Source organism: Isoptericola sp. NPDC056573 (assembly GCF_042793335.1).
Classification (GTDB): Bacteria; Actinomycetota; Actinomycetes; order Actinomycetales; family Cellulomonadaceae; genus Isoptericola.
In genome coordinates this window covers 56295-105059 of sequence record NZ_JBHTUY010000014.1, presented here as the reverse complement: position 1 = coordinate 105059, position 48765 = coordinate 56295, and the positions used below count along the sequence as shown (strand labels likewise).

The window sequence follows — 48765 nt, the reverse complement described above, 5'->3', positions numbered from 1 at the left end:
CATCCAGGCCATCGCCTCGCACAGGTCGTCGATGGCCCCGGATCCCCGGGGCCGCCCTTCGCGCTTCGTCGGCGCGGTCGCCGTGCCGCGTCAGCCTGCCGCGGGACCGGGCGGGAACTCGGGCCGCTCGAACGCGTCGCGGATGCGCAGGCGGATGGTCGAGTCCATGGCCTGCAGCTTGGCCGACGCGCCACGCTGCGTGACGTCCGAGATGTCGGTCACCACGTAGCCGATCTCACCGCGGGTGGCGAGCATCTGCGCCTCGATGTTGGCGCCGTGGTCGGCGAAGACCTGGTTCACGCGGGCGAGGACACCGGGCACGTTGCGGTGCAGCAGCATGATGCGGCCGACTCCCGTGTGCGCGAGCTGGAGGTTCGGGAGGTTCACCGACAGGGTCGTGGACCCGGTCGACATGAAGTCCCGCAGCTTCTTGGACACGAACTCGCCGATCGCCTCCTGGGCCTCCTCCGTCGAGCCTCCGACGTGCGGGGTGAGGATGACGTTCGGCAGCCCGCGCAGCGGCGACGTGAAGCCGTCGCCGCGCTTCTTCGGCTCGGTCGGGAAGACGTCGACGGCCGCGCCGCCGAGGTGGCCGGAGAGGACGTGCTCCCGCAGCGCCTCGACGTCCACGACGAAGCCGCGCGACAGGTTGAGGAAGACCGCGCCGGGCTTCATGCCGGCGAACAGGTCCGCCCCGAAGAGGCCGGCGTTCCCCGGCCGACCGTCCACGTGGATCGTCACCGCGTCGGCCTCGGCGAGCAGCTCCTCGATCGTCTCGACGCGGTGCGCGTTGCCGAGGGCGAGCTTCTCGGCGGTGTCGTAGAAGACGACCCGCATGCCGAGGTTCTCGGCGAGCACCGACAGCTGGGAGCCGATGTTCCCGTAGCCGATGATGCCCAGCGTCCGGCCCCGCACCTCGTGCGAGCCCTCCGCCGTCTTGTCCCAGACGCCGTCGTGCAGCGCCTTGTCGCGCACCGTGAGGCGGCGCGTCAGGGCGATGATCTCCGAGATCGCGAGCTCGACGACGGAGCGCGTGTTCGAGTACGGCGCGTTGAACACGGCGACGCCGTGGGCCGCGGCGGCGTCGAGGTCGATCTGGTTGGTGCCGATGGAGAAGGTGCCGACGGCCTGCAGGCCGGGGACGCTCTGGAGGACCTTGCGGGTCACGGTGGTCTTGGACCGGATGCCGAGGATCTGGAAGTCCTGGAGGGACTCGATCAGCTCGGACTCGTCGAGCGCGCCGGGGCGCGTGACGACCTCGATACCCGCATCACGAAGATTCTGGGCAGCGACGGGGTGGACGTTCTCGAGAAGGAGGGCTCGCAGCACGAGGCCATGGTGCGCCGTGCGGGCCCGCGCCCACAAACGCGTCTCACCGTTGCGGCGTCACGTCCGGTGTCACGCGGCGGCGAGCTCCACGATGCCGGTGGGCAGGGCCCGCTCGTGCACGACGACGAGGCGCTGGGTGGGGCGGGTCATCGCGACGTACAGGTCCGACGCCCCGCCGGGCCCCTCGGTCACGGCCGCCGGCTCGACGAGCACGACGGCGTCGAACTCCAGCCCCTTGGCCGCGCGCGGGTCGAGCACGCTCACCTGGGCGTCCTCCGGTCGCTGGGCGAGCAGTCGTGCCCCCTCGTCCGCCCCGAGCGCGTCCGGCAGGACGGACTCGACGGCGACCCGGAGCGCCTCGACCTGGTCGGCGGCGGCCACCACGGCCACGCGGCCCGCGCCGTCGGCCCCGACGAAGCTGGCCGCGAGGGAGGCGACCTGGTCCACGACCTCCTGCACCAGCACCGGGCGCGCCGGTCCCGACGGGGTGACGGGGGTGAGCTCCAGCGCGTCGTCGACCTGGCGGGCGGCGGTGAGCGGCGAGACGGGGAGCGCGGCCTCGGCGGCCATCCGCTGCGCGGCGTCCGCGACCGCGGCCGGGGTGCGGTAGGAGACGGTCAGCTCCTCGAGCCGCCAGGAGTCGCCGAGCACCGGGTCGAGCGCGCGGGCCCACGACCGGGCGCCGGCGGGCGACGACGTCTGCGCGACGTCGCCGACGATCGTCATCGAGCGCGTGGGCACGCGGCGCACCAGCATCCGCCACGCCATGGGCGACAGCTCCTGCGCCTCGTCGACGACCACGTGGCCGTACGTCCAGGTGCGGTCCTCCGCGGCGCGCTCCGCCGTCGTCAGCCGCGGCCCCGTGGACTCGAACCGGGAGGCCAGCGTCTCGGCGTCCACCAGCCCGCCGCCCGCGCCGGTGGACTCGAGCACGGACCGGGCGTACTCCAGCTCCGCGGCGCGCTCGGCGGCGCGTGCCCGGGCCTCCGCGCGGGCGATCGAGCCGTCCTCGCCGAGCAGCTCGGCGGCCTCGTCGAGCAGGGGCACGTCGGCCTCGGTCCAGGGCGCGTCCGGGTCGCGACGCAGCGCCGCTCGCTCGCTCGCGGACAGCTCGGGGGCCGCCTCCGCCAGCCGGTGCGGCTTGGCGAAGAGGTCGGCGAGCAGCTTCTCCGGGCTGATCGGGAACCAGGCCAGGTTGAGCGCGACCCGCACGTCCCGGTGGGAGCGCAGGTCCTCGGTGACCATCGCGACGTCCTCGGGAGCGAGCTCGGTGTCGGCCGCGGCGCGGTACTGGTCCACGAGGCGCGCGAGCATGTCGCGGACGAAGGCGGCGCGGGCCTCGTTGTGGGGCTTGTGCGTGCGACGGGCGCGGCCGATCGCGTCGCGCACGTCCCGGCGGCGCACGACGAGGTCGTACCCCTCGAGACGGAAGCGGACGTCCCGCTCCGGGACGCGCTCGCGGGCGCGCACGGCGCGGCGCACGACGTCCCGCCACAGCAGGCGGCCCTTGATCGCGGTGGCCGCGGGGGTGTCCGCCACGTCCGCCCGGATCCCGGGAAGCAGCTCGCCCACCGTGGTCGCGACGACCCCCGTCTCGCCCAGCGAGGGCAGCACCTGGTCGATGTACCGCAGAAAGGCGCGGCTCGGCCCCACGAGCAGGACGCCGCTGCGCTCGAGCACGCGCCGGTGCGCGTACAGGAGGTAGGCGGCGCGGTGCAGGGCGACGGCGGTCTTGCCGGTGCCGGGTCCCCCCTGCACGACGAGCGCGCCGGCGAGGTCGGCGCGGATGATCCGGTCCTGCTCGGACTGGATCGTCGCGACGATGTCGGTCATGCGGCCCGTGCGGCGCGCGGCCAGCGAGGCGAGGAGGGCTCCCTCGCCGGAGAGGGTCGACGCGGCGAGGGAGCCGTCGGCACCCTCGGCCCCGTCCGCCAGGGCGTCGAGGTCGAGCACCTCGTCCTCGAGCCCGGTGACCGTGCGTCCCGTCGTCACGAGGTGCCGACGACGGCGGACGCCGGCCGGGTGGAGGGCCGTGGCCCGGTAGAACGGCGTCGCGGCGGGCGCCCTCCAGTCCGTGAGCAGCGACCGGTGCTCGGCGTCCGCGAGACCGAGGCGGCCCACGTACCGGGTGTCGCCGTCGTCGAGGTCGAGGCGACCGAACGCGAGCCGGTCCTCGACGGAGTCCAGTTGCGCCACCCGGTCCTCGTAGAGGGTGGCGAAGGCGTCCCGCTCGCTCCGGTTCTGCGGCGACCCCGACGGTCCTGAGCGCCGGACCTCCGCGAGCCGGTCGCGCGTCGCGCGTCGCAGCTCGTCCAGTCGGGCGTAGAGGCCGTCGACGACCCCCTGCTCGCGTGCCAGCTCGTCCTGCCTGCCTGCCACGCATCCTCCCAGCGTCCTTCGGGCCGCGCTCTCACGTCGGCGCGGTCCCGGCGGCGGACCATCATTGCAGATGCCGGGAGCACCCGGGGGCGCCGTCCGGCGCCGGGCGGCGACGCGCCGGGCTCCCGGCACCTGCCCGGAGCGGGGGGCCGGGGCTAGGATCAGGCCCATGAGCAGCGGCGACGTCCTGCGAGCCGGGTCCGACGGACCCGCCGAGGACGCGGCCGCCACCGTTCTTCTCGTGGAGGACGACGACGGGGACGCGCTGCTCGTCACGGAGCTGCTCGAGGACGCCGAGGTCACGGTCGTGCTGCGTCGGGCCCGGTCCGTGGCGGAGGCGGTGGACGCCCTCTCACGGCCCGGCGGGACCCCGGGGGTCGACTGCGTCCTGCTCGACCTCGGGCTGCCGGACGCCGTCGGGCTGACGGCGGTGTCGCGGCTGCGCGAGGTCGCCGAGCGCGTGCACGACGTCCCCGCGCTCGTGGTGCTCACGGGCCTGACCGGCGGCGACCAGGGGCTGCAGGCGGTGGCCGCGGGGGCCGACGACTACCTCGTCAAGGGCGAGACGGACTCCGGGCTGCTCGGCCGGTCGCTGCGCTACGCGCTCCAGCGGCGCCGGTCCGCGGCCCAGCAGCGCGCGCTGTACCGCAGCGCGGTGCGGGCGGAGGAGACCGCGCGGCTCGAGCGCGCCCTGCTGCCCAAGCCTCTCGTGGGCGACGAGCGCATCTCCGTGATGGTCGGCTACCTGCCGGGCGGCGGGGGCCTGCTCGGAGGCGACTTCTTCGACACCGTGGAACGGCCCGACGGCTCCGTGCTGTCCGTCGTGGGCGACGTCGCCGGCCACGGCCCCGACGAGGCGGCGCTCGGGGCGACCCTGCGCACCGCCTGGCGCACCCTCGTCCTCACCGGGACGCCGCCCGAGCACGTCCTCGAGCACCTGGAGCGCGTGCTGCTGACCGAGCGGGCCCGGCCGGAGGTCTTCGTCACGCTGTGCCAGGTGGTGGTCGCCCCGGACCGTTCCGGGATCGACCTCTACCTGGCGGGCCACCTGCCGCCGCTGCTCATCACCGGGCCGGTGGGAGACCTGCGCTGCGAGCTGCTGCCGCCCACCGGCAGGGGCCGGGCGCTCGGCGTCCCCGTCGACGGCGGGTGGGAACCGCGGCGGATCGGCCTCGACGGGCCGTTCGCCCTCATGCTCTACACCGACGGGCTCGTGGAGGCGGAGGTGCGCCTCGGTGCACCCGGCCCCGACCCGACGAGCGGCCGGCCGGCCGGCACGGTGATCGACCCGGAGCTGGACGGGCTCGGCCGGGACGCCCTCGGTCTCGCCGAGCTGCACGGGGAACGGCCCGCGCGCGTGGGCCCGCTGCGGGCGCGGGTGCCCCGGCTCGGGCAGTCCGGGCTGCACGACCTGGTGCGCGAGGACCTCGAGCGGCACGGCATCGTCGGCGTGGTCGAGCGGGTGCTGCGCAACGTGCGCGCGCTGCACGGCGGCCCGCTCACCGACGACGCGGCGCTGCTCGTCGTCGGGTGGACCGGGCACGACACGCCGTACCTGGGGGAGCGGTCCTCGACCCTCGCGGACTCGGCCGAGTGGGCGCGCCCGTGAGGCGCGAACGCCCGCTGCACGACGTCGTCCTGCGGCTGCTGCTCATCGTCGGCGCGGTGCTGCTGCTCGCGCTCGCCGTCGCGCTCGTCGCGATCCAGCGCTCGCTGGTGCTGCTGCGGGTGGGCGCGGGCGACGAGGCCATGGACGCGGCCCACGCGTGGAACCTCACCCTGCTGGTCGTGGTGATCGTGCTCGTGCTGCTCGTGGTCGTCATGGGTCTGTTCATGTGGCGCGCCCTGCAGCGCGGCGTGACCCGTCCCCTGGCACGGCTCGCCGACTCGGTGCGCGCCGCCAGCACGGGCGAGCACGAGCACGAGATCCAGGTGGAGGGCACCGGCGAGGTCGCGGCGCTCGCGGCCGACGTCGAGCACATGCGCCGCGAGCTGGTGCAGCAGGTGGCGGAGGTGCGCGCGTCGCACGCCGAGACCGAGCGCGCCCACGCCCAGCTCGCGGAGCAGGCGCGCGAGCTGGCCCGCTCCAACCAGGAGCTGGAGCGCTCGAACCGCGACCTCGAGCAGTTCGCCTACGTGGCCTCGCACGACCTGCAGGAGCCGCTGCGCAAGGTGGCGAGCTTCACCCAGCTGCTCCAGAAGCGCTACGGCGAGCAGCTGGACGAGCGGGCCGACCAGTACATCGCCTTCGCCGTCGACGGCGCGCGCCGCATGCAGCGGCTCATCCAGGACCTGCTGAGCTTCTCGCGGGTCGGGCGCTCGGGCAGCGAGCCCGAGGACGTCGACCTCGAGCGGGCGCTCGAACAGGTGCGGCACGACCAGGAGGGCCGGATCCTCGAGGCGGGTGCGGAGATCACGCACGACCCGCTGCCGGTCGTGCGCGGGGAGAAGGCGCTGCTGACGATGCTGCTGGCGAACGTCGTGGGGAACGCCGTGAAGTTCCGGGACCCCGAGCGCCCGCCGCGCGTGCACCTGTCGGCGCGGCGGGTCACGGGGCCGGAGCCCGGCTGGGAGCTGTCCTGCACCGACAACGGGATCGGCATCGACCCCCAGTACGCCGAGCGCGTCTTCGTCATCTTCCAGCGGCTGCACCCCAAGGACGTCTACTCGGGCACCGGCATCGGGCTCTCGCTGGTCAAGCGCGTGGTCGAGCACCACGGCGGGCGCGTCTGGCTGGAGCCCGCGCCGAGCGGCGGGACGTCGGTGCGATGGACCCTGCCGGACCGCGACGAGGCGTCGGACGGCATCGTCGGTTAGGCTCGGTAGACGTCGCTGACCTGCGACGATGCTGCAGACGGAACGGTAGGGGCGCGCCCCGACCGGGCGTTCGACGACGAGGGAGCGGGCATGACGGACCAGCAGACGGGGATCGAGGTCCTGCTCGTCGAGGACGACCCGGGCGACGTGCTCATGACCCGCGAGGCGTTCGAGGAGCACAAGGTCGCCAACCGGTTGTCCGTGGTGGCGGACGGCGTGAGCGCGATGGCCTTCCTGCGCAAGGAGGGCGAGCACGCCCAGGCGCCGACGCCGGACCTCATCCTGCTGGACCTCAACCTGCCGCGCATGGACGGCCGCGAGGTGCTCGCGGCGGTCAAGGCCGACGAGAGGCTGAAGCACATCCCCGTCGTCGTGCTCACGACGTCCGAGGCGGAGGAGGACGTGCTGCGGTCCTACTCGCTGCACGCGAACGCCTACGTGACGAAGCCCGTGGACTTCGACCGGTTCATCCAGGTGGTCCGACAGATCGACGACTTCTTCGTCACCGTGGTGCGGCTGCCGCACCACTGATCGGGGCCGGCGGGGCGCGGGAAGGATCCGGGGCGCGGCACGGTTGTCACTCCTGCGGGCGCGAGCCCGCCGGCACGAGCCGGAGAACCGAGGAGGAGACCCTTGCTGGACCCGCAGAGCATCTACGAGGTCGACGAGGCCGCCGTTGCGCGCGTCCTGCCCCACCAGGGGCCCGACGCGGCGCCGACCGGTACCGGACCCGTGCTGCTGCACGCGCTCGACGGTTTCGTCGACGCGGGCTCCGCGGGGGAGATCGCCGTGGAGCACGTCACCGAGGAGCTGACGACCACGCGCCTGGTGACCTTCGACGTCGACCAGCTCCTCGACTACCGCTCGAAGCGGGTCGGGATGACGTTCGACGCCGACCGGTGGTCCGCCTACGACGAGCCCTACCTCGCGATCGACCACGTCGCCGACCGCGAGGGCACCGGCTTCCTGCTGCTGCACGGCTCGGAGCCCGACCTGCAGTGGGAGCGGGTCGTGGCGGCCGTGAAGGGACTGGCCGAGCGCTTCGAGGTCTCCCTGACGGTCGGCTTCCACGGGATCCCCATGGGGGTGCCGCACACGCGGCCGCTGTCGCTCACGGCGCACGGCACGCGTCCGGGCCTGGTCGAGGACTACACGTCGTTCTTCGGCACCGTGCGGGTGCCCGGCTCGCTCGCCGCGCTCCTAGAGTACCGCCTCGGCGAGGCGGGGCACGACGCGATCGGCTTCACCGTGCACGTGCCGCACTACCTCGCGCAGTCGCGCTACGCGCCGGCGGCGGTCGTCGCGCTGCGGCACGTGGAGCGCGCCACGGGCCTGGACCTCGCGACGGGCCTGCTCGCGGAGGCCGCGGCGGACGCGACGATCGAGGTCGAGAAGCAGGTGGGGGAGTCGGGCGAGGTCAAGGCCGTCGTCAAGGCGCTCGAGGAGCAGTACGACGCCTTCACGAGGTCGGTGGGGCGGCCGAGCCTCCTCGCCGAGCAGGCCCCCCTGCCCACGGCCGACGAGCTCGGCGCCGAGTTCGAGCGCTTCCTGGCCCAGCAGGACGACGACTGACCCGGACGCCCCCGGGTGCCGCTCGTCCGCGGTGCGCACTCCGCCCGTCCCGAATGGCCGATGCGCGGCTTCCGCGGCTTATCCGTGGCACGTCGGTGTGGTCCGTGCCACACTGACCGCGTTGCAGAGGCGCTCCTTCGCACGAACCGGCGGTGCGGCCTGCAGCGACGGGTGGCCGCCCGGCCCGCTCGTGCCCGTTGTGACGGAAGGTCGAAGGATCAGCATGGCGCAAGGTTCTGTGAAGTGGTTCAACTCGGAGAAGGGCTTCGGCTTCATCGCGCAGGACGACGGCGGCGCCGACGTCTTCGTGCACTACTCCGCGATCCAGACGCAGGGATACCGCACCCTCGACGAGGCCCAGCGGGTCGAGTTCGAGATCACCCAGGGCCCCAAGGGGCCGCAGGCGGAGCAGGTCGTGCCGCTCTGAGCACCCGGCTCGCCTGACGACGGCCGCGTCCCCGGGAGGGGCGCGGCCGTCGTCGTGCCGGGCGCGACCGGTGCTCGCCAGGTGCTCGCCCTGTCGCCCGAACAGTGCTCGACCGGCGGACGTCAGGCCCCGGCGAACCTCGTGAGCTCGTCACCGACGAGGAGGCGGGTCGGGACGGGCAGGCTGCGCAGCCGTCGCGCGAGGCCGGCGTCGTGCAGGTCCACCACCTCGTCGGTGTCGTCGGGCGCGGCCCGCACCGCGACGAGCACCACGTTGCCGTACCGCCGGCCCTTGAGGACGGCGTGCTCCGCGACGACCCCGAGCCGGCCGTCGGCAGCCGCGCCCGGTCCGAACGCGGCGGCGAGCGTGGCGGTCTCCCGGCGCGCGAGCGACAACGGCGGGCGGTCCGCGCAGTTCGCGAGCAGGACGCCGCCGGGGCGCAGCACCCGGTGCGCGGCCGCGGCGAACGCGTCGTCGGCCAGGTGGTCGGGCGTGCGGTCGCCCGCGAAGACGTCGCGCACGACGACGTCGAACGAGCCCGGTGCCAGCGACGCGAGGGCGTGGCCGGCGTCGTCGGCCCGCAGCCGGAGCCGGGGCGAGCGCGGCAGCGCGAACCAGGACCGCACGAGCTCGAGGAGGCGGGCGTCGACGTCGACGCCCAGCTGGCGCGAGTCCGGTCGCTCGTGCTCGACGTGCCGCGCGAGGGCGCACCCCGCCGCCCCGAGGTGCAGCACCCGCAGCGGGCCGTCGGGCAGCCCCGCCAGCACGGCGGCCATCTGCTGCATGTACTCGAAGGCGAGGAAGCCGGGGTCGGCCAGGTCGAGGGCGGAGCTCGGCACGCCGTTGACGTGCAGCGTCACGCGGTCGGGGTGGTCCGGGTCGCGCTCGACGCGTGCCGTGCCGGTGTCGATCGGCACCTCCTCGTCGGGGAGTGTCGGTGCGTCGGAGGATGCTGGGTGGCGTCGACCGGACCGGCGCTCGGGGCGCGATCCACCTCGGGAGGAGCGGGACATGCGACCAGTCTCCCCGCTCCGGAGGGTGGGGAGGGCCCGGGCCGGCAGTTGACAGGTTCGAACAGGTGTTCGACACTGGACGGGCGCGGGGAACCGCGGAGCACGGGAGGTGCAGGATGTCGGCTCGCACGAGATCTGCCGGTGCGACGGGCGGTCGTGGTCAGGCCGGCCGAGCAGGTCATGGCGGTGCGGGCGCGGCGCTGCCCCCGAGCCCCGAGGTGACCCGGCTGCTCGACCGCTCCGACGCGGAGCTCGCGGCGGCCGCGACGGCGACGGACCCGGCCGAGCGCTTCGTGCACGCCCACCTCGCGGCGCTGCGTGCGGCCGCCGCCGTCGTCGCGCTGCGCGGCCGCCCGTCGGCCCGGAGCCGGGCGCGTTCGGTCTGGGACATGCTGGCGCTCGTGGAGCCCGACCTCGCCGCGTGGTCGGGCTACTTCGCCTCCGGGGCCCGTGTCCGGGCGGCGGTCGAGGCGGGGCTCGAGCCCGACGTCGACGCCCGGCGGGCGGCCGAGCTCGTGGCGTGCGCGGAGGACTTCCGGGACGAGGTCGGCCTCCTGGTCGACCCGCGCGCCGGGTTCGCGCGGCCGCTCGCCCTCACGCCGGCGGCGTCGTGAGCCGCGGCCCACGGGCAGCGGGGGCGTTCCGGGACTGGGGCAGCGACGAGTCCGGCACCTCCGTGCTGCACGTCGACATGGATGCCTTCTTCGCGTCCTGCGAGCTCGCCCGCCGCCCCGAGCTGCGCGGTCGTCCCGTCATCGTCGGGGGGCGGGAACGGGGCGTGGTGCTCGCGGCGACCTACGAGGCCCGGGCCTTCGGGGTGCGCTCCGCGATGTCGATGGCCGCGGGGCTGCGCCTGTGCCCGCAGGCCGTCGTGGTGCCGCCCGACCACACGCTGTACCACGAGGTGTCCGAGTCGGTGATGGCGATCCTTGCCACGATCACCCCGTTGGTCGAGCGTGTCTCGGTCGACGAGGCCTTCCTGGACGTGAGCGGGGCCCGGCGCCGGCTGGGCGCGCCCACGGCGATCGGGGCGCGGCTGCGCGAGCAGGTCCGGGCCGAGCACGGGATCACCTGCTCCGTCGGGGTCGCGCGCAACAAGTTCGTGGCCAAGCTGGCGTCCACCCACGCGAAGCCGGACGGGATGATGCTCGTGCCGGCGGACGCGACCGTGCCCTTCCTGCGGACTCTGCCGGTCGGTGCGCTCTGGGGGGTGGGTGAGAAGACGGAGGCCGCCCTGGCGCGCTGGGGCATCACGACCGTCGCCCAGCTCGCGGACACCGACGTGCCGACGCTGCAGGCGGCGGTCGGGTCGGTCTCCGGGGCGCACCTGCACGACCTCGCGTGGGGGCGCGACCCGAGGCCGGTCGTCCCGGGGCACGAGGAGCGCAGCGTCGGGGCCGAGACGACGTTCGAGCGTGACCTGTGGGACCTCCGCGCGGTGGAGCAGCGTGTCCTCGAGCTCGCGGACCGGGTCGCGGCCCGGCTGCGGCACCAGGGCGTGGTCGCGCGGACGGTGTCGATCAAGGTCCGCACCAGCGACTTCCGGACCCTGACCCGGTCCCGCACCCTCGACGGCCCCACGGACGTGGCGCGCGCGATCTTCCTGGTCGCGCGCGAGCTGCTGGGTGCGGCGGACCTCCGCGGTCTGCCCGTGCGCCTGGTCGGCGTCCGCGGTGAGAACCTGCAGGTCAGGTCCGGTCTCGCCGAGCAGGTGACCCTCGACGAGGCCGTGGATCCGCGTCAGGAGGCGCGTCGGGAGGCCGAGCTGGCGCTGGACGCCGTACGCGAGCGGTTCGGGCGATCCGCGATCAGCCTCGGTGCGGCGCCGGGCCGTCGCCGAGGTTCACCCCCGCCGACTACCATGCCGGGCGGCTCAGGCATATCCTGAGGGCGTTACCGTTCCACCGCGAGACCCGGGGGGACTCGATGCCACTGTCCGAGTACGAGCAGCGAGTGCTGGAGCAGATGGAGCGCGCGCTGAGCAGCGACGATCCCCGTCTGGCCAACACCCTGCAGCAGGCGCGCCGCCGGTCGCCCCTGCGCTATGTCCTGGCCGGCGTAGGAGTCGTCGCAGGGTTGCTGCTGCTCGTGGTCGGTGCCGCGACGTCGCAGGCCTGGGTCGGAGTCGCCGGCTTCGTGCTGATGTTCGCCGGGGTGGCGTACGCGTTCGCCGCTCCCCGCAAGAAGGGCCCGACGGGAGTCGTCCGGCCGGACGGGACGATCGACCCCCAGACCAACCCCGATCGCTCGCGCCCCGGGCAGACGGCGACCCGTCCCAGCACGGCCGCCAAGAAGGAGGGGTTCCTCGCGCGGCTGGAGGAGCGCTGGGAGCGCCGACGGGACCAGGGCCGCTGAGGTCCGGAGCGTCACGCTCGACCGAGCCCGCCCCGCTCTTCCCGAGCGGGGCGGGCTCGTGCGTTCACACCGTGGGCCACCCGCGCGACACGCCCCGCCCGCGACCCCTACGCGCCCCCGGCGCGGCCGCAGCGGTCAGCGCGTCGACAGGGTCTCGCCGAGCCCGGAGGTCACCGCCGTCGCGAGCCGTTCGAGCTCGTCGGGCTCGGGTGGCACGGACTCTCTCGCGTACCGGCTCGCCTCGGCCGCCCGCGCGAGCGCGCCGAGGTCCTCGCGCACCTCGGGGCTGAGCTCGCGGCCGGTCCGGGTGGTCACGGCGGACGCGATGGCGTCCGGGGCACGGCGCAGCGTCGTGGCGGGCGGAAGCCGGACGCCCTCGGCGGCGAGCGCGGCGAGCACCTGCTGCCAGGCGAGCTCGGGGTCGAGCTCCAGCGAGGCGCGCCGCCGCCTGGCCAGGAGCAGCACGAGGCCGCCCACCAGGACGACGACGAGGCTGCCTGCCGTGATCCACACCCATCCGGGGAGACCGGTGTCGACGACGGGCGTGACCGCGGCGGCGGTCGAGGCCGAGGGCGTCGCCTCGTCGTCGGTCGAGGTGCTCCCCGCCGAGGGCTCCCGCTCGCGGAGGTCGTTCGACGTGGGCACCGCGGCCGGGTCGCCCTGGACGCGCGGCATCGTGTACGCGGGCGGGCTCCCGGTCTGCTGGGCGGGCGTCGGCTCGAAACGCACCCACCCCGTGCCGGGGAAGTAGATCTCCGGCCAGGCGTGCGAGTCCTGGCCCGTGATCTGCCAGGTGGTCTCGCCGGTGCGGTCGCCGGGCAGGTACCCGACCGCCAGGCGCGCGGGGATGCCGAGCGACCGCGCCATGACCACCATGGTCGTCGCGAACTGGATGCAGTAGCCCGTGCGGTGCTGCAGGAAGTCCCAGACGGGGTCTCCCGTGCCGCCGCGGGGGATGGTCGTCGAGTAGGTGAAGCGGGTGGGGTCGCGCAACCAGCGCTGGAGGGCGACCGCCTGGTCGTAGGCGGTGTCGGCCTCGCCCACGGCTTCGCGCGCGGCGGCCTCGACGTCTCCCGCGTGCGCCGTGTCGGGGACCTGGGTGTAGACCTCGTCGAGGTCGGCCGCGGGTGCCTCCCGGAGGGCGGCGGGGTCGAGGTCCCGCTCGTGCACGGTGAGGGTGTAGGAGTCGCCCGCCGCCGTCAGCCCACCGACCACCTCGTCCCGGGCGGGGTCGTAGCCCCACCCGCCGCCGTCCGTGGCCACCTGGCGAGGGTCGATGCTGATGGGCAGCTTGTCGTCGCGGAGCTCGCCGACGTCGAGGGCGACGCTGCGGACGTCGCCGCCCGACGGCGGGTCGTCGGGCCACAGGACGTCGCGGTCGGCGAACTCCCGGCCGCCGCGCTCGTCGCCGCGCTGCCACCGGCGCCCGTCGAAGGCCGTGGCGGTGTAGCTGCGCAGCGGACCGACGTCCGCCTCGGAGCCGGTGTCATAGGACAGCACGACGGAGCGGGACCGTTCGGTCAGGCTCCGCAGGATGTCGAGGTCCTCGGCGAGGCGGATGGTGTCGCCCGTGGTCGTGAAGGTGCGGTACCAGCCCGCGGGACCGCCGGGGAGCGCGGCGGACGCGGTTCCGACGAGGCCGGCGACGACGGCGAGGACGACGGCGCCGGCGGTCGTCGCGACGGCGCGGGACCGCTCGGCGCGCCGCACCGGCGCGGGCGTGCGCTCGGCCCGTCTCGTCCGCGCGACCAGGGGACCGTCGAGGGTGAGGAGTAGCAGCAGGGCCGTGACGGTCACGACGAACACGCCCCACGGCACTCGTCCCGTGAGCACGAGCGGCGGGGCCCAGAGGGCGAGGAGCGGCAGGCCGACCGCCGCGGGGCGGCGCAGCGCGCCCGCCAGCGCGTCGGCGAGCAGGAGCACGAGCAGCGTGCCGCCGACGGTGAGCAGCCCCATGGGGACGCTCCCCGTCACGGGGGCGACCTCCGACCGGGCGATCTCACCGGCCTCGCCGAGCCGGGCCACGACGCGTGACACGTGCTCCGGGGTGACCAGGAAGGTGGGATCGGCGGTGGGGCCGCCGTACCGCGCGAGGACGAACCAGGCGGCCACGACGCCGCCCAGCACGCTGGGCCATGCGGAGCCCGACTCCTTGGTGCGCAGCCCCCGGGCGCGGGCCCGTCGCTCGATCACCACCCGGGAGGTGACCGTCGTCGCGCTGACGAGGACGATGCCGAGGAGGGCCGCGCGCGTCCAGCCGCCCGGGAGCACGATGCTCGCGAGCGAGAGCATCGACGCGGCGACCGCCACGGCGACCAGGACCCCGGAGGCGACGGTGCGGGCCGTCGGGCCCGCGTGGGCGGGGATCATGCCGCCCCCTCGGCGAGGAGCGCCCAGGCGCGGTCGGGCGCCGTGCCCGGGGGGCAGGTGGCCACGCGCCAGCCGGCGGCGCGCAGCGCGCCGACCGTGACTCCCGCCGTGCCTCCCGCCGTGCCTCCCGCCGTGCCTCCCGCCGGCGTCGGACCCGCGCCCGGGGCGTCGGCCGGCGCCACGACGAGCGCCCAGCAGATGCCTTCGACGCCGAGCTCGGCCATCTCGCGCAGCGCGGTCTCCGCCTGGGGGGCCAGCACGGCGACGACGATCTCCTCCTGCGAGCGCGAGGCGCGCAGGGCGCGGACCGTCTGCAGGACGGCGCGCTCGGCGTCGGCGGACGCGCGGTGCCCGCGCAGGTCGACGGTCCCGTCCAGGATCGTGGCGCGTCCGGTGCGTGCGCCCGCCGCGAAGGGCACGGGCGCGGGGCCGGAACCGGTGGGCACCAGCCGCGCGGGGTGGCCCGCGTCGAGGAACGAGGTGGCGACCGAGGCGGCCAGCTCGACGGCGAGCTCGCCCTCCGCGTGCGTGCGGGAGCCGCGGGCGGACGGCCAGACGCCGGTGCGCGGGTCGACGGGCGGCGGCAGCAGCGACCGGTCGAACAGCACGGTCACGGGCCGCACGCCGGCGCTCTCGTCCGCCCGGACCATGAGCCGGCCCTGGCGCGCCGAGCCCGCCCAGTGCACCCGGCGAGGGTCGTCGCCGGAGACGTACTCGCGCAGGACGGAGTCGTCCGTGGATGCCAGCCGTGCGCCGGTGGCCGCCCGCTCGACGTCGCCGAGCACCCGCGTGCGCGTGGGCAGCCCGACGGTGCGGGGCCACACGGCGACCCGGGTCGGGGCGCCGAGCGGCTGCGTCGTGCGGACCAGCCCGAAGACGTCGGTGCGCGTGGTGAGCAGGGGGCCGAGGGCCCAACGGCCCCGGCGGGACGGGGTGAGCGCGTAGGAGACCGCGATGCGGTCCGCGTGCGCCGTCACCCGGGCGCGGATGCCGTGCGGCCCCGCCAGCTCGTGCGCGGCCTGCTCCGACAGCCGCAGCCGGGCCAGCCGCTCGTAGGCCGCGCCCGTGCGCGCGCGGGCTCCGACGACCAGGCGCACCGCTGCGGTCTGGTCCCGCACGACGGGGTTCGGCGTGAGCTCGCGCGTGACCACGAGCGCCCCGCGACCGGCGTCGAGGCGTTGCACCCCCATCAGCACCCAGGAGAGGAGGACGGCCAGCACGGCCGCGGCGCCGAGGCCCACGACGTCGGGCAGGTCGAGCAGGGTGCCGACGGTCGCGAGCACCAGGCCCGCGACGAGCAGGGCCAGACCGCGGCGGGTGGGCCGGACGCGGACGACCCGTCGCAGCGCCGGGTGCCGGGTGTCGTGCGGGCCGCCCTTTCCGGCCCTGCGCTCGGTGGTGGCCGGGACCGCGCCGGACTCGTCGTCGCCGGACATGGTCGGTCCTACCGGCCGCGTTCGCGGGAGGGCCGCGCGAACGACCCCGCGGGCGGGGCGACCGCGACGCGGACGCCGGGCACGGCGGTGCGCTGCACGATCTCCTCGATGACGTCCTCGGGCGTCACGCCGCCGAGCCGCGCCTCCGTGCTGAGGATGAGGCGGTGGGCCAGGACCGCGACGGCGAGGGACTGCACGTCGTCGGGCAGCACGTGCTCGCGGCCCGCCATGGCGGCCGCGGCCTTGGCGGCGCGCAGCAGCTGGAGCGAGGCCCGCGGCGACGCGCCGAGCCGGACACCCTCGTGCTGCCGCGTCGCGCCCACGAGGTCGAGCACGTACTGCTTGACGGGTCCCGCGGCGTAGACGGCGCGTACCGCACGGGCGTACCGCACCATGTCGGCGCCGGTGGTGACGGGGGACAGGTGGTCCAGGGGATCGGCGGACTCCTGGCGGTCGAGCATCTGCAGCTCGGCGTCCGTGTCCGGGTAGCCGACGGTGAGCCGGGCCATGAACCGGTCGCGCTGCGCCTCGGGCAGCGGGTACGTGCCCTCCATCTCCACCGGGTTCTGCGTCGCGACGACGAGGAACGGCCGCGGCAGCGTGTGCGTGGTGCCGTCGATCGTCGTCTGGCCCTCCTCCATGCACTCGAGGAGCGCGGACTGCGTCTTGGGCGAGGCGCGGTTGATCTCGTCGCCGATCACCACGTTGTTGAACACCGGTCCGGGCCGGAACTCGAAGTCGTGCGTGGCCGTGCGGAAGATGTTCACGCCGGTGAGGTCGCTCGGGAGCAGGTCGGGGGTGAACTGGATGCGGCCCACGCGGCAGTCGATGCTGCGGGCGAGGGCCTTCGCGAGCGTCGTCTTGCCGACGCCGGGGACGTCCTCGATCAGGAGGTGACCCTCGGCGAGCAGGACGGCGACGGTCACCTCGGCGAGGCCGGGCCGGCCCGAGACCACGGAGTCGACCGCCTCCCGCACCCGCGTGGTGGCGGCGACGAGCTCGTCGAGATCCCTGGCCAGGGCGTCGAGGTCGGCCCCCGTCGAGGGGGTGGCGCCGTCCCTGCGGTCCTCCGTCTCCGTGCGTGCGCCGGCGAGCGTGGGGGAGACGGGTTCTGGGTGCACGGGTGACCTCCGGTTCACGTGCTCGTGACGGTTCTCGCAGCCTAGTGGAATCAGGGCCGGACGTGACGACGATCACCCGCTCCACCTCCCTCCACGACGCCCCCCGCGGGCGGTGGGCGCGTGCCCGCGGCGCCTGCCTGACCCGGAGGTGCGCCTCGTGCGACACGCGTCGGAGGGCTCCTGCTCCACCGCCCTCCACCGGCGCCCCGTTCCCGCCCGACGCCCTGACCTGCGGCGATGTGTGGGGACTGTGGGGGGAGGGGGTGAGATGGGGAGAACTGCCCATCGTTGGCCGCGCCCGGTGGAGGAAAGTGGAGTAGCGTGGAGGCTGCGGGAGCGCGAGGGGAGGTGCGAGCCGTGGCAGGTCTGGAGGACACGTTTCCGGGAGCCGGGCTGCTGCTCGGCACCTACACCCCCAAGCTCGACGAGAAGGGCCGGCTCATCCTCCCCGCGAAGTTCCGCGCCCGACTCGCTCCCGGCCTCGTCATGACGAGGGGACAGGAGCGCTGCCTCTTCCTCCTCCCGATGGACGAGTTCGGCCGCATGTACGAGCAGGTGCGGCAGGCCCCCGTGACCAGCCGACAGGCGCGCGACTACCTGCGCGTGTTCCTGTCGGGTGCCAGCGACGAGCTGCCGGACAAGCAGGGGCGGGTCGTCATCCCGGCCGCCCTGCGCGCGTACGCCGGCCTCGACCGGGACGTCGCCGTGATCGGCGCCGGCACCCGCGTGGAGGTCTGGGACCGCACCACCTGGGAGGCCTACCTGGCCGAGCAGGAGTCGTCGTACTCCGAGACGTCCGAGCAGATCTTCCCGGACCTGCAGTTCTGAACCAGCGGCACCGATGGACGACCAGCACCGATGGACGACCGGCACCACCCACAACCGCACAGCAGACGAGCAGCAGCAGGGCCCCGCACGACGAGGCCTCCTCCCGCGAGGGTCTGGCGCACTTCCCCGGCGCCAGAACGGCGCGGAGGGAGACCTGGCCGGGCGGGGCCCCGCCGACCACGTGGACCGAGCACGTGGACCGAGCACGTGGACCGAGCACGACACGAGCAGGACGAGCACGAGACGAGCACGAGAGGAGAGGCACCGATGAGCACACCGGACGACGCGCGATCCGCGGGCGACCGCCACCTGCCCGTGCTGCTGCAGCGGTGCGTCGACCTCCTCGCTCCGGCGCTCACCGAGCCCGGGAGCGTGCTGGTCGACTGCACGCTGGGCATGGGCGGGCACACCGAGGCGGTGCTCGAGCAGGTTCCGACCGCCCGCGTGGTGGGGATCGACCGCGACACCCAGGCGCTGCGCCTCGCCGGCGAGCGGCTGGCCCGCTTCGGCGAGCGGTTCACCCCGGTGCACGCGGTCTACGACGAGATCGGTGAGGTCGTCGCGGAGCTCGGGCTGGACGGCGTGCAGGGCGTCCTCATGGACCTGGGGGTCTCGTCGCTGCAGCTCGACGAGGCGGGCCGGGGCTTCGCGTACGCCCAGGACGCGCCGCTCGACATGCGGATGGACCAGACCCGGGGTGCGACCGCGGCCGACGTCCTCAACACCTACGACGAGCGTGCCCTCGCCCGGGTGCTGCGCGAGTACGGCGAGGAGCGGTTCGCGCCGCGCATCGCCAGGGCGATCGTGCGGCGCCGCGAGGAGCGGCCGTGGGAGCGGACGGGCGAGCTCGCCGACCTGGTGCGCGCGTCCATCCCCGCCGCCGCGCGGCGCACGGGAGGCAACCCGTCGAAGCGGACGTTCCAGGCGCTGCGGATCGAGGTGAACGGCGAGCTCGAGGTGCTCGAGCGCGCCGTGCCCGCCGCGATCGAGGCGCTGGCCACGGGCGGGCGGATCGTCGTCGAGTCCTACCAGTCGCTGGAGGACCGGATCGTCAAGCGGGCCATCTCCCGCGGGACGACGTCGAGCGCCCCGGCCGGCCTGCCCGTCGAGCCGGAGACGCACAAGCCCTACCTCGAGGCCCTGACGCGGGGCGCGGAGGAGGCGGACGAGGCCGAGCTCGAGCGCAACCCGCGGGCGGCGTCGGTCCGCCTGCGGGCCGCCCGGCGCGTCCGTCCCACCCCCGACCACATGCGCTCGGCGGCGCCCGCCCGCCAGTCCACCCGCCACGCCACCCAGCAGCCTGCCCGCAAGCACACCAAGGAGGACCGCCGATGAGCGCCCTGCGTGCCCCCGCCACCCCCGGGACCCGTCCCGCCGCGGCGCCGCGTCGTGCCCCGCTCACCTCGCTGCCGGGCGGTGCCGCGGACCGCGGGCGCCGCCTCGACGCGGTCCGTGCGCCGCTCCAGGCGACGTCGGGCGTCCCGTTCCTCGTGCTGTGTGCGGTGATCCTCGTCGGCGCGCTCCTCGCGGCGCTGCTGCTCAACACGTCGATGGCGCGCGGCTCGTACGAGGCGTCGCGGCTCCAGGCCCAGGTCGGTCAGGTGGCGCAGGACGTCCAGACCCAGCAGGAGAAGCTGCGGGCCGCGGAGGCGTCGCTGGCGGAGCGCGCCACGAAGCTCGGCATGGTCCCGGCCGAGGACCCGACGATGATCAGCGTCGAGAAGCGCGCGAAGGTCGGGATCGGCGACACGGAGACGCCGTGACCGGGCGGACGCCGCCGGCGCGCGGCGGTGCACGGAGCGGCGGCTCGGGTGCGGGCTCGGGAGGCCGCTCGGCCGGCGGGCGCGCGACACGCCCGGGTCCGGCCCGCACGACCCGGACCCCCGCCCCGCAGACTCGAGGGGTGAGCACCTCCCGCACCACGAACGGCTCGACGCCGCGGTCCACCCCGCGGTCGAACCCACGGTCGACGCCGCGGTCGAACCCACGGTCGACGCCGAGCTCGTCGGGCCGTGGCACCACGCCCCGGTCCGGCTCGGGGCGTGGAGCCACGGCGGTCCGCTCCACGGGCCGGACGCCGGTGCGCGGCGGGGGCGCTCCGCCGCGCCCGCGGGGCGGGGCCGCGAGCCGGGGACGTCCGGGCGACCCCGGGCGACGGCAGCGGTGGATCATGGTCGTCGCGGCGCTCGTGCTCACCGTCTTCGTCGGCCGGCTGGTCCAGGTGCAGATCTTCCAGGGGCCGGCGCTCGCGGCGAAGGCGCAGGAGGCACGCACCACGCACGCGGTCGAGCTCGCGCACCGCGGCGACATCGTCGACACCAACGGACGCGTGCTCGCGACGTCCGTCGACCGGTACACGATCTCCGCCGACACCCTCGCCATCCAGGGGTTCCAGGGCGGCCAGCGGGTGGACACCGCCACCGGCAGGGCCGTGCAGGACGGCGCGCTCGGCATCGCTCAGCTCCTCGCGCCGATCCTCGACGCGCAGCCCGCGGAGCTCGCCGCGAAGCTCAACGGCGACGACCGGTACGTGATCCTCAAGCGCAACGCCGTGCCCGAGGTGCAGCGGGCGATCGCCAAGCTCGACCTCCAGGCCTACGTCCGCACCGAGCTCACCTCCCGCCGCACCTATCCGGCCGGCGTCGTCGCGGGCACCCTCGTCGGCTTCGTCGACCGCGACCAGGTGGGCCAGGGCGGGCTCGAGCGCGCCTACGAGGACGTGCTCGCGGGCGCCGACGGCAAGGTCACGTACGAGCGCGGGCGCGACGGCGTCCCGATCCCCAACTCGGAGCGGGACGCCACCGAGGCGGTCCCCGGCAGCAACGTGCAGCTCACGATCGACCTCGACGTCCAGTGGAAGGCGGAGGAGCTGCTCGACGACGCGGTCTCGAAGACCGGGGCGAAGTACGCCATGGCGGTCGTGGAGGACGTGCGCACGGGCCAGGTGCTCGCGGTGGCGGACTCGGGCGACGTCGACCCCAACGACCGGTCGACGTCCGCCGTGGCCAACGGCTCGCGTGCCGTGAAGGACGTCTTCGAGCCCGGCTCCACGGGCAAGGTGATCACGATGGCGGCGGCCCTCGAGGAGGGCTACTGGACGCCCGACAGCCAGTTCCGCGTGCCGTACCGGTACACCACGCCCAACGGCGAGTCGTTCAAGGACTCGCACGAGCACCCCGACCAGCAGCTGACGCTCGCCGGCGTGCTGGCCCACTCATCGAACACGGGCACGGTGCAGATCGGCGAGAAGATCCCGCTGGACGTCCGCTACGACTACCTCGGCAAGTTCGGGTTCGGCCAGCCCACCGGCCTCGGCCTGCCGGGCGAGTCCGCGGGCATCCTGCCCTCGCAGCAGACGCTGGCGCACGACGCCCGCACCCCGTACACGATCCTGTTCGGGCAGGGCGTGGCCGTGAACGCGATGCAGGCGACGCAGGTCTTCTCGACGGTCGCGAACGGCGGCGTCCGGGTGGAGCCCAGCCTGGTGGCCGGCACCCGCGCGCCCGACGGCACCTTCACGCCCGCCGAGGCTCCCGAGACGGAGCGCGTGGTCTCGGAGAAGACCGCCGACTCGGTGATGCGGATGATGGAGTCGGTCGTGGGGGAGGAGGGCACCGCCGCCAACGCGCGGGTGCCCGGCTACCGCGTGGCCGGCAAGACCGGCACCGCCCAGATGTGGACGGGGGCCGGGACCACCTACATGGCGTCCTTCATCGGCGTCGCGCCCGCCGACGACCCGCGCTACACGGTGTCCGTCTTCCTGCGCAGCCCGCAGTCGTCGATCTACGGCGGCGTGGTGGCCGCGCCCGTCTTCAGCGACCTCATGGGGTACACGCTGCAGAAGATGGACGTGCCGCCCAGCTCGACGCCGTTCAAGCCCTACGACCTCACGTGGTGACCACGGGGCGCGCGCCCGGTGAGGACCGCCCGAGGTCCGTGACGGTTCTCATGCCGGGCGCCCTGGGTGCCGGGCCCGCAGCACGCAGACGGTAGGTTCTTCTCCGTGACATCCCCGCTTCCCCGTATCCGGCCCGCGGGCACGACGCCCCGGCGGGTGCGGGACCTCGCCCTGACCTTCGGGCTCGAGGTGACGACACCGGTGGCACCGGACGAGGGCGGCCCCCGGCCGCAGGTCCCCGCCGACGTCGTCGTCACCTCGGTCGCGTCCGACAACCGCGTCGTCGCAGGTGGCGACCTGTTCGTCGCCCTTCCCGGCGCGCACGCCCACGGCGCCCGGTTCGCGGCGGACGCCGTGGCCCGCGGGGCCCGTGCGGTGCTCACCGACGAGGCCGGGGCGGCCACCCTCGCGACGGGACCGGACGCCCTCGACCCGGCCGTGCCCGTGCTGGTCGCCGGTGACCCGAGGGCCGTGCTCGGTCCGGTCGCGGCCTGGGTGTACGGCGAGCCCGCCGAGCACCTCATGACCTTCGGCGTCACCGGGACCAACGGCAAGACGACGACCACCTACCAGGTGGACCACCTGCTGCGCGCCCTCGGCTGGACCGGTGGACTGATCGGCACCGTCGAGATGCGCGCGGGCGACACGGTGCTGCCGAGCCGGCTCACGACCCCGGAGGCCGCGGACCTGCAGGCGCTGCTCGCCGCGATGTGCGAGGCGGAGGTGCGCACGCTGGCGATGGAGGTGTCCTCCCACTCGCTGTCGATGCACCGCGTGGACGGCATCGAGTTCGGCGTGGTCGGGTTCACGAACCTCAGCCAGGACCACCTCGACTTCCACGGCGACCTGCAGTCGTACTTCGACGCGAAGGCGTCGCTGTTCACGCCCGAGCACGCGCGCCGCGGCGTCGTCGTGGTGGACGACGTGTGGGGCGAGCGCATGGCGGCGGCCGCGCAGGTGCCCGTCGCGACGCTGCGCACCCGCGCCCCGCGGGACGGCGAGGCGGCGTCCGACTGGACCGTCACCGACGTCGCACCGCACGGCACCGGCTCCGCGTTCACGCTGACGCACGTCGACGGCCGCTCCCTGCGCACGTCGACGTCCCTGCCGGGCGGGTTCAACGTGGCCAACGCCGCGCTCGCCGTCGCGATGGTCCTCGAGGGCGGCGCGCACGTCGAGGACGTGGCAGAGGCGCTCGCCGCGGCCGACGGCCTCTCGGCCGTCGTGCCCGGCCGCATGGAGGTCGTCGGCGCGGGCGGGGACGGCCATCCGCGCGTCGTCGTGGACTTCGCGCACAACACCGAGGCGCTCGAGCTCGCGCTCGCCGCCCTGCGCCCGACGACGGCCGGCCGGCTCGTCGTCGTCTTCGGGGCCACGGGCGACCGGGACAAGGGCAAGCGTCCGGCCATGGGCGCGGCCGCCGTGGCGGGCGCAGACGTCGTCGTCGTCACGGACGACGACCCCCACGGCGAGGACGCCGCCGTGGTGCGCGCCGCCGTGCTCGAGGGGGCCGCCGCGGCCCGCGACTCGGCCCGCGAGGCGGGCCGCGACGTCGCCGTGACGCAGGTGGCGCCGCGGGCGGCCGCCATCGAGCGGGCCGTGCTCGACGCGGGGGCGGACGACACCGTCCTCGTGGCGGGCCGCGGCCACGAGACCATCCAGGAGGTCGCGGGCGTCGACCTCGAGCTCGACGACCGGGACGAGGCCCGCCGCGCGCTGCAGCGGCGGCACGAGAGGACCACCGCATGATCGCGCTGACCGCCGCCGACGTCGCCGAGGCGACCGGGGGACGGCTGCACGCCGACGCCGCCACGCCCGTGACCGGGTCCGTCGTCGTCGACTCCCGCCGTGTGGAGCCCGGGGGGCTGTTCGTCGCGCTGCCCGGCGAGCGGGTCGACGGGCACGACTTCGCCCGCGGCGCCGTCGAGGCCGGCGCGGCGCTGGTCCTGGCCGCCCGCGAGCTCGAGGGCGTGCCGACCGTCGTCGTGGACGACGTCCAGGCCGCGTTGGGGGAGCTCGCCCGCGCCGTCCTGGCGCGCGTGCGGACGCGCGGCGACCTGCGGGTCCTCGCGGTGACGGGCTCGGTGGGCAAGACGACGACCAAGGACCTGCTCGGCCAGCTCCTCGGCGACCTGCTGCCGGACGACGTCTCGCCCGAGGACGGCATGGTCGTACCCACCGGGTCGTTCAACAACGAGGTCGGCCTGCCGCTGACCGTGCTGCGCGTCACCGAGGCCACGAGGTTCCTGGTGCTGGAGATGGGCGCGGACGGCCCCGGCAACATCGCCTACCTCACGCGGATCGCGCCGCCCGACGTCGGCATCGTGCTCGCCGTCGGCGTGGCCCACGTGGGCAAGTTCGGCTCGGTCGAGGCGATCGCCCGCACCAAGGCCGAGATGGTCACCGGGGTCGTGCCGGGCGGCACCGTCGTGCTGAACGCCGACGACCAGCGCGTGGCGGCGATGGCGTCGCTGGCTGCCCCCGAGCACACCGTCGTCACGTTCGGCACCATCTCCTCGGCCGACGTGCGCGCCGCCGACGTCGAGGTGGACGCCTCCGGCCGGGCGACGTTCCGGCTCGCCGTCGCCGGCGCCCCGGACCTGGGCGGACCCGTGCCCGTGGGGCTGCGCCTCGTGGGCGCGCACCACGTGAGCAACGCTCTCGCCGCCGCCGCGGCGGTCCTCGCGCTCGGCGGCACCACCGCCGACGTGGCAGCGCGACTGGCCGAGGGCCTGTCCCGCGCGACCCCGGTCAGCCCGCACCGGATGGCGGTCACCGAGCGCCCGGACGGCGTCACCGTGGTCGACGACGCGTACAACGCCAACCCGGACTCCATGCGCGCCGCGCTGCGGGCGCTCGCCGTCATGGCGGGCCGCACGCGCCGTTCCGTCGCGGTGCTGGGCGAGATGCTCGAGCTCGGGGACGGCTCGCGCGCCGCGCACGACGAGATCGGCCGCCTCGTGGTCCGATTGAACGTCAAGCTCCTCGTCGTCGTCGGCGACGGGGCGTACCACATCCACGAGGGGGCCCTGCAGGAGGGGTCCTGGGGAGAGGAGTCGGTCTTCGTGCCTGACCTCGACGCCGCACGCGCGGTGCTCGCCGAGGCGCTCGAGCCGGGCGACGTCGTCCTCGTGAAGTCCTCCCTCGGGTCCGGCCTGTGGCGGCTCGGCGACGAGCTCGCGGCGGGCGGCCCCTCGACCGGACCCACGACCGGCCCCGACGCGTCGGGCGAACCCGCCACGGAGGTCGCCCCGTGATCGCGATCCTCGTGTCGGCCGGCGTCTCCGGGCTGGTCGCCCTCTTCGGGACGCCCCTGTTCATCCGGTTCCTCATCCACCGGAACTACGGCCAGTTCGTGCGCCAGGACGGGCCGACGGCGCACTTCACCAAGCGCGGCACGCCGACGATGGGCGGCGTCGTGATCATCGCGGCCGCCCTGGTCGGCGTCGCGGTGTCCATGCTGGTCGCAGGGAGGCCGCCGAGCGCGTCGGCGCTGCTGTGCCTCTATCTCATGACCGGGCTCGGGCTGGTCGGCTTCCTCGACGACTTCACGAAGATCCGCAAGCAGCGGTCCCTCGGCCTCACGCCGAAGGCGAAGATCATCGGCCAGGGCTTCGTCGGGATCAGCTTCGCGGTGCTCGCCCTGCAGTTCCCCAACGCCAACGCCCGGACGCCCGCCTCCACGCGGATCTCCTTCCTGCGCGACACCAACCTCGACCTGGCGTTCGCCGGGGTCACGGTGGGCCTCATCCTCTTCGTGATCTGGGCGAACTTCCTCATCACCGCCTGGTCCAACGCGGTGAACCTCACGGACGGCCTGGACGGCCTGGCGACCGGCGTGTCGATCATCGTCTTCGGCGCGTACGTCCTCGTGTGCATCTGGCAGCTCAACCAGTCGTGCCAGCGGCTCGCCGCGGCCGGTCCGCGCTGCTACGAGGTGCGCGACCCGCAGGACCTCGCGATCGTCGCCGCCGCCATCGCGGGCGCCTGCATCGGCTTCCTGTGGTGGAACGCCAGCCCCGCGAAGATCTTCATGGGCGACACGGGCTCGCTCGCCCTCGGTGGCGCCCTGGCCGGCATCTCGATCCTGTCGCGCACCGAGATCCTCGCCGCGATCATCGGCGGTCTCTTCGTCGTCATCGTCATGTCCGACGTCATCCAGATCGGTTTCTTCAAGATGACCGGCAAGCGGGTGTTCAAGATGGCGCCGCTGCATCACCACTTCGAGCTGTCGGGGTGGGGCGAGGTCACGATCGTCATCCGGTTCTGGCTCATCGCCGGCCTGTTCGCCGCCCTCGGCATGGGCGTGTTCTACGCCGAGTGGGTGGCCACGTGACCGTCGCCTCCCTGCCCGACGGCGCGCGCGTCGTCGTGGCGGGCCTCGGCGTGACCGGGCGCGCCGTCGTCGCGGCCCTGTCGGGTCGTGCGGCCGGCCGGGCGTCCTCGGTGGTGACGGTCGACGGCCGTGCCCCCGACGCCGACGTGCGCGACGCCGACGATCCCGCCGTGGCGGAGCGCGTCGTCGCCGGCGCGGACCTCGTCGTCGCCTCCCCGGGGTGGGCGCCGAGCACGCCGCTGCTGGCCGCGGCCCGCGGCGCCGGCGTCCCCGTCTGGAGCGAGGTCGAGCTCGCCTGGCGGCTGCGGGTCGAGCGCACCCCCGGGCCCGACGGCGCGCGGGGCCCCGCCCCGTGGCTCGCCGTCACGGGGACCAACGGCAAGACGACGACGGTCGAGATGCTCGCGTCGATCCTCACCGCGGCGGGCCTGCGCGCCGCCGCGGTGGGGAACGTCGGGACGCCCGTCGTCGAGGCCGCGCAGGACCCGTCGCTGGACGTCCTCGCGGTGGAGCTCTCCAGCTTCCAGCTGCACCACACGCTCACGACGTCCTTCGAGGCGGCGGCCGTGCTCAACGTCGCCGCCGACCACCTCGACTGGCACGGGTCCCTCGAGGCGTACGCCGCGGACAAGGGGCGCGTCTACGCCCGCGCGCAGGTGGCGTGCGTGTACAACGTGGCCGACCCGCGCACCGAGCAGCTCGTGCGCGACGCCGACGTGACCGAGGGCGCACTGGCCGTCGGGTTCACGCTCGGTGCCCCGGGCCCCGGACAGCTGGGCGTGGTCGAGGACGTGCTGGTCGACCGCGCCTTCCACGCCGCGCCGGGGGCCCGCGACCGGCAGCGCACGGCCGCCGAGCTCGGCACCCTCGCGGACCTCGCGCACCTCGCTCCCGGGCACGGCGCCCCGCCGCCGCACGTCGTCGCGAACGCCCTGGCGGCGGCGGCGCTCGCGCGCGCCCACGGCGTGCCCGCCGCCGCCGTGCGCGACGGCCTGCGGGCGTTCCGGCCCGGCGCGCACCGCATCGCCCGCGTCCGCGAGCTCGACGGCGTCGCCTGGGTGGACGACTCGAAGGCCACCAACGCGCACGCGGCGGCGGCCTCGCTCGCGGCCTACCCGCCCGGCAGCGTCGTGTGGGTGGCGGGCGGCCTCGCGAAGGGGGCGTCGTTCGACGACCTCGTCGCCGACCGGGCCGACCGCCTGCACGCGGCGGTCGTCATCGGCGTCGACCCGGAGCCGGTCCGCGGGGCACTGGCCCGACACGCGCCCGAGATCCCCGTCGTCGTGGTCGATCCCGGCGACACTGGGTCGGTGATGCGTCGCGCGGTCGCGGCGGCACGGGACCTCGCCCGTCCGGGCGACACCGTGCTGCTGGCTCCTGCAGGCGCCTCCATGGACCAGTTCGCCTCCTACGCCCAGCGGGGGGAGGCGTTCGCCACGGCCGTGGCGGAGCTGTAGGCGCCCGCGTGGCGCCACGAGGACGAGCGAGGGGTGTCGGATGGCGGTCACGACGGGCACCCGACGCGGCCCGGGAGGGTCGACCGGCCGTCCGTCGAGGGACAGGACGACCCGCGACAAGGGTTCGCGGGACAGGACGTCGCCGCGACCGTCGCCGAAGCGGGCCGAGCGGCCCTGGCTCGGCCAGTGGAACAGCACCGTCACGAGCTACTACCTGCTCGTCGGGGCCACCGGGCTGCTGCTGGTCATCGGTCTCGTCATGGTGCTCTCCAGCTCGACGGTGACGTCCATCGCCGAGGGGGACTCGCCGTTCGCCGCCTTCCTCGTGCAGGGCCGGTACGCTCTCATCGGGCTGCCGCTCATGCTGGTCGCCGCGCGGCTCCCCGTGCGCTGGTACAAGCGTCTGGCCTGGCCCGCGTTCCTGGTGGCGCTGGCGCTGCTGGTCGCGGTGGTCTTCTTCGGCAGGTCGGTGAACGGCAACCAGAACTGGCTGCCGCTCGGGCCGGTGCAGATCCAGCCGTCAGAGCTCGCCAAGCTGGCCGTCGCCGTGTGGCTCGGTGCCGTGCTGGGCCGCAAGCAGCACCTGCTCGGTCGCTGGGGCCAGGCCATCATGCCCGGCGTGGTCGGTCTCGCCGCCGTCCTCGGGCTCGTCATGGCGGGGCACGACCTCGGCACGGCGCTCATCCTCGCGCTGCTCGGCCTCGGCGCCTACTGGGTCTCGGGCGCGCCCGCGTCGCTGCTCGCCGTGGGCGGCGTCGGAGCGGCGCTGATCGTCGGCTGGGCGTTCATCCTCAACCAGGGCAGCTCCGACCGCCTCACCCGCATCCTCGCCGCGTACGGCACCTGCACCGACACGCAGGGGCAGTGCTACCAGTCGATCCACGGCATGTACGGGCTCGGCACCGGGGGTCTGTTCGGCGTCGGCCTGGGCGCCAGCCGCGAGAAGTGGAAGTACCTGCCCGAGGCGCACAACGACTTCATCTACTCCGTGATCGGCGAGGAGCTGGGGCTGCTCGGCACCCTGCTGGTGCTCGCGCTGTTCGCCGTCCTCGGGATCGCGATGGCGCGGGTGGTGCGCCGGCACCCGGACCCGTTCGTGAAGATCACCACGGCCGCGATCGGCTGCTGGGTCGTGGGCCAGGCCTTCGTGAACATCGGCGTGGTGATCGGCGTCCTGCCGGTGATCGGCGTCCCGCTGCCGCTGGTGTCGGCGGGCGGGTCCGCCCTGGTCACGACGATGGTGGCGCTCGGCGTGGTGATCAGCTTCGCGCGCAGCGAGCCGGGCGCCGCCGAGGCCCTGGCCGCGCGCCGGAGCGTCGTCAAGCGCTCGGTCGCGGTCCTGTCGCGGCGCGGCCGGGCCGGCGGCGCCGGTGGGGGCGCGCGGCGCCGCGGGGGCGACGGCGGCCGATAGGGTCCTGCCTGTGAAGAGCTCTGCAGTCACGTCCGTCGTCCTCGCCGGGGGCGGCACCGCCGGCCACGTCAACCCCCTCCTCGCCGTCGCGGACGAGCTCCGCGCGCGGGAGCCGGAGGCCAGGATCCTCGCCCTCGGCACCACGTCGGGGCTGGAGGCCGACCTCGTCCCGGAGCGCGGCTATCGGCTCTGGCCGATCCCTCGCGTCCCGCTGCCGCGGCGCCCGAGCGTCGACCTGCTGAAGCTGCCGGGCCGCCTCAGCGCCGCCGTGAAGGCGGCCGAGGCCGCCATCGACGAGATCGGCGCCCAGGCGGTCGTCGGGTTCGGCGGGTACGTCTCGACCCCCGCGTACCTCGCCGCCCGGCGCAAGGGCGTCCCCGTGGTGATCCACGAGCAGAACGCCCGTGCGGGCCTGGCCAACAAGCTCGGCGCCCGCTGGGCGGCGGCCGTCGGGGCGACGTTCCCGGGCACCCCGCTGCCGGGGGCCCAGGTCGTGGGCCTTCCGCTGCGGGCCGAGATCGCGGACCTCGTCTCGGCCCGTGAGGCGGACGCCCTGGCCGCGCGGGTGCAGGCCGCCGACGCGCTGGGCCTCGACGCCGGCCTCCCGACGCTCGTCGTCACGGGGGGTTCCTCGGGGGCGGCGTCGGTGAACGCCGCCCTGGCCGGGTCGGTGGAGGCGCTGCTGCGCGCCGGCGTCCAGGTGCTGCACCTGACGGGCAAGGGCAAGGACGGACCCGTCCGGGCCGCGGTCGACGCCGCCACGGCCGCGGGCGGGCACGAGGCCGGGCGCTACCAGGTGCGCGAGTACCTGTCCGAGATGCAGCTCGCCCTCGCCGTCGCAGACCTGGTCGTGGCCCGCTCGGGTGCCGGCACGGTGTGCGAGCTCGCCGCCCTCGGCGTGCCCGCCGTCTACGTGCCGCTGCCCATCGGCAACGGCGAGCAGCGGCTCAACGCGGCGCCCTTGGTGGAGGCGGGCGGTGGCCTCCTCGTCGACGACGCCGACCTCACGCCCGCCTGGGTGGCCGAGCACGTGCCGGCGCTGCTGGCCGACCGGCCGCGGCTCGACGCGATGGCGTCCGCCGCCCGGGCGACCGGGGTGCGCGACGGCGCCGCCCGCGTGGCCGACCTCGTCGCCGCGGCGGTCGCGCAGGCGGGCGCCGGCTCGGGCGCCGGGCGGCAGGCATGAGCGCCACCGGGTCGGCGCGGCCGCCGGCGCTGCCCGTCGAGGAGCTCGGCCGCGTGCACCTGGTGGGTGTGGGCGGCGCGGGCGTCTCCGTCGTCGCGCGGCTGCTGGCGGCCCGCGGCGTCGACGTCCAGGGCTCCGACGCCGCGGCCGGCCCCGCCCTCGAGGCGCTGCGCGCCGACGGGGTGCGGGTCTGGGTCGGGCACGACGCGGCGCACGTCGTCGGACCGGACGGCGCACCCCTGGTCGACACGCTCGTCGTGTCCTCCGCCGTGCGGGAGACCAACCCGGAGCTGGCCGCGGCCCGCGCGGCCGGGGTCCGGGTGCTGCACCGCTCCCAGGCGCTCGCGTCGCTGATGCTCGGGCGCCGGGCGGTGGCCGTCGCCGGCGCGCACGGCAAGACGACGACGTCGGCGATGGTGGCGACCGTGCTGCGCGCGTGCGGCGTCGACGCGTCGTTCGCGATCGGGGGCACGGTGCGGGTGCGGGACGCCGAAGGCCACGAGAGCGCGGTGCCCGGGGGCCACCTCGGCGCCTCCGACGTGCTCGTGGCCGAGGCGGACGAGTCGGACGGCTCGTTCCTCAACTACGCCCCGACGGTGGCCGTCGTGACGAACGTCGAGCCGGACCACCTGGACCACTACGGCTCGCAGGCGGCCTTCGAGCGGGCCTTCGAGGAGTTCGCCGGACGGATCGTGGACGGCGGCACGCTCGTCGCGTGCGCCGACGACGCCGGGTCGGCGGCCCTCGCGGGCGCGCACCGGGCCGCGGGAAGGGCCGTGGTGACGTACGGCGAGGCCGCGGGTGCCGACGTGCGGGTGCGCGACGTCGTCGTCGGGGCGGGGACCGTCGAGGCGGTCGTCTCCGGCGGCCCGCTCGGCGACGAGCCGCGCGCGCTGCGCCTCGCCGTGCCGGGGGCGCACAACGCGCTCAACGCGACGGCCGCCGTCGTGACCGCGGTGCTGCTCGGCGTCGAGCCGGGCGACGCCGTGCGGGCCGCGGGCACGTTCGTCGGCACGGGCCGGCGGTTCGAGCCCAAGGGGGAGGTCGACGGGGTCCGCGTGTTCGACAGCTACGACCACCACCCCACCGAGGTGGAGGCGCTGCTGCGGGCGGCCCGGCCGGCGGCCGGGGATGGTCGCATCGTCGTGCTCTTCCAGCCGCACCTGTACTCGCGCACGCGGATCTTCGCCGACCGGTTCGCCGCGGCGCTGGCGCTCGCGGACGAGGTCGTCGTCACCGGTGTCTACCGGGCCCGCGAGGACGTCGACCCGACGGTGGGGCCGCGCACGATCACCGACCTGCTCGGCCGGACGTCGTCCGGCGGGGGAGTGCGTGCCGTCGAGGACCGGCTGGAGGCCGCGCACGTGGCCTCCGCGCTCGCGCGCCCCGGCGACCTGGTGCTCACCGTCGGCGCGGGAGACGTCACCGAGCTGGGTCCCGTGATCCTGGCGGACCTCGCCGCGCGTACCTCCGGCGTGGCGTCGCCGGGCGGCGGCGCCCCCGACGCGACCATGGGGTGATGCGACCGCCAGCCCGCCCGCGCCCGACCAGCACGACGTCGGGCCGCACGACGTCGGGACGATCAGCGGCGACCGCGCCGACCGGCACGCCCTCGGTGGGCGCCGGGACGCCGCCGGGGACGCGCGGGACGAGGGGAAGCCCGCGGGGGCCGGCGACCGGAGCCTCCAAGTCGGCCTCGAAGGCGGCCCCGAAGACGGCCCCGGCTGCGCCCGCCGAGCCCCGGCGTCCCGGCGCCCGCACCGCGGCGACGGCGGTGGTCCCGGCCGGGCAGGTGGTCCCTCCCCGCGTGTCGACGGCGATGGCGGACCGCCTCGCCGAGCGCACCGCGATGCGCCGGCACCGCGCCTGGCGGCGCGTGCTCGCGTGGGTCCTCTCGCTGGCGCTCGTCGTGGGCCTCGCGTGGGTGGCGCTCTGGTCGCCGGTGCTCGCTCTGGAGAAGGCGGAGGTGAGCGTGACCGGCGCGGGGCGGTACGTCGACGAGGCCAGGGTGCGCGAGATCGCCGAGGCCCCGGACGGCACCCCGCTGCCCCGCCTGGACACCGTGGCGATGCGGGAGCAGGTGCTCGGGCTGCGCGGGGTGAAGGACGTGCGCATCGCGCGGGCCTGGCCCCACGGGCTCGCGGTGGAGCTCACGCCGCGCGTCCCGGTCGCGGCCGTGCCCGACGGCGACCGCCTGGCGCTCCTCGACTCGGCCGGGGTGCGCGTGGCGACGCGCGACGCGGCGCCGAAGGGGCTGCCGCAGGTGGACGTGCCGCTGGACGACGCGCTGGCCCTGCAGGCGGCGCTCCACGTGCTGGCCGCCCTGCCCGCCAAGCTCGCCGGCCAGGTGGACCACGTCAGCGCCGACACGCAGGACGCCGTCGAGACGGTGCTGGAGGACGGCACCACGGTCCGCTGGGGCGGCAGCTCGGACCTTCCGCTCAAGGTCGAGGCGGTGCGCACGCTGCGCAAGCTCGACGACGGCGCGCGGACCATCGACGTCTCGTCGCCCGAGCTGCCGGTGACCCGATGAGGGGGGCGGGGAGGGCGCAGCAGGCGCGGGCGGGTGAGGCAAGCACCGGGCGCGCGCGACACGCCGAGAGACGTCCGGCGCCGCGCCCACCGCGCCGCCTACCGTCGATCGCAGCAGCAACCTGACATAACTCTAACCCTCAACTCGAACCTTAAGGTTAGACCCGCGGGTCGGCCGGTCGGGGCGACGGGGGCGCGAGGACCGGACGTCGGGACAAGGAACGACCCGAGAGGCAACGACGTGGCAACTCCGCAGAACTACCTGGCAGTGATCAAGGTGGTCGGTATCGGCGGTGGCGGCGTGAACGCCGTGAACCGCATGATCGAGGTCGGGCTCAAGGGTGTCGAGTTCATCGCCATCAACACCGACGCGCAGGCGCTGCTGATGTCGGACGCCGACGTCAAGCTCGACGTCGGTCGCGAGCTCACCCGTGGCCTGGGCGCCGGCGCCGACCCGGAGGTCGGCAAGAAGGCGGCCGAGGACCACGCGGAGGAGATCGAGGACGTCCTGCGCGGCGCCGACATGGTCTTCGTGACGGCGGGCGAGGGCGGTGGCACCGGCACGGGCGGCGCCCCCGTGGTCGCCCGGATCGCCCGGTCGCTGGGTGCCCTGACGGTGGGGGTCGTGACGCGGCCCTTCACGTTCGAGGGCCGCCGCCGCTCCGTGCAGGCCGAGCAGGGGATCGACGCCCTCCGCGAGGAGGTCGACACCCTCATCGTGATCCCCAACGACCGGCTCCTGTCCATGTCGGACAAGAGCGTCTCGGCGATCGCGGCGTTCCACTCGGCCGACCAGGTGCTGCACTCCGGCGTCCAGGGCATCACCGACCTCATCACGACGCCGGGCCTCATCAACCTCGACTTCGCGGACGTGAAGTCCGTGATGCAGGGCGCGGGCTCGGCGCTGATGGGCATCGGCTCGGCCCGGGGCGAGGACCGCGCGGTGCAGGCGGCCGAGCTCGCGATCTCGTCCCCGCTGCTCGAGGCCTCCATCGACGGCGCGCACGGCGTCCTGCTGTCGATCCAGGGCGGCAGCGACATCGGTCTCTTCGAGGTGCACGAGGCCGCTCGCCTCGTCCAGGAGGCGGCCCACTCCGAGGCGAACATCATCTTCGGCACGGTCATCGACGACGCGCTCGGCGACGAGGTGCGGGTCACCGTCATCGCGGCCGGGTTCGACGGCGGCGTGCCGCAGGCCCGCAAGGACGGCCGCGGTCTCGGCCAGATCGCCGGCGCGCCGGCCAAGCCGACGGTCACCGTCGGTGAGGGGGGCACGACGGCGACGTCCGTGCCGCAGCCCGGCGTCCAGACCGCCCCGCCGCGCCCGCCGCAGCCGGCCACCGCGTCGGTGCCGGCGGCCCCCGTGCAGCCGCGACCGATCCCGGCGGAGCCGGACGACGTCCCCGTGAGCCTCGACGCGCCGCCGGCCCCGCCGGTCGGGGCGCGGCCTGCGGAGCAGCGCCGCCCGTTCACGGTGGTCGAGGACGCCGAGGGCGAGGGCGTCACCGTGGAGCGGCCGGTCGAGGTGCCGCGCCTGTTCGACGAGCCGCGCCGCCCGGCCGAGGAGCTCGACGTGCCCGACTTCCTCAAGTGAGCGCCGGGTGAGCGGGACTCACGGAGCGGTCGGCTGGGCCCAGGAGGCGTTGTTGCCGGACCAGTTCGGTGCGGGGCTGCTGCGGGTGGACCTCGGGGAGGGCGTCGTGGCGGGCTTCACCACGCGTCACGGCGGGGTGTCGCCCGCCCCCTGGTCGTCGCTCGACCTGGGCACCTCGACGGGCGACGACCCCGTGCGGGTACGGGAGAACCGGGCCCGCGTCGGGGCGTGGCTCGGTGCGCCCGTGGCCTTCTCGGCCCAGGTGCACGGCGACCGGGTCCTGGACCTGGGCTCCGCCGAGCTCGCCGAGTGGTCGTCGACGGAGCCGCCGGTCGCGGCGGGCGAGGCCGACGCCATGGTCACCGCGGAGGCCGGTCTGGCGCTCGGCGTCCTGGTCGCGGACTGCGTGCCCGTCGTCCTCGCGGACCCGGTGGCCCGCCTGGTGGCGGTCGCGCACGCGGGCCGGGGCGGGGTCGCCCTGGGGGTCGTGCACCGGGTGGTCGAGCGGCTGCTCGCGCGCGGGGCCCGGGCCGAGCACCTCCGGGCAGCCGTCGGCCCGGCGGTCTGCGGCGCCTGCTACGAGGTGCCGGCCGCGATGCGCGACGAGGTCGCCGCCGTCGTCCCCGAGACGTGGGCGACGACCACGGCGGGCACGCCGGCGCTCGACCTCCCGGCCGGCGTGCTCGCGCAGCTGGCGGCGCACGGCGTGACCGCCAGCCGGGTGGACCGGTGCACGCTCACGGACACCGACCTCTACTCCCACCGTCGCGCCACCGCCCAGGGCACGACGACCGGGCGGCAGGCGGGGGTCGTCGTCCTGACCTGACCCGCCGGCCCGGCGTGCCGAACTGACGCGGTCGTGACCTGACACGCCCGCGACGCGCGACACACCGGCGTGTCGTGCGCCGATGCCGCCGCGGGCGTGGTTAACGTCGTGACACCGTCCGGGACGGAGGGCGGGACGTGGCGACGAACGGAGCAAGGCGATGGGCGGAGCGCTTCGCAAGACGATGCTGTACCTGGGGCTCGCCGACGACCAGGGTGAGTCGGAGGAGTACCTCGACGAATACGAGGAGCTGGAGGCACCGGTGCGCGACCGTGACGACTACCAGGCGCAGGTCACCCCGCTGCACCGTGGCGGAGGGAGCGAGTCGGTGATCGCCTCCGACCTGCGACGCATCACGACCATCCACCCGCGCTCGTACAACGACGCCCGCACCATCGGCGAGGCCTTCCGGGGCGGCACGCCGGTGATCATGAACCTGTCCGACATGGACGACGCCGACGCGAAGCGCCTCGTGGACTTCTCGGCGGGCCTCATCTTCGGGTTGCGCGGGTCGATCGAGCGCGTGACGAACAAGGTCTTCCTGCTCTCGCCGGAGCACGTGGAGATCGCGGGCGAGGAGCCGCCGGCGGAGAAGGCCGCCCCCGGACGCGGGGCGTTCTACAACCAGAGCTGAGCGCGCGCCCGAGAGCGCCGATCGCACCGTCCGGCAGGGGCCGGGGCAGTCCTGCCCCGGCCCCTGCGTCGTGCTCGGGTAGGTTCGTCCCGTGAGCCTCGTCTTCAACCTGGTCTACCTCGTCCTGTGGCTGTTCCTGCTGTGCCTCATCATCCGGCTCGTCTTCGACTGGGTGCAGTTCTTCGCGCGCGACTGGCGGCCGAAGGGCGTGCTGCTGGTGCTGGCGGAGGCGGTCTACACGGTGACCGACCCGCCCCTGCGCTTCCTGCGCGGGCTGATCCCGCCGCTGACCCTCGGTCAGATCCGGCTGGACATCGCGTTCCTCGTGCTCTTCATCGGCACGGGCATCCTCATGCGGGTGGCGTCGTTCCTGGCCACGATGTGACCGCCGCCGCGGCGGCTCTGCTGTGACCTCGGCCGGGTTCGCGCCGGCTGGGGACGAGCGCCCTGGTGCTGACCTGTGAAGACGTCGTGTGGGCGGGACGACCCGACCTCGCCGGGCGGGTCGCCCGCCGACACGTCCGCTACCGTGGTCATCCAGACGGCCCGGGAACCGGGTCCCACCGACCCTGCAAGAACGATGAGGTGAGACGATGGCGCTGCTGACGGCAGAGGACATCCTGAACAAGAAGTTCGCCGCGACCAAGTTCCGCGAGGGCTACGACGTCGAGGAGGTCGACGACTTCCTCGACGAGGTCGTGCGGACCCTCACGGCGGTCCAGGAGGAGAACGACGACCTGCGCTCCAAGCTCACCGCGGCCGAGCACCGGGTCGCCGAGCTGAGCCGCTCGGACGCTGCGCAGCAGGCGCAGCCCACGCCGACCCCGGCGCCCGCCCCGGCGCCGGCGCCCGCCCCGGCGCCGGCGCCCGCCCCGGCCGCCGCGAAGCAGCAGCCCGCGGAGCCGGAGTCCGCCACCGGGATGCTCCAGCTGGCCCAGAAGCTGCACGACGACTACGTGCGGTCCGGCCAGGAGGAGGGCGACCGCCTCATCTCCGAGGCCAAGTCCGAGGGCTCGCGCATCGTCCGCGAGGCCGAGGAGACCAGCCACCGGACGCTGTCGCAGCTCGAGCAGGAGCGGTCGCTCCTCGAGCGCAAGATCGACGAGCTCCGCCTCTTCGAGCGCGACTACCGCACGCGCCTCAAGAGCTTCCTGCAGAACCTGCTGGGCGACCTCGACGCCCGCGGCTCGGCCCTGCCGCCGCAGCGGCAGAACGCCGCTGCCGGTCGCGGCTCGGAGCTCTGAGCGGGGGGCCGTCACCCCGCGCACCCCGCTCCCTCGTCACGCCTCACGCCGAGCGGCCCGCACGACACGCACGCGTTCACCGCGCGTGCTGTTGTGCGGGCCGCTCGGCGCACTTACGCTGCGGTGACTCGTCGTCGACGCACCAACGAAAGGGCACCGATGGCCAAGCTCTCGACCACCACGCGCGCGGCACTGCGCGAGAACTTCCCGCACCTCGCGCGCGACGTGAAGACGTTCCCGGTCCGCGACGGCGAGGAGCCCTGGACCCTGCACGAGGTGGAGGAGCTGGCGGCCTTCCTGCTCGAGGAGAAGGAGCGCCTCGAGCACGAGCTCGCGGCCGCCGACCAGGAGCTGTCGGACCTGCTGCGCAACTCGGGCGACGGCGCGGGCGACGACCAGGCCGACTACGGGTCGAGCGCCCTCGAGCGTGAGCAGGAGCTCACCCTGGTCAACAACATGCGCGACCTGCTCGCCCAGACCGCGCACGCCGTCGACCGCATCCGCAAGGGCACCTACGCCACCTGCGAGATCACCGGGCTGCCGATCGGCAAGGCGCGCCTGCAGGCGTTCCCGCGCGCGACGCTCTCGGTCGAGGCGAAGGCGCGCGAGGAGCGTCGCTGACCGGGCGGCCCTGCCCCGGCGACCGGCCCGGTCCGCCTACACTTGCGGACGATGTCGACCACGCCCGCCGGCTCCGCCCCGGCCCCTGAGCCCGCGCCGCGCGACGGCGCACCCGAGTCGCCCGTCTCGGACGCGCCCGACGACGCCGTCCCCACCGGGGACGCACGTGCTGTCGCCGAGGAGGCCGCGGTGCCCGAGGCGCGTCGTCGCCGGCTGATCGTGGGGACCTTCGTGCTCGCCGCCGTCGTGCTGCTGGTCGACCAGCTCACGAAGTGGTGGGCGGAGTCCGCCCTCGTCTGGGGGGACGACCCGAAGCCCCTGATCGGTGAGCTGCTGCAGCTCCGACTGATCTACAACCCGGGCGCGGCGCTGTCGATCGCCACCGGCATGACGTGGATCCTCACGATCGTGGTGGTGATCGTGGTGGTCGTCATCGTGCGGGCCATCCGCCGGATCGGCTCCACCGGCTGGGCGGTGGCCCTGGGCCTCCTGCTCGGCGGCGCGCTCGGCAACCTCGGCGACCGCTTCTTCCGCGAGCCCGGGTTCGCCCGGGGCCACGTGGTCGACTTCATCGACTACGGCGTCTTCGTCGGCAACGTCGCGGACATCGCCATCGTCGCCGCCGCGGTGCTCATCGTCGTCCTGTCCTTCCGGGGGATCGGCCTGGACGGCCGACGGCACGTCGAGGGCGGGGACGACCCGGCGGAGCCCGGCGAGCCGGCCGGGCCGACGGGGGAGCGCTGACGATGTCGGCCGGGTCCACCCGCACCCTGCCCGTGCCCGACGGCCTCGCGGGCGAGCGGGTCGACGCCGCGCTCGCGCGGATGCTCGGCTTCTCCCGCACCCAGGCGGCGGAGCTCGCGGCCTCCGGCGCGGTGCTCCTGGACGGGCGCCCGGTCGGCAAGTCCGACCGCGTGGTCGCCGGCGGCTGGCTCGAGGTCACCTTCCCCGACGCGCGTCCGGCGGCGCCGGTGGTCGCCGAGCCGGTGCCCGGCATGGGCATCGCCTACGAGGACGACGACGTCGTCGTCGTCGACAAGCCGGTCGGGGTCGCCGCCCACCCGTCGCCGGGCTGGACCGGCCCCACCGTGGTCGGTGCGCTGGCCGCGGCCGGCTACCGGATCGCGACCTCCGGCGCGGCGGAGCGGCAGGGCATCGTGCACCGGCTCGACGTCGGCACGTCGGGCCTCATGGCCGTGGCGAAGAGCGAGGCGGCGTACAGCGGCCTCAAGCGGGCGTTCAAGGAGCGCACGGTCGAGAAGGTGTACCACGCGCTCGCGCAGGGCCACCCCGAGCCGACGACGGGCACCATCGACGCCCCGATCGGGCGGCACCCGAGCGCCGACTACCGGTTCGCGGTCGTCGCGGACGGCAAGCACTCCGTGACGCACTACGAGGTGCTCGAGATGCTGCCGGCCGCGTCGCTCGTCGAGGTGCACCTGGAGACCGGCCGCACCCACCAGATCCGGGTGCACTTCCAGGCGGTGCGACACCCGCTCGTGGGTGACCTCACCTACGGCGCCGACCCGGTGCTCGCGTCGAAGGTGGGGCTGACGCGCCAGTGGCTGCACGCCGTGCGGCTCGGCTTCGAGCACCCGCTGACCGGCCGCTGGGTGGAGGTCACCAGCGAGTACCCCGACGACCTGGCCCATGCGCTCGAGGTCGTGCGCGGGGCCTACCGGTAGGGAGCCCGGTGACCGGCCTGCCCTGGTGGGCGGACGCCATCGCCGGTCTGGTGCTGGCCGTGCTCGCCCTCTGGGCGCTGCTGGCCGTCGGCCTGCTCGTCGTGCGGCGGCGTACCGGTCGCGGCTCGCTGCGGGGCGCCGTGCGCCTGCTGCCCGACGTGCTGCGCCTGGTCAGACGGCTCGCCGCGGACCGTGCCCTGTCGCGGCGCGTGCGTGCCCTGCTCGTCGTGCTGCTGGGCTACCTGGCGATGCCGTTCGACGTCGTCCCCGACGTCATCCCCGTGCTCGGCTGGGCCGACGACGTGGTCGTGGTCGTGCTCGTCCTGCGGGCCGTGGTGCGCAGCGCGGGGCCCGACGTCGTGCGCCGGCACTGGCCGGGCACGGACGACGGGCTGGCCGTGCTCCGCCTGCTGGTGCGGTGGTGACGGCGGTCGCGGCCCTGTGAGGTTCCCCTCGGCGGGGCGGTCGGGAGTGTCGGAGGCGACTGCCTAGACTCGGTCCATGCCCGACGCAGGTTCCCCCATCGCCCAGCCGACCGGTACCGCCGAGGACGACTTCGTCCACCTGCACGTGCACACCGAGTACTCGATGCTCGACGGCGCGGCGCGCATGAACGACCTGTTCAGCGAGGTGTCGCGGCTCGGCCAGAAGGCCATCGCGATCACCGACCACGGGTACCTGTTCGGGGCGTTCGACTTCTGGAGCACGGCGCAGAAGCACGGGGTGAAGCCGATCATCGGCGTCGAGGCGTACGTGACCCCGGGCACCAGCCGCCACGACCGCACCAAGGTGCTCTGGGGCGAGCAGCACCAGCGGCGCGACGACGTCTCCGCGGGTGGCGCCTACACGCACATGACGCTCTGGGCGCGCGACAACGAGGGGATGCACAACCTCTTCCGCGCGTCGTCGCTGGCGTCCCTGGACGGCCAGATGGGCAAGTGGCCGCGTATGGACCGCGAGCTCCTCGAGACGTACGGCAAGGGCCTCATGGGCACCTCGGGCTGCCCGTCCGGCGAGGTGCAGACCCGCCTGCGGCTGGGCCAGTGGGACGAGGCCGTGCGCGCGGCGGGCGAGCTGCAGGACATCCTCGGCAAGGAGAACTTCTTCGTCGAGCTCATGGACCACGGGATCGAGATCGAGTCCCGTACGTACAAGGACCTGCTGCGGCTCGCCGAGCACATCGACGCGCCGCTGGTGGCCACCAACGACCTGCACTACACGAAGCAGGAGGACTCCCACTCCCACGAGGTGCTGCTCGCGGTGAACTCCGGGTCGACGCTCGACGAGCCGACCTACGACCAGGGCGGCAGCCGGTTCGCCTTCAGCGGCGACAGCTTCTACGTGCGCTCGGGCGCCGAGATGCGCCGCCTGTTCTCCGAGCTGCCGCAGGCGATCGAGAGCACGCTGCTCATCGCCGAGCGCTGCGACGTCTCGTTCGACACCAAGGCGAACTACATGCCGCGGTTCCCCGTGCCCGACGGCGAGGACGAGGTCAGCTGGTTCGTCAAGGAGGTCGAGGCGGGCCTGCGCCGCCGCTACCCCGAGGGCATCGGCGACGACGTGCGCAAGCAGGCGAACTACGAGGTCGAGGTCATCATCCAGATGGGCTTCCCGGGGTACTTCCTCGTGGTGGCCGACTTCATCAACTGGGCCAAGGAGCAGGGCATCCGGGTGGGCCCGGGCCGTGGTTCGGCGGCCGGCTCGATGGTGTCCTACGTCATGGGCATCACGGAGCTCGACCCCCTCAAGCACGGCCTGATCTTCGAGCGCTTCCTCAACCCGGAGCGCGTGTCCATGCCCGACGTCGACGTCGACTTCGACGAGCGCCGTCGCGCCGAGGTGATCCGGTACGTCACCGAGAAGTACGGTGACGACCGCGTCGCGATGATCGTCACCTACGGCTCCATCAAGGCGAAGCAGGCGCTCAAGGACGGCTCGCGCGTGCTCGGCTTCCCCTTCGCGATGGGGGAGAAGCTCACCAAGGCGATGCCCCCCGCGGTCATGGGCAAGGACATCCCGCTGTCCGGGATCTTCGACCCGAAGCACGAGCGCTACGCCGAGGCCGCGGAGTTCCGCGCGGTGCACGACGCCGACCCCGAGGCGCAGCGCGTCGTCGAGACGGCGCGCGGCATCGAGGGCCTGAAGCGGCAGTGGGGCGTGCACGCCGCCGGCGTCATCATGTCGAGCCACCCGTTGATCGACATCATCCCGATCATGCGGCGCCCGCAGGACGGCGCGGTCATCACGCAGTTCGACTACCCGACGTCCGAGGGCCTCGGCCTCATCAAGATGGACTTCCTCGGGCTGCGCAACCTCACGATCCTCGACGACGCGCTCGAGAACATCGTCATGAACGGCAAGGAGCCGGTGGCGATCGAGACCGTCGAGCTCGACGACAAGGCCACCTACGACCTGCTCGCCCGCGGCGACACGCTCGGCGTGTTCCAGCTCGACGGCGGCGCGATGCGCTCGCTGCTGCGCCAGATGCGGCCGGACAACTTCGAGGACGTCTCCGCCGTCATCGCGCTGTACCGCCCCGGGCCGATGGGCATGAACTCGCACATCAACTACGCCCTGCGCAAGAACGGCCTGCAGAAGATCGAGCCGATCCACCCGGAGCTCGAGGAGCCGCTCAGCGAGGTCCTGGGCGAGACGTACGGCCTGATCGTGTACCAGGAGCAGGTGCAGCGCGCCGCGCAGATCCTCGCCGGGTACTCGCTCGGCCAGGCCGACCTGCTGCGGCGCGCGATGGGCAAGAAGAAGAAGGAGATCCTCGACAAGGAGTTCGTCCCCTTCGAGGCGGGCATGAAGGAGCGCGGCTACTCCAAGCCCGCGATCCAGGCGGTCTGGGACACCCTGGTGCCGTTCGCGGGGTACGCGTTCAACAAGGCGCACTCCGCCGGGTACGGCGTCGTCTCGTACTGGACGGCGTACCTCAAGGCGAACTACCCGACCGAGTACATGGCCGGCCTGCTGCAGAGCGTGCGGGACGACAAGGACAAGATGGCGCTCTACCTGGGCGAGTGCCGTCGCATGCACATCACGGTGCTGCCGCCCGACGTCAACGACTCCGCCGCCAAGTTCACCGCCGTGGGCGCCGACATCCGCTTCGGCCTGACGGCCATCCGCAACGTCGGCGCCAACGTCGTGGACGCGATCATCGCCGCCCGCGAGGAGAAGGGCGCGTTCACCTCGTTCACGGACTTCCTCGACAAGGTGCCGGCGGTGGTCTGCAACAAGCGCACGATCGAGTCGCTCATCAAGGCCGGGGCGTTCGACTCGCTCGGCCACCCGCGCCGTGCCCTGCTCGTGGTGCACGAGCAGGCGGTGGACTCGGTCATCTCCGTGAAGCGCAAGGAGGCCGAGGGCCAGTTCGACCTCTTCGCCGGCTTCGGCGGCGCGGAGGAGGACGCGGCGATGACGTTCGCCGTCGACGTGCCCGACCTGCCCGACTGGGACAAGAAGCAGCGGCTCGCCTTCGAGCGCGAGATGCTCGGCCTGTACGTCTCGGACCACCCGCTGTCGGGGCTCGAGCACGTGCTGGCGCGCGCGGCGGACACGTCGATCGCGGCGCTGATGGCCGACGAAGGGCGCCAGGACGGCTCCCAGGTCACGGTCGCGGGGCTGCTCACCAGCGTGCAGCGCAAGATGAGCAAGAACGGCAACCCCTGGGCGGCCGTCACGGTCGAGGACCTCGAGGGCGCCGTCGAGGTGATGTTCTTCGGCGAGACGTATCTCGCGTACTCGACGATCCTCGCGGAGGACCAGGTCGTCACGCTGCGCGGCCGCGTGCGGCGCCGCGACGACCAGATGCAGCTGCAGGCGATGGAGGTGTCGCTTCCGGACACGTCCGCCGTCGCCGACGCGCCCGTCCTGGTCACCGTGCCGCACACCCGCTGCGTCGAGCCGGTCATGGTGCGGCTGCGCGAGGTGCTGGCCACGCACCCCGGCTCGGCGGAGGTGCACGTGAGCGTCGCGGAGCCGGGCAAGCGGACGGTGGTGCGCGCGGCGGACACGCTGCGGGTGGAGAAGTCGCCCGCGCTGTTCGGCGACCTCAAGGCCCTCCTCGGCCCGAGCTGCCTGTCGTGAGCGCGGACGTGACGAGGGTCGAGGCGGGCCCGGACGACGGCTCGGCGGACCACCGCTTCCGGGTGGTGCCGGCGGCGTACGTGTACCTGCGCCGCGAGGGGCAGGTGCTGCTGCAGCTGCGGCAAGGGACCGGGTACCGGGACGGGCACTGGGCCGCCGCCGCGGCGGGGCACGTCGAGGCGGGGGAGTCGGTGCTCGAGGCGGCGGTGCGTGAGGCCCGCGAGGAGCTCGGCGTCGTCGTCGACCCTGCCGACCTGGTGCCCGTGACGACGATGCACCGCGGACAGCCCGGCGGCCCGGCGCTCGAGCAGCGCGCCGACTTCTTCTTCACCGCGACCCGGTGGTCCGGCAGCCCCGAGATCCGCGAACCCGCGAAGGTCGGCGACCTGCGGTGGTTCCCGTTCGTCGCGCTGCCCGACCCGGTCGTGCCGCACGAGCTCGTGGTGCTGCGCGCCCTGCACGACGAGGGACGGCACGGCACCCGCGTGCCGCCGATCCTCACCGACGGCTTCTGAGGGCGCGACCCGCCGGGAGGCTCTCGCGGCCGGTCAGTGGTGGTGGCCGTGCGCCGCGTGCGGGTCGTACGGCGCGGCCTCGGGCCGGGACCACTGCGGCACGGGGCGCCCGCGGTCCTTCCACCACGTCGCGGTCGGGTGCTGCGGCCAGCCGGCGGGGGAGTCCTCCCACTCCTCCTGCCGCCCGTACGCGGTCAGGTCGAGCAGCTGGGCCTGCGCCATGATCGCCTCGACGCCGCGGTGCGTGGTCTCGTTGGTGAGGAACACCCGGTCGTCGACGCGCAGGTAGCAGGAGATCAGGCCGCGGTCGTCGCTGAGGCCGCCACCCACCGCCTCGTCGGTGACGCCCTGCATCGAGTACCAGGGCACCCGGTAACCCATGAACTCCACGAAGGGCGCGACCTCGTCCCACGGGCCCTCGCAGAAGACGGCGAACGTCACGCCGCGGTGGTGCAGGTAGGCGGCGTCCTGCACGCTCCAGATGCTGGCCGTGCAGCCCTCGCACTGCCCCTCGACCGGCTGCCCGGCGTGCCACATGTGCTTGTACGCGATCAGCTGGTCACGCCCGTCGAAGACGTCCAGGAGCGGGACGGGCCCGTCGGGGCCGACGAGCAGCGCGCCCGCGTCGACCTCGGTCATCGGCAGGCGCCGCCGCGCGGCGGAGATCGCGTCACCCTCGCGGGTGTGCGCCTTCTCGCGGGCACGCAGCGCCTCGCGGTCACGCAGCCACGTGTCGCGGTCGACGGGGGAGGGGGAGGCGGCGGTCTCGGTCACGGCGGGCTCCTCGGCAGGTCGGGTCCGGGGCAGGGCGGTCCGGCTGCTCCGGTCGGTGGTTCGACCGGCGCGCGCCCCCGGACTCATCGGTGCCCCGCGGCCGTAGGCTCGGGGCGTGTTCCGCCTCAACCCCGAGCAGCTCGTGTTCGTCACCGAGCGCCACCTCGCCACCCTGACCACCCTGCGCGCCGACGGGAGCCCGCACGTCGTGCCCGTCGCCTTCACCTGGGACGCCGAGGCGGGCGTCGCGCGCACCACGGCGCGCCGGTCGTCGACCAAGGTGGCCAACGCACGCCGGGAGACCTCCGCGGGAGGCCGCCCCCGCGCGGCGCTGTGCCAGGTGGACGGCGGGCGGTGGCTGACGCTCGAGGGGACGATCGAGGTGAGCGAGGACGCCGACGAGATCGCGGACGCCGTCGTGCGGTACTCGAAGCGCTACCGGCCGCTGGAGCACGACCCCGAGCGCGTCGTGCTGCGCCTCACCCCGGACCGGGCGATGGCCTCGACCTACATGGCCTGAGCGCCCCGGCTCCCCGGCGGTGCTCAGGCGACGACGGCGGTCTCGTCGCCCTCGGGCAGGGCCACCGTCACCCGGTCGCCCCGGACCAGCTGGCGCCCGCGGCGGGTCTCGGGTTCCTCGTTGACCCGGACCTCGCCGTCGGCGACCAGGTCACGCGCGTGGGTTCCGGACTCCGCGAGGCCGGCCAGCTTGAGGAACTGCCCCAGCCGGATCATGTCGTCGCGGATGGGGACCTCGATCGGGGCGCTCATGGGACCCATTGTCCGTCCTCGCGGTCGCGGTCCGGGCACCTCGCCGCGTGCGCGTGGCGGCGGGGTGTCACGCCGCCAGGTCGACCGCGACGCCACGGCCGGCCGCTCGCGCCCGCTCGAGCAGGACCGCGCCCAGTGCGACGTCGAGGACTCCGAGCCCGACCGAGTCGAAGAGGGTGATCTCGTCCGGGGCGCGGCGCCCCGTCGCACGGCCCGTGACGACGTCGCCGAGCTCGAGGCGGCACGCGTCGGCGTCGATGGCCCCTTCGGCGATGGCGAGGAGCGCGTCGCCGGACTCGTGCAGGGCGGTCCCCACGGAGTCGACCACGACGCGGGAGCGCGCCATCGCGGCCCCGTCCACCTCGCGGTGGTCCGGCCGGGGCGGCGCGCCGACGACGTTCACGTGCAGGCCGGGGGCGAACCACGACCCCTGGACGAGGGGGTCGCGGGCGGGGGTGAGCGTGCACACCACGTCGGCCGTCCGGACCGCGGCCTGGGGAGATCCGACCGCCTCCACGGCGAGGTCCGGGAGGTGCTCGGCGACCTGCGCGGCGAAGGTCGCGACGCGCTCCGTGGTGCGGGACCAGACGAGGACGTGCTCGAGCGGCCTGACCTCGGCCAGCGCACGCACGTGCTCGATCGCGAGCGCGCCCGCGCCGACGAGGCCGAGCACGCGCGCGTCCTCGCGTGCCAGCCACCGCGTCGCCACGGCGCTCGCGGCGGCCGTGCGCAGCCGGGTGGGGACCGCGCCGTCGAGCACCGCGGCGGGCGCGCCCGTGCTCGCGTCGACGAGCACCAGGACGGACCGCTGGGCCGGCAGGCCGCGGTCGCGGTTGCCGGGGACGTCGGCCAGCAGCTTCGAGCCGGCGAGCCCGGCCCGGCCCGACACGGCGGTCATGGGCAGGAAGTGCGCGGCGGGGTCGAGCGCCGCGGCCGTGAGCGGCGCCTGCGCGGCGACGCCGTCCGCGAGGTCGGCGAAGGTCTGCTCGACGAGGTCGACCACCTCCCGGGGCGACACCAGCCCGGTGAGCTCGGATCGGGTGAGGACGAGGGGCACGGGCGCTCCAGCATGGTCGGCGGGACGGGCGGTGGGACGGGCGGTGGGGCGGACCGCGGCGGTGCTCATGCGGTGCGTCCGAGCCGGGCGAAGGGCGTGGTGAGCCCCGACGGCGGGCGGCTGTGGGTGACGAGCCCGGCGACGGCCAGCAGCGCGAGGACGTACGGCAGCATGACGAGCAGCGCGAACGGCACGTCCACCCCCAGTGCGGGCAGCGTGAACTGCAGCGCCTGCGCCAGGCCGAAGACCAGCGCCGCCACGGCGACGCCGACCGGGCGCCAGCTCCCGGCGATCACGGCCACGACCGCGAGGTAGCCGACGCCCGCCGTCATGTTGTCCGTGAAGGTGTGCACCTCCGCGAGGGCGAGCTGGGTGCCCGCGAGGCCGGACAGCACCCCGACCACGAGCACCGCCAGGAACCGGACGCGCAGCACGGGCACGCCCGCACGGTCGGCGCTCGCGGCGTCCTCGCCGACGGCGCTCAGGGCGATGCCCCACGCCGTGCGGCGTGACGTGAGGAGGCCGAGTCCCACGACCACGGCCAGCAGGACGTACGCGAGGCCGGTCTGCTGGAACAGCGCGGGGCCGAGGACGGGGAGGTCGGACAGCCAGGGCACCGCGACCCGGTCGAAGCCCGGGACGACGGTGCCGCGCTCGAGGAGCAGGCGGGCGCCGAAGGTGGTGCCGGCGAGCGCGAGCGCGTTCGCGGCGATGCCGGTGACGATCTGGTCGGCGCGCAGGACGACGCTGAGCAGCGCCTGCAGGAGCCCGGCCAGGAGCCCCGCGGCGGCGCCGCAGGCGACGCCGACGAGGGCCGACCCGGAGGCCGTGGCCCCGACGACGGACGCGAACGCGCCGGTGAGCATCATGCCCTCGACGCTCATGGTCAGGACTCCCGAGCGCTCGCCCACGAGCTCGCCGCTCGCGGCGACGAGGACGGGGACGGCCAGGGCGACGCCTGCGGCGAGCAGGTCGGTGAGGGTGTCGATCACGGGGTCGCCTCCGGTCGGGGGGTCGTCGGGACGGTGCGGTGCGTGCGCCGGTGCCGGGCCGGGCGCACGGCCCAGACCGCGGTCCCGGCGACGCCGAGGATGACGAGGCTCTCCGCGACCTGCGTCAGCGACGCGGGGACGCCGGCGGCGAGCTGCAGGTTGATCCCGCCCGACACCAGGAAGCCGAGCGCGGCCGCGACGACCACGGCGACGGCGCACGACCCGCGCGCCAGCAGGCCGACGACGAGGCCGGAGAACCCGTATCCCGACGAGATGCCGTCGTCGAGCACGTACGGCGCGGACACGACGAGGACGCCGCCCGCGACGCCCGCGGCCGCCCCGGCGGCGGTCAGCGCGGAGAACCGGAGCCGGTCCACGCCGAGGCCGAGGCGGTGCGCCGCGGGCCGGGACAGGCCGACGGCGGCGAGCCGGACGCCGGTGCCGGTGCGGTGCAGGACGAGCGCCACGACGCCCGCGGCGACGAGGGCGAGCACCGCGGCGACGGTCGCCGGCGAGCCCGGGACCCCGAGCAGCGGCAGGTGGGCCGCCTCCACGAGGGGGGCGGACTGCGGGAGCGTCTCGGAGCTGGTGACGGGCTGGCGCAGGAGCGCCTCCTCGTGCACGGCGAGGACGAGGACCGCGGCGCCGACGAAGTTGAGCAGCAGCGTGGTGATGACCTCGCTCACTCCGCGCCGGACGGCGAGCCAGGCCGCGATCGCGGCCCATCCCGCGCCGCCCGCGGCGGCGGCGAGCAGGACGAGGGGCAGCGCGACGGCCGGGGGCGCGCCCGGGGGCAGGGCGGTGCCGACCGCGGTCCCGGCGACCGCCCCCACGCAGATCTGGCCCTCCCCGCCGACGTTGACCAGGCCCGCGCGGTGCGCGAGCAGGAACCCGGCGGCCACCAGGAGCAGGACCGCCGCCGTGTTGACGGCCGAGCCGATCGCGTACGGGGTGCCGACCATGCCGTCCCAGAGGGCCGCCGCCGCCTCGGCGGGCGGCGCTCCGGCGAGCGCGGCGAGGGCGGCGCTGACCGCCAGGGCGCCGGCGACCGCCGCGGCCGGGACGAGGACGGGCGCCAGGTCGCGGAGCCGGGCCGTCGGTCCGCGCGGCGGCGCCTCCCGACCACCGTCGGCGGGGGAGTTCGTGGGGCCGGGCTGTTTCGGTGTCCCGGTCGGTGTCCCTGTCGGTGTCCCGGTCGGTGTCCCGCTCGACGGCGTGGGCGGGGGCGCCGGCGGCGAGCCCGGCGCGGTGCTCCGCGGGGAACGTGCGGCGGCGAGGGCGCGTGCGGCGAGGGTCATACGGCTGCTCCCGTCATGAGGCGCGCGACCTGGTCGCGCGCGTCCGGCGCGTCGGTGGGCACGGCGTCGCTCAGCCGGCCCCGGTAGGCGACGTGCACGCGGTCGCACGTCGCGAGGAGCTCCGAGAGCTCGCTGGAGACCACCAGCACGGCGACGCCGGACGCGGCGGCGTCGCGCAGGCGGGTGACGACGTCGTCG

44 protein-coding genes (1 of these 44 cut by a window edge) are annotated in these 48765 nt (G+C 74.9%); 32 read left to right on the top strand and 12 right to left on the bottom strand.

The features are described 5' to 3' along the window. Nucleotides 1–90: 90 nt before the first annotated feature. On the bottom strand, nucleotides 91–1329 hold the full coding sequence (gene serA, locus ACFQ8E_RS19925; RefSeq protein WP_430552302.1) for a phosphoglycerate dehydrogenase: 1239 nt from the start codon (nucleotides 1327–1329) through the stop codon (nucleotides 91–93). Nucleotides 1330–1398: 69 nt separating this feature from the next. Then, the gene (locus tag ACFQ8E_RS19920) at nucleotides 1399–3708 is read right to left on the bottom strand and encodes a HelD family protein (RefSeq protein WP_430552301.1); all 2310 of its coding nucleotides are present in this window, start codon (nucleotides 3706–3708) and stop codon (nucleotides 1399–1401) included. Between the two features lie 169 nt (nucleotides 3709–3877). Between ACFQ8E_RS19920 and ACFQ8E_RS19915 the strand changes: the two genes are divergently transcribed. The 5 genes from ACFQ8E_RS19915 to ACFQ8E_RS19895 all read left to right on the top strand — a co-directional run bounded on the left by ACFQ8E_RS19915 (nucleotide 3878) and on the right by ACFQ8E_RS19895 (nucleotide 8524). Then, entirely contained in the window at nucleotides 3878–5317 is a 1440-nt protein-coding gene (locus ACFQ8E_RS19915) for a PP2C family protein-serine/threonine phosphatase (protein ID WP_430552300.1), read from the top strand. Then, entirely contained in the window at nucleotides 5314–6525 is a 1212-nt protein-coding gene (locus ACFQ8E_RS19910) for an ATP-binding protein (protein ID WP_430552299.1), read from the top strand. Before ACFQ8E_RS19915 ends, ACFQ8E_RS19910 begins: the two co-directional genes overlap by 4 nt. Nucleotides 6526–6615: 90 nt before the next feature. Continuing rightward, nucleotides 6616–7056, top strand: coding sequence for a response regulator (locus ACFQ8E_RS19905; RefSeq protein ID WP_430552298.1), 441 nt, complete (start codon nucleotides 6616–6618; stop codon nucleotides 7054–7056). 102 nt (nucleotides 7057–7158) lie between these two features. Next, nucleotides 7159–8097 carry a proteasome assembly chaperone family protein gene (locus tag ACFQ8E_RS19900; protein WP_430552297.1) on the top strand — a complete coding sequence of 313 codons (939 nt, stop codon included), beginning with the start codon at nucleotides 7159–7161 and terminating at the stop codon, nucleotides 8095–8097. 223 nt (nucleotides 8098–8320) lie between these two features. Continuing rightward, a complete protein-coding gene (locus ACFQ8E_RS19895; protein ID WP_430552296.1) occupies nucleotides 8321–8524 on the top strand; it encodes a cold-shock protein in 204 nt (67 codons plus the stop codon). A gap of 122 nt (nucleotides 8525–8646) precedes the next feature. Here the strand turns inward: ACFQ8E_RS19895 and ACFQ8E_RS19890 are convergent, their stop codons facing one another. Continuing rightward, a complete protein-coding gene (locus ACFQ8E_RS19890; protein ID WP_430552295.1) occupies nucleotides 8647–9441 on the bottom strand; it encodes a spermidine synthase in 795 nt (264 codons plus the stop codon). A 314-nt stretch (nucleotides 9442–9755) separates the two neighbouring features. On the opposite strand from ACFQ8E_RS19890, the gene ACFQ8E_RS19885 reads away from it, so the two are divergent. From ACFQ8E_RS19885 to ACFQ8E_RS19875, 3 genes are read left to right on the top strand one after another with little or no spacing between them, the layout of a single operon-like run. Further along, nucleotides 9756–10151: an SAV_6107 family HEPN domain-containing protein gene (locus ACFQ8E_RS19885; RefSeq protein WP_430552294.1), complete on the top strand. Its 396-nt coding sequence runs from the start codon at nucleotides 9756–9758 to the stop codon at nucleotides 10149–10151. Beyond that, nucleotides 10148–11425: a DNA polymerase IV gene (locus ACFQ8E_RS19880; RefSeq protein ID WP_430552293.1), complete on the top strand. Its 1278-nt coding sequence runs from the start codon at nucleotides 10148–10150 to the stop codon at nucleotides 11423–11425. The genes ACFQ8E_RS19885 and ACFQ8E_RS19880 overlap by 4 nt, the downstream gene beginning before the upstream one ends. 38 nt (nucleotides 11426–11463) lie before the next feature. Then, the gene (locus tag ACFQ8E_RS19875; protein ID WP_430552292.1) at nucleotides 11464–11892 is read left to right on the top strand and encodes a DUF3040 domain-containing protein; all 429 of its coding nucleotides are present in this window, start codon (nucleotides 11464–11466) and stop codon (nucleotides 11890–11892) included. A 135-nt stretch (nucleotides 11893–12027) separates the two neighbouring features. Here ACFQ8E_RS19875 and ACFQ8E_RS19870 read toward each other — a convergent pair whose 3' ends face one another. From ACFQ8E_RS19870 to ACFQ8E_RS19860, 3 genes are read right to left on the bottom strand one after another with little or no spacing between them, the layout of a single operon-like run. Continuing rightward, complete coding sequence (locus tag ACFQ8E_RS19870) at nucleotides 12028–14262, bottom strand: transglutaminaseTgpA domain-containing protein (RefSeq protein ID WP_430552291.1); 2235 nt, start codon at nucleotides 14260–14262, stop codon at nucleotides 12028–12030. Further along, a complete protein-coding gene (locus tag ACFQ8E_RS19865; protein ID WP_430552290.1) occupies nucleotides 14259–15698 on the bottom strand; it encodes a DUF58 domain-containing protein in 1440 nt (479 codons plus the stop codon). The genes ACFQ8E_RS19870 and ACFQ8E_RS19865 overlap by 4 nt, the downstream gene beginning before the upstream one ends. Before the next feature lie 8 nt (nucleotides 15699–15706). Next, entirely contained in the window at nucleotides 15707–16819 is a 1113-nt protein-coding gene (locus tag ACFQ8E_RS19860) for an AAA family ATPase (RefSeq protein WP_430552289.1), read from the bottom strand. Between the two features lie 393 nt (nucleotides 16820–17212). Here ACFQ8E_RS19860 and mraZ point away from each other — a divergent pair, with 393 nt between their 5' ends. The 23 genes from mraZ (at nucleotide 17213) to ACFQ8E_RS19745 (ending at nucleotide 43675) form a co-directional block, all read left to right on the top strand. Further along, nucleotides 17213–17647 carry a division/cell wall cluster transcriptional repressor MraZ gene (gene mraZ, locus ACFQ8E_RS19855; RefSeq protein ID WP_430552305.1) on the top strand — a complete coding sequence of 145 codons (435 nt, stop codon included), beginning with the start codon at nucleotides 17213–17215 and terminating at the stop codon, nucleotides 17645–17647. Between the two features lie 267 nt (nucleotides 17648–17914). Continuing rightward, nucleotides 17915–18982, top strand: a complete 1068-nt coding sequence (rsmH, locus tag ACFQ8E_RS19850; protein WP_430552288.1) for a 16S rRNA (cytosine(1402)-N(4))-methyltransferase RsmH — start codon at nucleotides 17915–17917, stop codon at nucleotides 18980–18982. Then, the gene (locus ACFQ8E_RS19845) at nucleotides 18979–19410 is read left to right on the top strand and encodes a hypothetical protein (RefSeq protein WP_430552287.1); all 432 of its coding nucleotides are present in this window, start codon (nucleotides 18979–18981) and stop codon (nucleotides 19408–19410) included. Before rsmH ends, ACFQ8E_RS19845 begins: the two co-directional genes overlap by 4 nt. 407 nt (nucleotides 19411–19817) lie before the next feature. Then, nucleotides 19818–21545 (top strand): peptidoglycan D,D-transpeptidase FtsI family protein, encoded by a 1728-nt coding sequence (locus ACFQ8E_RS19840; RefSeq protein ID WP_430552286.1) that lies wholly within the window; start codon nucleotides 19818–19820, stop codon nucleotides 21543–21545. 105 nt (nucleotides 21546–21650) lie between these two features. Then, a complete protein-coding gene (locus ACFQ8E_RS19835) occupies nucleotides 21651–23294 on the top strand; it encodes a UDP-N-acetylmuramoyl-L-alanyl-D-glutamate--2,6-diaminopimelate ligase (protein WP_430552285.1) in 1644 nt (547 codons plus the stop codon). Further along, a complete protein-coding gene (murF, locus tag ACFQ8E_RS19830; protein WP_430552284.1) occupies nucleotides 23291–24802 on the top strand; it encodes a UDP-N-acetylmuramoyl-tripeptide--D-alanyl-D-alanine ligase in 1512 nt (503 codons plus the stop codon). The genes ACFQ8E_RS19835 and murF overlap by 4 nt, the downstream gene beginning before the upstream one ends. Further along, nucleotides 24799–25881, top strand: coding sequence for a phospho-N-acetylmuramoyl-pentapeptide-transferase (gene mraY, locus ACFQ8E_RS19825; RefSeq protein WP_430552283.1), 1083 nt, complete (start codon nucleotides 24799–24801; stop codon nucleotides 25879–25881). Before murF ends, mraY begins: the two co-directional genes overlap by 4 nt. Then, entirely contained in the window at nucleotides 25878–27338 is a 1461-nt protein-coding gene (gene murD / locus ACFQ8E_RS19820; protein WP_430552282.1) for a UDP-N-acetylmuramoyl-L-alanine--D-glutamate ligase, read from the top strand. The genes mraY and murD overlap by 4 nt, the downstream gene beginning before the upstream one ends. 40 nt (nucleotides 27339–27378) lie before the next feature. Then, the gene (gene ftsW, locus ACFQ8E_RS19815; RefSeq protein ID WP_430552281.1) at nucleotides 27379–28749 is read left to right on the top strand and encodes a putative lipid II flippase FtsW; all 1371 of its coding nucleotides are present in this window, start codon (nucleotides 27379–27381) and stop codon (nucleotides 28747–28749) included. A 10-nt stretch (nucleotides 28750–28759) separates the two neighbouring features. Further along, the gene (murG, locus tag ACFQ8E_RS19810) at nucleotides 28760–29935 is read left to right on the top strand and encodes an undecaprenyldiphospho-muramoylpentapeptide beta-N-acetylglucosaminyltransferase (protein WP_430552280.1); all 1176 of its coding nucleotides are present in this window, start codon (nucleotides 28760–28762) and stop codon (nucleotides 29933–29935) included. Beyond that, nucleotides 29932–31455 carry a UDP-N-acetylmuramate--L-alanine ligase gene (murC, locus tag ACFQ8E_RS19805; protein WP_430552279.1) on the top strand — a complete coding sequence of 508 codons (1524 nt, stop codon included), beginning with the start codon at nucleotides 29932–29934 and terminating at the stop codon, nucleotides 31453–31455. The genes murG and murC overlap by 4 nt, the downstream gene beginning before the upstream one ends. Then, nucleotides 31455–32468: a cell division protein FtsQ/DivIB gene (locus tag ACFQ8E_RS19800; protein ID WP_430552278.1), complete on the top strand. Its 1014-nt coding sequence runs from the start codon at nucleotides 31455–31457 to the stop codon at nucleotides 32466–32468. The genes murC and ACFQ8E_RS19800 overlap by 1 nt, the downstream gene beginning before the upstream one ends. A 240-nt stretch (nucleotides 32469–32708) precedes the next feature. Then, complete coding sequence (ftsZ, locus tag ACFQ8E_RS19795; protein ID WP_430552277.1) at nucleotides 32709–34061, top strand: cell division protein FtsZ; 1353 nt, start codon at nucleotides 32709–32711, stop codon at nucleotides 34059–34061. Nucleotides 34062–34068: 7 nt separating this feature from the next. Further along, the gene (locus ACFQ8E_RS19790) at nucleotides 34069–34887 is read left to right on the top strand and encodes a polyphenol oxidase family protein (protein WP_430552276.1); all 819 of its coding nucleotides are present in this window, start codon (nucleotides 34069–34071) and stop codon (nucleotides 34885–34887) included. Nucleotides 34888–35047: 160 nt separating this feature from the next. Next, nucleotides 35048–35521, top strand: coding sequence for a cell division protein SepF (locus ACFQ8E_RS19785; protein ID WP_430552275.1), 474 nt, complete (start codon nucleotides 35048–35050; stop codon nucleotides 35519–35521). Between the two features lie 91 nt (nucleotides 35522–35612). Continuing rightward, on the top strand, nucleotides 35613–35906 hold the full coding sequence (locus tag ACFQ8E_RS19780; protein ID WP_430552274.1) for a YggT family protein: 294 nt from the start codon (nucleotides 35613–35615) through the stop codon (nucleotides 35904–35906). Nucleotides 35907–36114: 208 nt separating this feature from the next. Next, complete coding sequence (locus ACFQ8E_RS19775) at nucleotides 36115–36765, top strand: DivIVA domain-containing protein (RefSeq protein ID WP_430552273.1); 651 nt, start codon at nucleotides 36115–36117, stop codon at nucleotides 36763–36765. 159 nt (nucleotides 36766–36924) lie between these two features. Further along, a complete protein-coding gene (locus ACFQ8E_RS19770) occupies nucleotides 36925–37386 on the top strand; it encodes a TraR/DksA family transcriptional regulator (RefSeq protein ID WP_430552272.1) in 462 nt (153 codons plus the stop codon). A 51-nt stretch (nucleotides 37387–37437) separates the two neighbouring features. Next, nucleotides 37438–38130 carry a signal peptidase II gene (locus tag ACFQ8E_RS19765; RefSeq protein WP_430552271.1) on the top strand — a complete coding sequence of 231 codons (693 nt, stop codon included), beginning with the start codon at nucleotides 37438–37440 and terminating at the stop codon, nucleotides 38128–38130. A gap of 2 nt (nucleotides 38131–38132) precedes the next feature. Next, nucleotides 38133–39071 carry an RluA family pseudouridine synthase gene (locus ACFQ8E_RS19760; RefSeq protein ID WP_430552270.1) on the top strand — a complete coding sequence of 313 codons (939 nt, stop codon included), beginning with the start codon at nucleotides 38133–38135 and terminating at the stop codon, nucleotides 39069–39071. Between the two features lie 8 nt (nucleotides 39072–39079). After that, complete coding sequence (locus tag ACFQ8E_RS19755) at nucleotides 39080–39496, top strand: YkvA family protein (protein ID WP_430552269.1); 417 nt, start codon at nucleotides 39080–39082, stop codon at nucleotides 39494–39496. A gap of 76 nt (nucleotides 39497–39572) precedes the next feature. Continuing rightward, nucleotides 39573–43160 carry a DNA polymerase III subunit alpha gene (dnaE, locus tag ACFQ8E_RS19750; RefSeq protein ID WP_430552268.1) on the top strand — a complete coding sequence of 1196 codons (3588 nt, stop codon included), beginning with the start codon at nucleotides 39573–39575 and terminating at the stop codon, nucleotides 43158–43160. Next, complete coding sequence (locus ACFQ8E_RS19745) at nucleotides 43157–43675, top strand: NUDIX domain-containing protein (protein ID WP_430552267.1); 519 nt, start codon at nucleotides 43157–43159, stop codon at nucleotides 43673–43675. The genes dnaE and ACFQ8E_RS19745 overlap by 4 nt, the downstream gene beginning before the upstream one ends. A gap of 33 nt (nucleotides 43676–43708) precedes the next feature. Here the strand turns inward: ACFQ8E_RS19745 and ACFQ8E_RS19740 are convergent, their stop codons facing one another. Continuing rightward, the gene (locus tag ACFQ8E_RS19740) at nucleotides 43709–44449 is read right to left on the bottom strand and encodes a DUF899 family protein (RefSeq protein ID WP_430552266.1); all 741 of its coding nucleotides are present in this window, start codon (nucleotides 44447–44449) and stop codon (nucleotides 43709–43711) included. Nucleotides 44450–44564: 115 nt separating this feature from the next. Here ACFQ8E_RS19740 and ACFQ8E_RS19735 point away from each other — a divergent pair, with 115 nt between their 5' ends. Then, nucleotides 44565–44969 (top strand): pyridoxamine 5'-phosphate oxidase family protein, encoded by a 405-nt coding sequence (locus tag ACFQ8E_RS19735; RefSeq protein WP_430552265.1) that lies wholly within the window; start codon nucleotides 44565–44567, stop codon nucleotides 44967–44969. Nucleotides 44970–44992: 23 nt separating this feature from the next. Here the strand turns inward: ACFQ8E_RS19735 and ACFQ8E_RS19730 are convergent, their stop codons facing one another. From ACFQ8E_RS19730 to ACFQ8E_RS19710, 5 genes are all read right to left on the bottom strand, one after another. Continuing rightward, nucleotides 44993–45220, bottom strand: a complete 228-nt coding sequence (locus ACFQ8E_RS19730) for an RNA-binding S4 domain-containing protein (RefSeq protein ID WP_430552264.1) — start codon at nucleotides 45218–45220, stop codon at nucleotides 44993–44995. 67 nt (nucleotides 45221–45287) lie between these two features. Beyond that, nucleotides 45288–46346, bottom strand: coding sequence for an ornithine cyclodeaminase family protein (locus tag ACFQ8E_RS19725; RefSeq protein WP_430552263.1), 1059 nt, complete (start codon nucleotides 46344–46346; stop codon nucleotides 45288–45290). Then, nucleotides 46343–47269 carry an ABC transporter permease gene (locus tag ACFQ8E_RS19720; protein WP_430552262.1) on the bottom strand — a complete coding sequence of 309 codons (927 nt, stop codon included), beginning with the start codon at nucleotides 47267–47269 and terminating at the stop codon, nucleotides 46343–46345. Before ACFQ8E_RS19720 ends, ACFQ8E_RS19725 begins: the two co-directional genes overlap by 4 nt. Further along, nucleotides 47266–48567: a hypothetical protein gene (locus ACFQ8E_RS19715; protein WP_430552261.1), complete on the bottom strand. Its 1302-nt coding sequence runs from the start codon at nucleotides 48565–48567 to the stop codon at nucleotides 47266–47268. Before ACFQ8E_RS19715 ends, ACFQ8E_RS19720 begins: the two co-directional genes overlap by 4 nt. Next, on the bottom strand, nucleotides 48564–48765 hold the 3' portion of the coding sequence (locus ACFQ8E_RS19710) for an ABC transporter ATP-binding protein (RefSeq protein ID WP_430552260.1). 1427 nt of this gene lie beyond the right edge of the window; only the last 202 of its 1629 coding nucleotides appear in the window; the start codon falls outside the window, past its right edge — the gene reads right to left on this strand; the stop codon is at nucleotides 48564–48566. Before ACFQ8E_RS19710 ends, ACFQ8E_RS19715 begins: the two co-directional genes overlap by 4 nt.

Bases quoted from the DNA above. Each gene is read 5' to 3' on its own strand.
- ACFQ8E_RS19915 (WP_430552300.1), top strand. From the start codon at position 3,878: ATGAGCAGCGGCGACGTCCTGCGAGCCGGGTCCGACGGACCCGCCGAG.
- ACFQ8E_RS19905 (WP_430552298.1), top strand. From the start codon at position 6,616: ATGACGGACCAGCAGACGGGGATCGAGGTCCTGCTCGTCGAGGACGAC.
- ACFQ8E_RS19895 (WP_430552296.1), top strand. From the start codon at position 8,321: ATGGCGCAAGGTTCTGTGAAGTGGTTCAACTCGGAGAAGGGCTTCGGC.
- ACFQ8E_RS19875 (WP_430552292.1), top strand. From the start codon at position 11,464: ATGCCACTGTCCGAGTACGAGCAGCGAGTGCTGGAGCAGATGGAGCGC.
- ACFQ8E_RS19870 (WP_430552291.1), bottom strand. From the start codon at position 14,262: ATGATCCCCGCCCACGCGGGCCCGACGGCCCGCACCGTCGCCTCCGGG.
- ACFQ8E_RS19865 (WP_430552290.1), bottom strand. From the start codon at position 15,698: ATGTCCGGCGACGACGAGTCCGGCGCGGTCCCGGCCACCACCGAGCGC.
- rsmH (WP_430552288.1), top strand. From the start codon at position 17,915: ATGAGCACACCGGACGACGCGCGATCCGCGGGCGACCGCCACCTGCCC.
- ACFQ8E_RS19845 (WP_430552287.1), top strand. From the start codon at position 18,979: ATGAGCGCCCTGCGTGCCCCCGCCACCCCCGGGACCCGTCCCGCCGCG.
- ACFQ8E_RS19840 (WP_430552286.1), top strand. From the start codon at position 19,818: ATGGTCGTCGCGGCGCTCGTGCTCACCGTCTTCGTCGGCCGGCTGGTC.
- murF (WP_430552284.1), top strand. From the start codon at position 23,291: ATGATCGCGCTGACCGCCGCCGACGTCGCCGAGGCGACCGGGGGACGG.
- ftsW (WP_430552281.1), top strand. From the start codon at position 27,379: ATGGCGGTCACGACGGGCACCCGACGCGGCCCGGGAGGGTCGACCGGC.
- murC (WP_430552279.1), top strand. From the start codon at position 29,932: ATGAGCGCCACCGGGTCGGCGCGGCCGCCGGCGCTGCCCGTCGAGGAG.
- ACFQ8E_RS19800 (WP_430552278.1), top strand. From the start codon at position 31,455: ATGCGACCGCCAGCCCGCCCGCGCCCGACCAGCACGACGTCGGGCCGC.
- ACFQ8E_RS19785 (WP_430552275.1), top strand. From the start codon at position 35,048: ATGGGCGGAGCGCTTCGCAAGACGATGCTGTACCTGGGGCTCGCCGAC.
- ACFQ8E_RS19775 (WP_430552273.1), top strand. From the start codon at position 36,115: ATGGCGCTGCTGACGGCAGAGGACATCCTGAACAAGAAGTTCGCCGCG.
- ACFQ8E_RS19770 (WP_430552272.1), top strand. From the start codon at position 36,925: ATGGCCAAGCTCTCGACCACCACGCGCGCGGCACTGCGCGAGAACTTC.
- ACFQ8E_RS19765 (WP_430552271.1), top strand. From the start codon at position 37,438: ATGTCGACCACGCCCGCCGGCTCCGCCCCGGCCCCTGAGCCCGCGCCG.
- ACFQ8E_RS19760 (WP_430552270.1), top strand. From the start codon at position 38,133: ATGTCGGCCGGGTCCACCCGCACCCTGCCCGTGCCCGACGGCCTCGCG.
- dnaE (WP_430552268.1), top strand. From the start codon at position 39,573: ATGCCCGACGCAGGTTCCCCCATCGCCCAGCCGACCGGTACCGCCGAG.
- ACFQ8E_RS19730 (WP_430552264.1), bottom strand. From the start codon at position 45,220: ATGAGCGCCCCGATCGAGGTCCCCATCCGCGACGACATGATCCGGCTG.
- ACFQ8E_RS19725 (WP_430552263.1), bottom strand. From the start codon at position 46,346: ATGAGCACCGCCGCGGTCCGCCCCACCGCCCGTCCCACCGCCCGTCCC.
- ACFQ8E_RS19715 (WP_430552261.1), bottom strand. From the start codon at position 48,567: ATGACCCTCGCCGCACGCGCCCTCGCCGCCGCACGTTCCCCGCGGAGC.